The organism is Salinispora sp. CH2A1_6 (genome assembly GCF_056820975.1).
The window spans coordinates 114,061-171,194 of record NZ_JBXEDG010000012.1; the positions used below are offsets into that span (position 1 = coordinate 114,061).

Annotated in this window: 53 protein-coding genes (1 of these 53 running past the window's edge); 20 read left to right on the forward strand and 33 right to left on the reverse strand. The window is 72.0% G+C overall.

Annotated elements, in window-relative coordinates:
* Positions 1-6 precede the first annotated feature (6 nt).
* The 4 genes from AC1UKG_RS16145 to disA all read left to right on the forward strand — a co-directional run bounded on the left by AC1UKG_RS16145 (position 7) and on the right by disA (position 4,515).
* Positions 7-939, forward strand: a complete 933-nt coding sequence (locus AC1UKG_RS16145) for a UbiA family prenyltransferase (protein WP_482642457.1) — start codon at positions 7-9, stop codon at positions 937-939.
* A 137-nt stretch (positions 940-1,076) separates the two neighbouring features.
* A complete protein-coding gene (locus AC1UKG_RS16150; protein ID WP_482642456.1) occupies positions 1,077-1,730 on the forward strand; it encodes an LPS-assembly lipoprotein LptE in 654 nt (217 codons plus the stop codon).
* A gap of 28 nt (positions 1,731-1,758) precedes the next feature.
* On the forward strand, positions 1,759-3,204 hold the full coding sequence (gene radA / locus AC1UKG_RS16155; protein ID WP_018746068.1) for a DNA repair protein RadA: 1,446 nt from the start codon (positions 1,759-1,761) through the stop codon (positions 3,202-3,204).
* A gap of 135 nt (positions 3,205-3,339) precedes the next feature.
* Positions 3,340-4,515 carry a DNA integrity scanning diadenylate cyclase DisA gene (gene disA / locus AC1UKG_RS16160; protein ID WP_018746069.1) on the forward strand — a complete coding sequence of 392 codons (1,176 nt, stop codon included), beginning with the start codon at positions 3,340-3,342 and terminating at the stop codon, positions 4,513-4,515.
* Between the two features lie 106 nt (positions 4,516-4,621).
* Here disA and AC1UKG_RS16165 read toward each other — a convergent pair whose 3' ends face one another.
* The 3 genes from AC1UKG_RS16165 to AC1UKG_RS16175 form a co-directional block, all read right to left on the reverse strand.
* Complete coding sequence (locus AC1UKG_RS16165) at positions 4,622-5,338, reverse strand: hypothetical protein (protein WP_482642455.1); 717 nt, start codon at positions 5,336-5,338, stop codon at positions 4,622-4,624.
* 194 nt (positions 5,339-5,532) lie between these two features.
* Positions 5,533-6,096, reverse strand: coding sequence for a peptide deformylase (locus AC1UKG_RS16170; RefSeq protein ID WP_018746071.1), 564 nt, complete (start codon positions 6,094-6,096; stop codon positions 5,533-5,535).
* On the reverse strand, positions 6,093-6,605 hold the full coding sequence (locus tag AC1UKG_RS16175) for an ACT domain-containing protein (protein WP_026271800.1): 513 nt from the start codon (positions 6,603-6,605) through the stop codon (positions 6,093-6,095). Before AC1UKG_RS16175 ends, AC1UKG_RS16170 begins: the two co-directional genes overlap by 4 nt.
* A 128-nt stretch (positions 6,606-6,733) precedes the next feature.
* Between AC1UKG_RS16175 and AC1UKG_RS16180 the strand changes: the two genes are divergently transcribed.
* Positions 6,734-7,633 carry an A/G-specific adenine glycosylase gene (locus AC1UKG_RS16180; RefSeq protein ID WP_018746073.1) on the forward strand — a complete coding sequence of 300 codons (900 nt, stop codon included), beginning with the start codon at positions 6,734-6,736 and terminating at the stop codon, positions 7,631-7,633.
* 67 nt (positions 7,634-7,700) lie between these two features.
* Here AC1UKG_RS16180 and AC1UKG_RS16185 read toward each other — a convergent pair whose 3' ends face one another.
* The 10 genes from AC1UKG_RS16185 to AC1UKG_RS16230 all read right to left on the reverse strand — a co-directional run bounded on the left by AC1UKG_RS16185 (position 7,701) and on the right by AC1UKG_RS16230 (position 19,767).
* A complete protein-coding gene (locus AC1UKG_RS16185; protein WP_482642454.1) occupies positions 7,701-10,235 on the reverse strand; it encodes an ATP-dependent Clp protease ATP-binding subunit in 2,535 nt (844 codons plus the stop codon).
* Between the two features lie 421 nt (positions 10,236-10,656).
* Positions 10,657-11,007, reverse strand: a complete 351-nt coding sequence (locus AC1UKG_RS16190) for a histone-like nucleoid-structuring protein Lsr2 (RefSeq protein ID WP_033660423.1) — start codon at positions 11,005-11,007, stop codon at positions 10,657-10,659.
* 117 nt (positions 11,008-11,124) lie between these two features.
* Positions 11,125-12,633, reverse strand: a complete 1,509-nt coding sequence (gene lysS / locus AC1UKG_RS16195; RefSeq protein ID WP_018745219.1) for a lysine--tRNA ligase — start codon at positions 12,631-12,633, stop codon at positions 11,125-11,127.
* Between the two features lie 207 nt (positions 12,634-12,840).
* The gene (locus tag AC1UKG_RS16200; RefSeq protein WP_018745218.1) at positions 12,841-13,599 is read right to left on the reverse strand and encodes a type III pantothenate kinase; all 759 of its coding nucleotides are present in this window, start codon (positions 13,597-13,599) and stop codon (positions 12,841-12,843) included.
* A gap of 125 nt (positions 13,600-13,724) precedes the next feature.
* On the reverse strand, positions 13,725-14,621 hold the full coding sequence (gene nadC / locus AC1UKG_RS16205; protein WP_018745217.1) for a carboxylating nicotinate-nucleotide diphosphorylase: 897 nt from the start codon (positions 14,619-14,621) through the stop codon (positions 13,725-13,727).
* On the reverse strand, positions 14,618-16,336 hold the full coding sequence (locus AC1UKG_RS16210) for an L-aspartate oxidase (protein ID WP_018745216.1): 1,719 nt from the start codon (positions 16,334-16,336) through the stop codon (positions 14,618-14,620). The genes nadC and AC1UKG_RS16210 overlap by 4 nt, the downstream gene beginning before the upstream one ends.
* Before the next feature lie 129 nt (positions 16,337-16,465).
* A complete protein-coding gene (locus AC1UKG_RS16215) occupies positions 16,466-17,353 on the reverse strand; it encodes a septum formation family protein (RefSeq protein ID WP_475889818.1) in 888 nt (295 codons plus the stop codon).
* Positions 17,354-17,528: 175 nt separating this feature from the next.
* A complete protein-coding gene (gene panD, locus AC1UKG_RS16220) occupies positions 17,529-17,957 on the reverse strand; it encodes an aspartate 1-decarboxylase (RefSeq protein WP_018815114.1) in 429 nt (142 codons plus the stop codon).
* Positions 17,958-17,980: 23 nt separating this feature from the next.
* Positions 17,981-18,829: a pantoate--beta-alanine ligase gene (panC, locus tag AC1UKG_RS16225; protein ID WP_018815113.1), complete on the reverse strand. Its 849-nt coding sequence runs from the start codon at positions 18,827-18,829 to the stop codon at positions 17,981-17,983.
* Complete coding sequence (locus AC1UKG_RS16230; RefSeq protein ID WP_018815112.1) at positions 18,826-19,767, reverse strand: Rossmann-like and DUF2520 domain-containing protein; 942 nt, start codon at positions 19,765-19,767, stop codon at positions 18,826-18,828. Before AC1UKG_RS16230 ends, panC begins: the two co-directional genes overlap by 4 nt.
* A 180-nt stretch (positions 19,768-19,947) precedes the next feature.
* Here AC1UKG_RS16230 and AC1UKG_RS16235 point away from each other — a divergent pair, with 180 nt between their 5' ends.
* The gene (locus tag AC1UKG_RS16235) at positions 19,948-20,961 is read left to right on the forward strand and encodes an SAM-dependent methyltransferase (RefSeq protein WP_026271661.1); all 1,014 of its coding nucleotides are present in this window, start codon (positions 19,948-19,950) and stop codon (positions 20,959-20,961) included.
* A complete protein-coding gene (locus AC1UKG_RS16240; protein WP_188116845.1) occupies positions 20,958-22,124 on the forward strand; it encodes an NADH-quinone oxidoreductase subunit D in 1,167 nt (388 codons plus the stop codon). Before AC1UKG_RS16235 ends, AC1UKG_RS16240 begins: the two co-directional genes overlap by 4 nt.
* A 36-nt stretch (positions 22,125-22,160) precedes the next feature.
* Here the strand turns inward: AC1UKG_RS16240 and AC1UKG_RS16245 are convergent, their stop codons facing one another.
* From AC1UKG_RS16245 to AC1UKG_RS16260, 4 genes are all read right to left on the reverse strand, one after another.
* Positions 22,161-23,822 carry a hypothetical protein gene (locus tag AC1UKG_RS16245; RefSeq protein ID WP_482642453.1) on the reverse strand — a complete coding sequence of 554 codons (1,662 nt, stop codon included), beginning with the start codon at positions 23,820-23,822 and terminating at the stop codon, positions 22,161-22,163.
* 69 nt (positions 23,823-23,891) lie between these two features.
* Positions 23,892-24,896 (reverse strand): glycine betaine ABC transporter substrate-binding protein, encoded by a 1,005-nt coding sequence (locus tag AC1UKG_RS16250; RefSeq protein ID WP_018745209.1) that lies wholly within the window; start codon positions 24,894-24,896, stop codon positions 23,892-23,894.
* 189 nt (positions 24,897-25,085) lie between these two features.
* Positions 25,086-25,820: an ABC transporter permease subunit gene (locus AC1UKG_RS16255; protein ID WP_018815110.1), complete on the reverse strand. Its 735-nt coding sequence runs from the start codon at positions 25,818-25,820 to the stop codon at positions 25,086-25,088.
* Positions 25,817-26,506 (reverse strand): ABC transporter permease, encoded by a 690-nt coding sequence (locus tag AC1UKG_RS16260; protein ID WP_018745207.1) that lies wholly within the window; start codon positions 26,504-26,506, stop codon positions 25,817-25,819. Before AC1UKG_RS16260 ends, AC1UKG_RS16255 begins: the two co-directional genes overlap by 4 nt.
* A gap of 2 nt (positions 26,507-26,508) precedes the next feature.
* Between AC1UKG_RS16260 and AC1UKG_RS16265 the strand changes: the two genes are divergently transcribed.
* Complete coding sequence (locus AC1UKG_RS16265; protein WP_018745206.1) at positions 26,509-27,564, forward strand: ATP-binding cassette domain-containing protein; 1,056 nt, start codon at positions 26,509-26,511, stop codon at positions 27,562-27,564.
* Here the strand turns inward: AC1UKG_RS16265 and AC1UKG_RS16270 are convergent.
* The 6 genes from AC1UKG_RS16270 to folP form a co-directional block, all read right to left on the reverse strand.
* The gene (locus AC1UKG_RS16270) at positions 27,542-27,847 is read right to left on the reverse strand and encodes a hypothetical protein (protein ID WP_018745205.1); all 306 of its coding nucleotides are present in this window, start codon (positions 27,845-27,847) and stop codon (positions 27,542-27,544) included. The genes AC1UKG_RS16265 and AC1UKG_RS16270 overlap by 23 nt on opposite strands.
* Before the next feature lie 96 nt (positions 27,848-27,943).
* The gene (locus tag AC1UKG_RS16275; RefSeq protein ID WP_033662898.1) at positions 27,944-29,146 is read right to left on the reverse strand and encodes an ABC transporter permease; all 1,203 of its coding nucleotides are present in this window, start codon (positions 29,144-29,146) and stop codon (positions 27,944-27,946) included.
* Positions 29,147-29,266: 120 nt separating this feature from the next.
* On the reverse strand, positions 29,267-29,758 hold the full coding sequence (locus tag AC1UKG_RS16280; protein WP_018745203.1) for a DUF3180 domain-containing protein: 492 nt from the start codon (positions 29,756-29,758) through the stop codon (positions 29,267-29,269).
* Between the two features lie 67 nt (positions 29,759-29,825).
* On the reverse strand, positions 29,826-30,353 hold the full coding sequence (folK, locus tag AC1UKG_RS16285) for a 2-amino-4-hydroxy-6-hydroxymethyldihydropteridine diphosphokinase (protein ID WP_482642452.1): 528 nt from the start codon (positions 30,351-30,353) through the stop codon (positions 29,826-29,828).
* Positions 30,350-30,712, reverse strand: a complete 363-nt coding sequence (folB, locus tag AC1UKG_RS16290) for a dihydroneopterin aldolase (RefSeq protein ID WP_018745201.1) — start codon at positions 30,710-30,712, stop codon at positions 30,350-30,352. The genes folK and folB overlap by 4 nt, the downstream gene beginning before the upstream one ends.
* Complete coding sequence (gene folP / locus AC1UKG_RS16295; RefSeq protein WP_018815105.1) at positions 30,712-31,629, reverse strand: dihydropteroate synthase; 918 nt, start codon at positions 31,627-31,629, stop codon at positions 30,712-30,714. Before folP ends, folB begins: the two co-directional genes overlap by 1 nt.
* A gap of 338 nt (positions 31,630-31,967) precedes the next feature.
* On the opposite strand from folP, the gene AC1UKG_RS16300 reads away from it, so the two are divergent.
* Genes AC1UKG_RS16300 through AC1UKG_RS16330 form a run of 7 tightly spaced genes read left to right on the forward strand, consistent with a single transcriptional unit; the run spans position 31,968 to position 40,152 of the window.
* Positions 31,968-32,279 carry a hypothetical protein gene (locus tag AC1UKG_RS16300; protein ID WP_018731401.1) on the forward strand — a complete coding sequence of 104 codons (312 nt, stop codon included), beginning with the start codon at positions 31,968-31,970 and terminating at the stop codon, positions 32,277-32,279.
* 14 nt (positions 32,280-32,293) lie between these two features.
* Positions 32,294-32,656, forward strand: a complete 363-nt coding sequence (locus AC1UKG_RS16305; protein WP_018217477.1) for a hypothetical protein — start codon at positions 32,294-32,296, stop codon at positions 32,654-32,656.
* Positions 32,657-32,690: 34 nt separating this feature from the next.
* Positions 32,691-35,906 (forward strand): ATP-binding protein, encoded by a 3,216-nt coding sequence (locus tag AC1UKG_RS16310; protein WP_482642451.1) that lies wholly within the window; start codon positions 32,691-32,693, stop codon positions 35,904-35,906.
* 1 nt (position 35,907) lies between these two features.
* Complete coding sequence (locus AC1UKG_RS16315) at positions 35,908-37,833, forward strand: MFS transporter (RefSeq protein WP_482642450.1); 1,926 nt, start codon at positions 35,908-35,910, stop codon at positions 37,831-37,833.
* A gap of 6 nt (positions 37,834-37,839) precedes the next feature.
* Positions 37,840-38,385 carry a hypothetical protein gene (locus AC1UKG_RS16320; protein WP_482642449.1) on the forward strand — a complete coding sequence of 182 codons (546 nt, stop codon included), beginning with the start codon at positions 37,840-37,842 and terminating at the stop codon, positions 38,383-38,385.
* On the forward strand, positions 38,382-39,545 hold the full coding sequence (locus AC1UKG_RS16325) for a M23 family metallopeptidase (RefSeq protein ID WP_482642448.1): 1,164 nt from the start codon (positions 38,382-38,384) through the stop codon (positions 39,543-39,545). The genes AC1UKG_RS16320 and AC1UKG_RS16325 overlap by 4 nt, the downstream gene beginning before the upstream one ends.
* A gap of 13 nt (positions 39,546-39,558) precedes the next feature.
* On the forward strand, positions 39,559-40,152 hold the full coding sequence (locus tag AC1UKG_RS16330) for a hypothetical protein (protein WP_482642447.1): 594 nt from the start codon (positions 39,559-39,561) through the stop codon (positions 40,150-40,152).
* Position 40,153: 1 nt separating this feature from the next.
* Here AC1UKG_RS16330 and AC1UKG_RS16335 read toward each other — a convergent pair whose 3' ends face one another.
* A complete protein-coding gene (locus AC1UKG_RS16335) occupies positions 40,154-40,729 on the reverse strand; it encodes a hypothetical protein (RefSeq protein ID WP_482642478.1) in 576 nt (191 codons plus the stop codon).
* A 193-nt stretch (positions 40,730-40,922) separates the two neighbouring features.
* On the opposite strand from AC1UKG_RS16335, the gene AC1UKG_RS16340 reads away from it, so the two are divergent.
* Both AC1UKG_RS16340 and AC1UKG_RS16345 read left to right on the forward strand, forming a co-directional pair.
* Positions 40,923-43,463 carry an FtsK/SpoIIIE domain-containing protein gene (locus AC1UKG_RS16340; protein ID WP_018745193.1) on the forward strand — a complete coding sequence of 847 codons (2,541 nt, stop codon included), beginning with the start codon at positions 40,923-40,925 and terminating at the stop codon, positions 43,461-43,463.
* On the forward strand, positions 43,460-44,314 hold the full coding sequence (locus tag AC1UKG_RS16345) for a hypothetical protein (protein ID WP_018815098.1): 855 nt from the start codon (positions 43,460-43,462) through the stop codon (positions 44,312-44,314). Before AC1UKG_RS16340 ends, AC1UKG_RS16345 begins: the two co-directional genes overlap by 4 nt.
* Positions 44,315-44,371: 57 nt before the next feature.
* On the opposite strand, the gene folE is transcribed toward AC1UKG_RS16345, so the two are convergent.
* From folE to dacB, 6 genes are all read right to left on the reverse strand, one after another.
* Entirely contained in the window at positions 44,372-45,031 is a 660-nt protein-coding gene (gene folE, locus AC1UKG_RS16350) for a GTP cyclohydrolase I FolE (RefSeq protein ID WP_026271659.1), read from the reverse strand.
* A 35-nt stretch (positions 45,032-45,066) separates the two neighbouring features.
* Complete coding sequence (ftsH, locus tag AC1UKG_RS16355) at positions 45,067-47,076, reverse strand: ATP-dependent zinc metalloprotease FtsH (RefSeq protein ID WP_018815097.1); 2,010 nt, start codon at positions 47,074-47,076, stop codon at positions 45,067-45,069.
* A gap of 359 nt (positions 47,077-47,435) precedes the next feature.
* Positions 47,436-48,008, reverse strand: coding sequence for a hypoxanthine phosphoribosyltransferase (gene hpt, locus AC1UKG_RS16360; RefSeq protein WP_018731390.1), 573 nt, complete (start codon positions 48,006-48,008; stop codon positions 47,436-47,438).
* Positions 48,009-48,144: 136 nt separating this feature from the next.
* On the reverse strand, positions 48,145-49,146 hold the full coding sequence (gene tilS, locus AC1UKG_RS16365) for a tRNA lysidine(34) synthetase TilS (protein WP_482642446.1): 1,002 nt from the start codon (positions 49,144-49,146) through the stop codon (positions 48,145-48,147).
* 10 nt (positions 49,147-49,156) lie between these two features.
* Positions 49,157-50,227: a zinc-dependent metalloprotease gene (locus AC1UKG_RS16370; protein WP_018745188.1), complete on the reverse strand. Its 1,071-nt coding sequence runs from the start codon at positions 50,225-50,227 to the stop codon at positions 49,157-49,159.
* A gap of 90 nt (positions 50,228-50,317) precedes the next feature.
* Positions 50,318-51,718: a D-alanyl-D-alanine carboxypeptidase/D-alanyl-D-alanine endopeptidase gene (gene dacB, locus AC1UKG_RS16375; RefSeq protein ID WP_482642477.1), complete on the reverse strand. Its 1,401-nt coding sequence runs from the start codon at positions 51,716-51,718 to the stop codon at positions 50,318-50,320.
* A gap of 420 nt (positions 51,719-52,138) precedes the next feature.
* On the opposite strand from dacB, the gene AC1UKG_RS16380 reads away from it, so the two are divergent.
* From AC1UKG_RS16380 to AC1UKG_RS16390, 3 genes are all read left to right on the forward strand, one after another.
* Positions 52,139-52,645: an inorganic diphosphatase gene (locus AC1UKG_RS16380; RefSeq protein WP_018731386.1), complete on the forward strand. Its 507-nt coding sequence runs from the start codon at positions 52,139-52,141 to the stop codon at positions 52,643-52,645.
* A 177-nt stretch (positions 52,646-52,822) separates the two neighbouring features.
* Entirely contained in the window at positions 52,823-54,055 is a 1,233-nt protein-coding gene (gene mycP, locus AC1UKG_RS16385) for a type VII secretion-associated serine protease mycosin (RefSeq protein WP_018815093.1), read from the forward strand.
* A 49-nt stretch (positions 54,056-54,104) separates the two neighbouring features.
* Positions 54,105-54,827, forward strand: a complete 723-nt coding sequence (locus tag AC1UKG_RS16390; protein WP_018745185.1) for a phosphatase PAP2 family protein — start codon at positions 54,105-54,107, stop codon at positions 54,825-54,827.
* Positions 54,828-54,832: 5 nt separating this feature from the next.
* Here the strand turns inward: AC1UKG_RS16390 and AC1UKG_RS16395 are convergent, their stop codons facing one another.
* The 3 genes in view from AC1UKG_RS16395 to AC1UKG_RS16405 are tightly spaced (at most 43 nt apart) and all read right to left on the reverse strand, a layout consistent with a single transcriptional unit that may run on beyond the window.
* Positions 54,833-56,011 (reverse strand): MarP family serine protease, encoded by a 1,179-nt coding sequence (locus AC1UKG_RS16395; protein WP_482642445.1) that lies wholly within the window; start codon positions 56,009-56,011, stop codon positions 54,833-54,835.
* Between the two features lie 43 nt (positions 56,012-56,054).
* A complete protein-coding gene (locus AC1UKG_RS16400; RefSeq protein ID WP_018745183.1) occupies positions 56,055-56,765 on the reverse strand; it encodes an NUDIX hydrolase in 711 nt (236 codons plus the stop codon).
* Between the two features lie 43 nt (positions 56,766-56,808).
* A protein-coding gene (locus AC1UKG_RS16405) for a TlpA family protein disulfide reductase (protein WP_482642444.1) crosses the window boundary here: on the reverse strand, positions 56,809-57,134 show its 3' portion. 289 nt of this gene lie beyond the right edge of the window; only the last 326 of its 615 coding nucleotides appear in the window; its start codon lies off the right edge, out of view; the stop codon is at positions 56,809-56,811.

The following is a 57,134-nucleotide window of genomic DNA, read 5'->3' on the forward strand; positions in this document are numbered from 1 at the left end:
TCCCTCATGACCTCCTCAGTGCTACGGCGTGTCGCGCGGGTACTGACCCGGCCGGAGCGAGCCGGACTCACCGCCGGCGACGCCGGCTCGGGAGCGACCCGCACCCGGCCGGTAGTCGCCCTGCTCCGGGCGAGTCATCCCGAGCCAGCAGCCGCGGTCACCGCGGTGGCCGGCCTGCTCGCCTGGGGCGTCGGGGCCCCACCGGCAGGGGTGGTCGCCGTGGTGCTCACCGTGGCCGCGAGTCAACTCGCCGTCGGGTGGACCAATGACGCGCTCGACGCGAAGCGGGACACCGTGGTCGGGCGGCCCGACAAGCCGGTCGCCGCCGGTCTGGTAGGCCGTCGCGCGACCGCACTGGCCGCTGCCGTGGCCACGCTCGCCACCCCGGCGCTCGCGCTGACGACGAACCGGGCCGCCGCGGCCGTGGCCACGGTCGGGCTGGTCTCCGCGCTGCTCTACAACTGGCCGTTGAAGTCCTCGCCGCTGTCGGTCCTGCCCTACACGGTCTCCTTCGGGTCGTTGCCGGCGTTCGTCGTGCTGGCCCTGCCGGGCGCGGGAACGCCACCGATCTGGCTGGTCACCGCCGCGGCACTGCTCGGGGCGGGCGCGCACTTCGCGAACGTGCTGCCCGACCTTGACGACGACGCCCGCACCGGGGTCCGCGGGCTGCCCCACCGGCTCGGTGCGGGCGGCAGCCGGAGGGCCGCTGTCGGGCTCCTGCTGGCCGCGACCGCCACCCTGGTCCTCGGGCCGCCCGGACCACCGTCGCCAGTCGGGCTCGCCACGGTGACCGCCGCCGTCCTGGTACCACCGCTACTCTGGTGCCTGGAGCGCGTCACCAACCGCGCCAGGACCCGGTCGGTGGCCGCCTTCCGAGCGGTCTTGATAATCGCTCTCATCGATGTAGTCCTGCTCGTGACCAGCGGACCGTTGATCTGAGCACCCCCACAGCGGTGGCATCCCCGGGTCGGCGTGCGGAACTGGATCAGCCCCAACTACCCTGGAGCGCGGTCTGCACGGGCATGGCCGCCGTGTCCGGCGCACGACCGGGCCCGATCATGACGAGGAGGACCGACGTGACGCGCTCGATCAGGGGTTCCCGCCGGTCGGCCCTGCTACTGGCCGGGTTGGCGACGAGCGGGCTACTGCTCTCCGGATGCAGCGCCGGCCAGGTCGCCGAGACCGCCGGAACCGTACCGTCGGTTCAGGGCGTCAACGTCGCGAGCGAGAACGGCGACTTCGCCGTCCGGAGCCTGCTGATCGCCTACCCGGGGGTGGACGGCTACCAGGCCGGCGACGAGGCGAACCTGGACGTGGTCCTCTACAACGACTCGCCGGACCAGGTCACGGTGACCGTCACCACCGAGGGCGCTCAGGACGTCATCCTCAGCGACCCCCACGCCCCGCTCGGACAGGGCTCGTCCACGGCGCCGTCCGAGACCGGGTCTCCCGTCGGCGACCGGGCCCAGGTCACGGTGCCACCGCTGAGCTACGTGCAGCTCAACTCAGAGGCGTCAACGGTGCTGCGGCTGATCGGCCTGAACGGCCCGCTGCACGTCGGTGAGGCCATCTTCGTGACCTTCGACTTCGGTGGCACCACGATCCGGGCAGCAGCCCCGGTCTCGGTGCCGCTCAGCCCGGCCGCTCCCCCGGAGCCGATCATCGAGCGCCACACCGGCTTCGAGGAGTTGGAGGACGGGCACGGCGGTGCGGGTGGCGCCGGGCACTGATCACCGACGCGACGGTTAACGTCCTGGTGTGACCACCTCCCGATCCTCCCGCGCCGGCGCGACCGGCGGCCGCACCCGCGCCGCCCGCGAGCCCCGCCCCGCCTACGAGTGCGACGCCTGCGGCCACCAGCCACCGAAGTGGGTCGGCCGCTGCCCGGAGTGCGGCGAATGGGGTTCGGTCGTCGAGTGCACCGTGACCGGCCCGACCGTCTCCGGCCGGGTCGTCAGTTCCCGGATGCCGGCCGAGCCCGCGCGGCCGATCGCCACCATCAGCGCCGCACCCGCGCGCGCCCGCCCGACCGGCGTCAGTGAGCTCGACCGGGTGCTCGGCGGCGGCCTGGTTCCGGGCGCGGTGGTGTTGCTCGCCGGTGAGCCGGGGGTCGGCAAGTCGACCCTGCTACTCGACGTGGCGCAGCAGTGGGCCGCCGGCGGCGCCAACCCATCGCTCGTGGTCAGTGGCGAGGAATCGGTCAGCCAGGTCCGGTTACGCGCCGAACGGATGGGCACCCTGCACGAGCAGCTCTATCTGGCGGCGGAGAGTGACCTGGCCGCGGTGCTCGGGCACCTGGACGCGGTCAAGCCGGGGCTACTGGTGCTGGACTCGGTACAGACGATCTCGACCACCGGCACCGAAGGAGTGCCCGGTGGGGTGACCCAGGTCCGCGCGGTCACCGCGGCCCTGGTGGCGGTCGCCAAGGAGCGGGGCATCGCGACCCTGCTGGTGGGGCACGTCACCAAGGACGGCCAGGTGGCCGGCCCACGGGTGCTGGAGCACCTGGTTGACGTGGTGCTGCACTTCGAAGGGGACAAGCACTCGTCGCTGCGATTGGTGCGGGGGGTGAAGAACCGGTTCGGGGCGGCGGACGAGGTCGGCTGCTTCGAGATGCACGAGGGCGGCATCAGTAGCCTGGCGGATCCGTCCGGACTCTTTCTCACCCGCTACGCGGAGCCGGTTCCCGGCACCTGTGTCACGGTGGCGATGGAGGGGCGACGTGCTCTGGTCACCGAGGTACAGGCGCTGATCGGGGCGACGGTGGCCGGGTCGCCCCGACGGACGGTCTCCGGGCTGGACTCAGCCCGACTCGCGATGGTCCTAGCGGTGCTCCAACGGCGTACCGAGCGGTTGACCCTGCACGATCGGGAGGTCTTCGCAGCCACTGTCGGCGGCATCCGGGTCGTCGAGCCCGCCGCCGACCTGGCGGTCGCCCTGGCGGTCGCCTCCGGCGGGCTCAACCTCGCGATCACGCCGCACCTGGTGGCGATCGGGGAGGTCGGACTCACCGGTGAGGTACGGCGGGTGGGGGCGGTGCCGCGCCGGCTGGCCGAGGCGGCCCGGCTCGGCTTTCGGCTCGCACTCGTGCCACCGGGCTGCGGTCCGGAGAGCACCGGCGTCCGCGCCGACCAGCTACGAGTGATCGAAGTCAGTGATGTCCGAGCCGCGCTCCAGGCCGTCGCACGGGCATCCGCGGAGTAGCCTTCCGCTCCCATCAGTACGGGAAGTGTTCTGATAAACCGTCTATAAGACGGTGTAATCGGTTAATCCGGGCAGCACGACACATCACAGTAACCGCGGCAGCACCCAGGGCAGAGCAGTCCGTAGACTGTCCCCGTGCCGACCGACCGCGACACCACCAAGCCTGCCGGCGCGACACCGTACGCCCGCACCGGTGCCGCGGGTTCGCCCGCCCGTCCGATCAGCGTGCACGTGACCGGCGGCGCGGCCAGTGACCCGCTGCGCGCCAACCTGGCCCTGATGGCGCCCGGCACCGCCCTGCGGGACGGGCTGGAACGGATCCTCCGGGGACGCACCGGGGCCCTGATCGTCCTGGGCTACGACAAGGTCGTCGAGAGCCTCTGCACCGGCGGCTTCCCACTCGACGTGGAGTTCTCCGCCACCCGCGTCCGCGAGCTGTGCAAGATGGATGGTGCCGTGGTGCTCTCCAGCGACGGCAGCCGGATCGTCCGGGCGGCAGTGCATCTGATGCCCGATCCCGCGATCCCCACCGAGGAGTCCGGCACCCGGCACCGCACCGCCGAGCGAGTTGCCCGTCAGACCGGCTACCCGGTCATCTCGGTGAGCCAATCCATGCGGATCATCAGCCTCTACGTCAACGGCCAGCGGCATGTGCTGGACGATTCGGCCGCCATCCTCTCCCGGGCCAACCAGGCACTCGCCACGCTCGAGCGTTACAAGCTACGCCTGGACGAGGTCTCCGGCACCCTCTCCGCCCTGGAGATTGAGGACCTGGTCACCGTTCGGGACGCGGTCGCCGTCGTCCAACGGCTCGAGATGGTCCGTCGGATCGCCGACGAGATCGCCGGTTGCGTGGTGGAGTTGGGCACCGACGGCCGGCTCCTCGCGCTGCAACTCGACGAACTGATGGCCGGTGTGGACGCCGATCGCACCCTTGTCATCCGGGACTACCTGCCCACCGGCCGCAGGTCACGCACCCTCGACGAGGCCCTGGTCGAGCTGGACCTGCTGACCGCAACCGAACTGATCGACCTGGTCGCCGTCAGTAGAGCAATCGGCTACCCGGCCGCCGCCGACGCGCTCGACGCCGCGCTCAGTCCCCGTGGGTTCCGGCTACTGGCCAAGGTGCCGCGGCTGCCGGTAGCGATCGTTGACCGCCTGGTGGGGCACTTCGGCAGCCTTCAGCGACTACTCGGCGCGACCGTGGAGGACCTGCAGGCCGTCGAGGGCGTTGGAGACGCCCGGGCAAGGGGCGTCCGCGAAGGCCTTTCCCGGCTCGCCGAGGCGTCGATCCTGGAACGCTACGTCTGACCGCCGGTGGCACGTTCAGTGCTGAGTCGACGCACGGTCGGCTCGGTCGGCGTTACCGCCCGCCGGCCAGCTGAGGTGCGATGCGATCGACCGGGGTACGGCTCCGTCAGCCGGTGACCTTGAGCTCCACGGGCTCGCTCAACTTTGTGCCGACCCGGGCGAAAACCTGGTAGGTGCCGGGCGGCGCTTCGGGGCCGACGGCGACCCCACCCTTACAGCGGGTGTCGTCGTTGCCGTTCCAGATGACCCGATAGGACCGCTCGAGGTCCGGCGTGAACGACTGGACATCCGAGCCCTCGCCGATGCCACAGCTGTCGGAGGACCAGATCTTCGCCGCCCCATCCTTGAGGAACAGCTCCTGCAGATCCGCGCCGACATCCCGGCTACAGGTCCGGCCCGAGCTATTTTGGATCTTTAATTGCAGATCAACGGCACCGCCCTGGCCCACCGACGCCGGCTGGGGGACAGCGGTCACGCGGATCTCGTCATCACGGCAGGTGCCGTCGTCGGGCGCCGGGGGCGCCGGGGACGGGTCAACCACCTCAGCCCCCTCGGACGACTCGGAGTTGGGCGATTCCTCCCCGCCGGCATCGCCCGAATCCTCCGGCGGGGCCGGCTGCTCAGTGTCCTTCGGTGGGTCGGAGTCGGTTCCGGAGTCACCGGCGGGCTGCTCCTGGCCGCTGGCATTCTTGTTGGCGGGCTCTTCCGAGCTGCCTGACGAGGAGTAGAAGATGACAACCAGAAAAAGAAACACCGCTCCGAGCACAACGGCGCGACGCCGCCAGTAAACGGCGGGGGGCAGGGGGCCGACCGTCAGACGCATGATGTCCTACCCTAGCGGCGTCCCGTCCGGCAACCGACAGCGACGCGCCGGCCCAGCCCGAGCCGACGGAAGCATTTCTCCACTTACGACGACGCAGGTTGCCGAAGGTGCAGACAGAAAAACGGAAGGTGACCTCCGCCGGCACGGCCGGGCCACCTTCTCCAGCAGACCAGTGGCCGCAGCCGGGCCGGCGATCAGAGGTACACCTTGCGCTGGTACACCGCGTGGGCACCGGCAACCCGGTCCAAAAACAGCAGACCCGCACAGTGGTCGATCTCGTGTTGCAGGGCCCGCGCCTCAAACGCGTTGGTGACCAACCGAACCGTCGCACCGGTACCGGGCAGGGCCCCCTCGACCACCAGGTGACCGGCACGTTTGACGTCACCGGTCAGATCCGGCACGGACATGCACCCCTCCCGTCCAGCCTTCCATCGGCTGGCCTCCACCACGACCGCGTTGCACAGCACAAACGCACCATGCCCGATGCCGGCCTTCGGATGGCCGGTGACATCCACGGCGAAGACCCGGGCACCGACCCCAATCTGCGGGGCGGCCAGACCGACGCAGCCCGGAGCGACGCGCATCGTGGCGACCAGATCGGCGGCGAGGCGTACCGTCTGCTCCGCCGTCGGATCCACCTCACCGCCGGCCCGGCTGAGCACCGCGGCCGGGGCAGACACGACCGGTCGCACCTGGCCCGGGGGGCCCAGCACGTCCAGCGTCCAGTCGCCGAGGCCGGCGCGCTCCTCGCGGTTCACAACAGGTCCGGGTCGGCCGGCCGGAGGGTTACCTCCACCCCGAGGTCGGCGGCGGTTGCCGCCAACCGGGCCGTCACCTGCTCGACCACACCCGGTGGCAGCTCGACCTCAGCGAGGACGACGTAGAGCGCGCCAGCGAGTCGGGTACTCAGGTCCGTGACGTTGCCGCCCGCCTCCGCGAGCACCCGGGTCATGGCAGCGACGATGCCCATCCGATCGGCACCATGCACCGCCAACACGTACGGCGCGCCGTTCGACGTCTGCTCCCCGTCCGGCACCACCTCGCGTACCGTCGCCAGTAGCTGACCGTCGGCGGCGAGCGGCGCCAGCGCGGCCTCGGCCTCGGCGACGGCCGGGCCCACACAGATCAGCGTCATCGCGAAATGTCCCCGGAGCCGGGTCATGGTGCTGTCGGTGAGGTTCGCACCGAGACGGGCGAGTCCCTCGGCGACATCGGCCACGATGCCGGGCCGATCCCGGCCGATGACGGTAATGGCAAGCTCACTCATCCCCGGATTCTCCCCGACCAGCCCCAGAGCGCCACCGAGTACTGCCCGGGTGACCACTCGTCGGGACTGGTGGCGGGGCTGGCCGCCGCGGGAGCGTGCCTCCCGGGGCGTGACATGATCGACCGACGATGACTGAACCGACCTTCACCACCCAGGTCAGCCGGTGGTACACGCAGCATGCCCGGGACCTGCCGTGGCGGCACCCCGAGGTAGGCGCCTGGGCCATCCTCGTCAGTGAGGTGATGCTCCAGCAGACCCCGGTCGCCCGGGTGCTGCCCGCCTGGACGGACTGGATGGCCCGCTGGCCCACCCCGGCCGACCTGGCGGCAGAGCCGCCAGCGGAGGCGATCCGGATGTGGGGACGGCTCGGCTACCCGCGGCGGGCGGTCCGACTGCACGAGGCCGCGGTGGCGATGGTGGAGCGGCACGGTGGGCAGGTGCCGAACCGGCTGGAACAGCTGCTTGCCCTACCGGGAGTCGGCACATACACGGCGCGGGCCGTGGCCGCGTTCGCGTACGGGCAACGGCACCCCGTCGTGGACACCAACGTACGACGGGTGATCTGTCGGGCGGTCGCGGGTGAACCGGACGCCGGTCCCGCCACCCGCCCGGCCGACCTGGTCGCCGCCGAGCAGCTACTGCCGGCGGAACCGGCCGCCGCCGCGCTGGCCAGTGCCGCCTTCATGGAACTGGGGGCGGTGATCTGCACGGCCCGGTCGCCGCGTTGCGGGAGTTGCCCGGTCGCCTCGATCTGCGCCTGGCGGGCCTGCGGGGAGCCGGCGCCGGCCGGCCCCACCCGACGTCCGCAGCGGTACGCGGGGACCGACCGCCAGGTCCGTGGACTGCTGCTCGGCGTACTCCGCGAGGCAACCGCCCCGGTGCCCCGGCACCGCCTGGACCAGGTGTGGGACGACGAAGCACAGCGTTTTCGGGCGTTGGCCGGCCTGGTCAACGACGGCCTCGTGGAGCAGGTCAACGAGGCGTACTTCCGGCTGGCCGGGGACGGACCGCCGCTCCTGCGCACCTGAGCACGAGCAACGGCCCGATGGCGATCGCCATCGGGCCGTTGCTCACTCGGTTGGACCTGCCCGGCGCCTATCCCGCGTCGTCCGCCCCCGTCGCGGCGCCGCCGAGGTCGGCGGGGACCGCGTCCGGCAGCTCGGCCGGTTTGTCGGTGCCGCGGAAGGTGAGGCTGGCGGAATCGATGTTGGTCGGGTCGCCGTCGCAGTCAACGATGACGATCTGGCCGGGGTTGAGTTCGTTGAACAGGATCCGCTCGGAGAGGTTGTCCTCGATGTCACGCTGGATCGTGCGGCGTAGCGGCCGGGCACCGAGGACCGGGTCGAAGCCCTTCGTCGCCAGGTACTGCTTGGCGTTGTCGGTGAGTTCCAGCCCCATGTCCTTGTTACGCAGCTGGGTCTCGATCCGGCCGATCATGATATCGACGATCGAGAGGATCTCCTGGTGACGCAGCTGGTGGAAGACGATGGTGTCGTCGATCCGGTTGAGGAACTCCGGCCGGAAGTGCTGCTTGAGCTCGTCGTTGACCTTCTGCTTCATCCGGTCATAGTTCGAGTCGGAGTCATCAGAGGCCTGGAAACCCAACGAGACCGCCTTGGCCACATCACGGGTACCAAGGTTGGTCGTCAGGATGATGACCGTGTTCTTGAAGTCCACGATCCGGCCCTGACCATCGGTGAGCCGCCCGTCCTCAAGGATCTGCAGCAGCGTGTTGAACACGTCCGGGTGGGCCTTCTCGATCTCGTCGAAGAGGACCACGCTGAACGGCCGCCGACGAACCTTCTCAGTCAGCTGCCCACCCTCGTCGTAGCCGACGTAGCCAGGAGGCGCACCGACGAGCCGAGACACCGTGTACCGGTCATGAAACTCGGACATGTCCAACTGGATCAACGCGTCCTCACTACCGAAGAGGAACTCCGCGAGAGCCTTGGACAACTCGGTCTTACCAACCCCGGACGGGCCGGCGAAAATAAACGACCCAGACGGCCGCTTCGGGTCCTTCAGACCAGCCCGCGTACGACGGATCGCCTTCGACACCGCCTTGACCGCGTCCTCCTGGCCGATGACCCGCTTGTGCAGCTCATCTTCCATCCGCAGCAACCGAGAGGTCTCCTCCTCGGTCAACTTGTAGACCGGGATACCCGTCCAGTTACCGAGCACCTCAGCGATCTGCTCATCGTCAACCTCGGTGACCACATCCAGGTCACCGGCCTTCCACTCCTTCTCCCGCTGCGCCTTCTGACCCAACAACTGCTTCTCGGTATCCCGCAGCTGCGCGGCCCGCTCGAAGTCCTGCGCGTCGATCGCGGACTCCTTGTCCCGACGCACCTGCGCGATCCGCTCATCGAAGTCCCGCAGGTCTGGCGGCGCCGTCATCCGCCGGATCCGCATCCGCGCACCCGCCTCATCAATCAGATCGATCGCCTTGTCCGGCAGGAACCGATCCGAGATATACCGATCAGCCAGAGTCGCCGCCGCCACCAGAGCCGCATCCGTGATCGACACCCGGTGATGCGCCTCGTAACGGTCCCGCAGACCCTTCAAAATCTCAATCGTGTGCGGCAACGACGGCTCACCCACCTGGATCGGCTGGAACCGACGCTCCAACGCCGCGTCCTTCTCCAGATGCTTACGGTACTCATCCAACGTCGTCGCACCGATGGTCTGCAACTCACCCCGCGCCAGCATCGGCTTCAGAATGCTCGCCGCGTCGATCGCACCCTCCGCGGCACCCGCACCCACCAACGTGTGAATCTCATCAATGAACAAGATGATGTCACCCCGGGTACGGATCTCCTTGAGGACCTTCTTCAACCGCTCCTCGAAGTCACCCCGATACCGTGACCCAGCCACCAACGCACCCAGGTCAAGGGTGTACAGCTGCTTGTCCTTCAGCGTCTCAGGCACCTCACCCTTGACGATCCGCTGCGACAGGCCCTCCACCACAGCCGTCTTACCCACACCCGGCTCACCGATCAACACCGGATTGTTCTTCGTCCGCCGGGACAACACCTGCATGACCCGCTCGATCTCTTTCTCCCGACCGATAACCGGATCAAGCTTGCCCTCACGAGCCGCCTGCGTCAGATTGCGACCAAACTGATCCAACACCAAACTCGTCGACGGCGCAGCCTCACCCGGCGCCGTCCCCGCCGCCGCCGGCTCCTTACCCTGATAACCCGACAGCAACTGGATCACCTGCTGACGGACCCGGTTCAGGTCCGCCCCCAACTTCACCAGCACCTGCGCCGCCACACCCTCACCCTCACGGATCAAGCCCAGCAGAATGTGCTCAGTACCGATGTAGTTGTGCCCAAGCTGCAACGCCTCCCGCAGCGACAGCTCCAGCACCTTCTTAGCCCGCGGGGTAAACGGAATATGACCACTCGGCGCCTGCTGACCCTGCCCGATGATCTCCTCAACCTGCTGACGCACACCCTCCAGAGAGATCCCCAGACTCTCCAGCGCCTTCGCCGCCACACCCTCACCCTCGTGGATCAGGCCCAGCAGAATGTGCTCAGTACCAATGTAATTGTGGTTGAGCATCCGGGCCTCTTCCTGGGCCAGGACAACAACCCGACGCGCTCGGTCGGTGAACCGCTCGAACATGCCCTCGTGCTCCTCACATACCGTGCGCCTCGATGATCTAGATCGTGGCGGTGGCCGCTGCGTGAACGCCCGGGATGGGCGTCCGTGCCTTTTAACTCTATCGCCGCGGGCCGACTCCGCTGGGGTCCTGTCTCCCCCGGCGGTGCCGGATACGCGCTGTTTTGCCCAACCGTCCGCGCTCAGCAGGTGTTCCGGTAGCAGCGCTGCTACGCGCAGAGCGAAATTCGACCGCCGCCGGATCGACCCCGCGACACCCCCGGAAACCGCCACCGGCCCAGAAACAGCCCACCCGCCCCCAGCCAAGGACGGCACCGCAGGCCCCACCGGCGGTAGCGGCACCCACCCCGGCCACCGCCGGGCCGAGACACCGCAACGCCGGCCCGGAGTCTGCACTCCGGGCCGGCGTCCGCCAGATGCCGACTCAGTGGCCGGCGCGAGCGTGGTACTCGTCCACGATCTCCTGCGGGATGCGACCCCGGTCGGAAATCTCCTTGCCGGCCTTCTTGGCCCAGGCCCGGATCGCCTTGTTCTGCTCACGATCGGCGGTGGCACCGCCCCGGCCCCGGGCAGCCCGGCCACCCACGACCACGCCACCCCGGCCCACCTTCGTGCCGTTGGCCACGTACGCGGCGAATACCTCCCGCAATTTCTCGGCGTTGACGCTCGACAGGTCGATCTCGTACTGAACGCCGTCGAGGGCGAACTTGACGGTCTCGTCAGCGTCCCCGCCATCCAGGTCATCGACCAGCTTATGAATGATCTGCTTGGCCACGTCCCACATTCCTTTCCAGCAGGGTGCAGCGGTTCTGCGAATCCCGCAAGAGCACAATAACCCGGATGCCGCTCCGCGCGTCAATAGGATCCGGTTACGAGTCGGGTAGCCCGACCGTCACTCCGGTCGGACCAGCGGGAAGAGGATGGTTTCCCGAATTCCCAGGCCGGTCAGCGCCATGAGGAGCCGGTCGATTCCCATTCCCATACCACCAGACGGTGGCATTCCGTACTCCAGGGCCCGGAGAAAGTCCTCGTCGAGCTGCATCGCCTCGTCGTCGCCCCGCGCCGCGAGCCGCGCCTGGGCCACCAGACGTTCCCGCTGAACCACCGGATCCACCAACTCGGAGTAGCCCGTGCCCAGCTCGAAGCCGAGTACGTAGAGGTCCCACTTCTCGGTCAGGCCGGGCTCACTGCGGTGCGCCCGGACCAACGGGCTGGTCTCCTCGGGATAGTCCCGCACGAAGGTGGGCGCCAGCAGACCCGGGACGACCAACTCCTCGAACAGTTCCTCGGCCAGCTTGCCCGGACCCCACTTCGGGTCGACCGCCAAGTCCACCTTGTCCGCGTACTCGACCAGGCGGGTCCGCTCCGTACGAACCGTGACCTCCTCTCCGAGTGCTTCGGAAAGAGATCCGAACAGCGTCACCGAACGCCACTCACCGCCGAGGTCAAACTCACGACCGTCCGCGTGGGTCACCACCGTCGAGCCGCCGACCGCGAGCGCCGCCCGCTGGATGAGATGACGGGTCAACTCACCGATCGTGTCGTAGTCGCCATACGCCTGGTAAGCCTCGAGCATCGCGAACTCCGGCGAGTGCGACGAGTCAACGCCCTCATTGCGGAAGTTACGGTTGATCTCGAAGACATGATCTACGCCACCAACGAGCGCACGCTTGAGAAATAGTTCCGGAGCGATTCGTAGATACAGATCGGTGCTGAGGGCATTGCTGTGGGTCACGAATGGGCGAGCGGCCGCCCCGCCGTGCAGCAGCTGGAGCATCGGGGTCTCCACCTCGAGGAAGCCCCGATCGTGCAGGGACTCCCGCAGGCTCCGGACCGCGGTCGCCCGGGTACGCACCATCTGCCGGGCCTGCGGACGAACGATGAGATCAACGTAGCGCTGCCGGACCCGGGCCTCCTCACTGAGCGGCTTGTGCGCCACCGGCAGCGGGCGCAGGGCCTTCGCGGTAACCGCCCACTCCTGCGCCAGCACCGACAGCTCACCGCGCCGGCTGGTGATCACCTCACCGGTCACCCCGACGAGGTCACCGAGGTCCACCAGCTGCTTCCAGTCCGCGAGCCGCTGCGCGCCGACCCGGTCCAGGGAGAGCATGGCCTGCAGCTCGGTGCCGTCGCCGTCCCGGAGCGTGGCGAAGCAGAGCTTGCCGGTGTTCCGCACAAAGATCACCCGGCCGGTGACCGACACCTGGTCCCCGGTGGCCGTGTCGGTGGGCAGGTCGGCGTAGCCCTGGCGGATCTCGGCGAGCGTGCTGGTCCGCGGATAACCGAGCGGATACGGTTCGATCCCCTCAGCGAGCATCCGGTCCCGCTTCTCCCGGCGGACCTTCATCTGCTCCGGAAGGTCGTCGGCGGGGTCAACTGGTACGGCGTTCTGCTCGATCACGGCGCGCTTCCTCAGGCAGGGAATTCGGGCGGGGTCAGCCCCTGAGCGTACTCAAGGGCTCTCGCGGGGGACATCGGATAGCCGGCCGCCATGACCGAACCCACGCCCGCACCAGCGTCCGGGGGGCGAAGACGACCAATAACGACCGCAATAGCCGGAGTCACCCAACGCTGACTACCGGTCGTACCGTACTCGGGAGGTCCTGGCTCACACGTTACGGTCGTAGACCATCCGGAGCCCGATCAGAGTGATCATCGGCTCATGATGGGTGATCGTCCGGCACTCCTGCATCACCAACGGGGCCAGCCCCCCGGTGGCGATCACCGCCTTGACCGCACCCAGCTCCTCCACCATCCGCTCCACGATCCGATCCACCTGCCCGGCGAAACCGAAGTAGAGGCCGGCCTGCAGACATTCGACCGTGTTCTTACCGATCACCGAACGCGGCCGGGCGGCCTCGACCTTACGCAGTTGGGCGGCGCGGGCCGCGAGCGCGTCGAAGGAAATCTCGATGCCGGGGGCGAACGCCCCGCCGAGGAACTCGCCCCGCCCACTGATCACGTCGAAGTTGGTGGTGGTGCCGAAGTCGACGACGATCGACGGACCGCCGTAGAGGTTGTACGTCGCGAGCGTGTTGACCACCCGGTCGGCGCCAACCTCCTTGGGATTGTCGATGGCGAGTTGCACCCCGGTCCGCACCCCGGGCTCAACGATCATGTGCGGCACGTGGGCGTAGTAGCGGTCCAGCATCGTGCGCACCGACCGGAGCGCGGCGGGCACCGTCGAGCAGGCCGCCACTCCACTGATCTCCACGTCGGCGCCGGAGAGCAGGCCCCGGAACATCAACCCCAACTCGTCCGCGGTCGACCGCGGATCGGTGTTGATCCGCCACGAGTGCACCAGCTTGTCGCCATCGAAGGTCGCCAGCACGGTGTTGGTGTTTCCGATGTCGATGCAAAGCAGCACACCGACAGCCTAGACAACCGCCAGCGCGGCCCGGACCCCACGCCGCGGCGGGCCCGGCTCACCCGCCGCGCGATCGTCGGTTCCCACCCCGCGGACCACCGGAACGACCGGCGGCCCGCTCTCCCTCACTCCGTCCGTAGGTCCAGCGCGATATCCAGAATCGACGACGAGTGGGTGAGCGCGCCAACCGACAGGAAGTCCACCCCGGTAGCCGCCACGTCCGCCGCCACGTCCAGCGTCAGCCCCCCGGTCGCCTCCAACTCGGCCCGCTCCCCGACCGCGCTCACCACCTCACGCAGCGACTCCACCCCCATGTTGTCGACCAGCAGGAAGTCGGCGCCCGCCTCCACCGCCTCCACCGCCTCGGCGAGGGTGTCCACCTCCACCTGCACGCCCACGCCCGGGAACGCCGCCCGGACCCGCCGGAACGCCGCGGCCACCCCACCGGCCGCCAGCTTGTGGTTGTCCTTGACCATGGCCACGTCGTGCAGGCCCATCCGCTTGTTGGTGCCGCCGCCGGCGCGGACCGCGTACTTCTCCAGCGCCCGCAGGCCCGGGGTCGTCTTCCGGGTGTCCAACACCAGCGCCTTCGTGCCGGCCAACGCGTCGGCCCAGGCCCGGGTGTGGGTGGCGACACCCGACATTCGGGAAAGCAGGTTCAGCGCGGTGCGCTCGGCGGTGAGCAGCAGCCGGGTCGGGCCGGTCACCGTGGCCAGCACGTCGCCGCGGGCCACCCGCTGCCCGTCGTGGGCGACGAGCGACACCGCCAGCGTACGGTCGGCTCCGGTCACCTCGCCCACCAGCTCGAACACCGCTGCGGCCACCGGCAACCCGGCGACCACCCCGTCGGCGCGGGCGGCCACGTCCGCCGTGTCAACCTGGCTGTCAGGGATCGTGGCGACACTGGTCACGTCGAGAAACTCCGGCCCCAGATCCTCCAGGAGCGCGTCGATGATCACCCGTCGTACGCGCTCCGGGTCCAGCCCCGCCGCCCGCAACAAGCCCTCGGTCTCTCCGGTCATGTTCCCTCCCCACGCTCAGTAACCCCGAACCCCCGCCACCCCTGCCTCAGCCGGCCCTGCGGATCGATGGCACCGACCAGGTGGCCACGCCACCGCTCGTCGGCCACCGGAAAGTCCTCCCGCCAGTGGCAACCCCGGGTCTCCCGCCGCGCGGTGGCGGCAGCCACCAGCACGGTCGCCACGGTCAGCAGGTTCGTCGCCTCCCAGTCCGCGGTGCGGGGAACTCCCTCGGCGTCACCGAGCGCTACCAGGGCAGCCGCCGTGTCGGCCAGGGTCGCCGCCGACCGCAACACGCCCGCGCCCCGCGTCATCGCCCGTTGCAGGGCGGGAACGCCGGCGACGGGGAGCACCCGACCCGTACCCCCCACCCAGGCACCGGTCGGCGCCGGGCGCAGCTGCTCCGGCAGACCGGTCGCCAGATCGACCGCGATCCGGCGAGAGAAGACCAGCCCCTCCAGCAACGAATTGCTGGCCAGCCGGTTCGCGCCGTGCACACCGGTGCAGGCGACCTCACCGCAGGCGTACAGGCCGGGGATGGAGGTACGGCCGTGCAGGTCGGTACGGACACCGCCGGAGGCGTAGTGCGCCGCCGGGGCCACCGGAATCAGGTCGGTCGCCGGATCCACGCCGATCGCCAGGCAGGACGCCACAATGGTGGGAAAGCGGCGGGCAAGGAACGCACCGCCGAGGTGCCGGGCGTCGAGAAAGACATGGTCCGCGCCGGTGGCCAGCAGCACCCGGTGGATGCCCTTCGCGACCACGTCCCGGGGGGCCAGCTCCGCCAGCTCGTGCTGCCCGACCATGAACCGCTTGCCGTCGGAGTCGACCAGCTGGGCTCCCTCGCCCCGCAGCGCCTCGGAGACCAGCGGCTGCTGGGCGTGCCGGGCCCCGTCCACCCGGGCGGACGGCGGGACGATCAGCGCGGTCGGATGGAACTGGACGAACTCCACATCGGTGACGGCGGCCCCGGCCCGCAGCGCGAGGGCCACCCCGTCGCCGGTGGAGACCGCGGGATTGGTCGTTACCCCGAAGACCTGCCCCATCCCCCCGGTCGCGAGCACTACCGCGCGCCCCAGGATCGCCCCGACGCCGTCCTCGCTGCCCTCACCCAACACATGCAGGGTCACCCCACAGGCGGGGCCGAGCCCGTCCGGACCGTCACCGGGGGCCCGGAGCAGGTCCAGCACCAGGGCGTGCTCGACGAGCCGGATCCACGGATCCCGACGTACGGCGGCGTGTAGTGCCCGCTGCACCTCGGCACCGGTGGCGTCGCCACCCGCGTGCACGATCCGGTCCGCTCGGTGCCCGCCCTCCCGGGTGAGCATGAGCGAGCCATCCGGGTTGCGGTCGAACTCCGCGCCGATCCGCATCAACTCCCGCAGCCGGGTGGGCCCCTCCTCGACGAGGACCCGGACCGCCGCCGGATCGCTGAGGCCCACCCCGGCGACCTCGGTGTCCGAGGCGTGGGCCGCGGGGGTGTCGTGCGGATCGAGCACCGCGGCGATGCCGCCCTGCGCCCAGCGCGTCGAGCCCTCCTCAATGTCAACCTTGGAGACCACCGTGACGTGCAGGCCCGCCTCCCGCAGGTGGAGCGCGGCGGTCAGCCCGGCGACACCGGAGCCGACGACGATCACGTCAGTCGTCTCCACCCACCCGGGCGCGGGGGCCGCCAGTAGCCGGGGCAGGGCCGGCCAGTCACCGGTCGGTAGGTCCATCCCCACAGTCAACCCGAACAACGCACGCAGGAGGCGGCGGGGGCGAGACGAGTGGTTTGGGCAACGCCGTACCCGACCGCGCCGGTCTGCGCTCCGACGAGGCCGAAGCAGAGCGCAGCGAGCTCCCCGTCACCGGTTCCGGACCGGCAACCGGGCCGGACCGGCCCCCTGCAGCGACCCGGTCACCTGGCGGTCGCTGAGCCACAGGTAACAGCGGACCCCCCGATCGCCGACCTCCCACCGGCCGACACTGGGTGGACGGACCACCACATCGACCCGCAGCCGTAGCGTCGGGTCGTCGGGCACCTCAGCGAAGCGCGCGATCTCGCTGCGGCAGCCGGCGTAGAGCGGCGCCCAGTCCGCGTCCGCGGTGGGGTACGGGCGCTCCGGTGCCCGCCACACCCCGACGAACTCCGCGTCGTGCCGGCTGCGGCAGTCCACGGGGCGCAGGGCACCCACCCCACCGCCCCGATCCGGGCCACTCTGCTGGCAACCGAGCCGCAACGGCGACCCGTCGGCGAGCGCGCCACGCAGATTGCCGGTGCGCAGGACCGCCTCGGCGCCCGCCTCAGCGGTGGTCACCTCGGTGAGGTCACAGCGGTACCAACGGGAACCAGCGGCCCAGCCCGCAGGGGACGGGACAGCCAACCAGAGCCGCAGCCGCCCGGCCCGCCAATCGGCCCCCACGTACGTGCTGCTGCGGATGTCACAGTCGGTGAACGCGCCCCGCAGGTCGGCCGAGTCGGCAGCCGGTGGGCCCGACTGCCCGGTCGAGAAGGTGCCCACGTGCACGGTCTCGACCCGGTGCGGGAGCGTGCACTCCACCGGCTGGTACGCCGCCAGGGCCACCTGGGCGGTGGCGTCGGCCACCTGGCAGACCCCCGACTCGGGGGTGAACGGACGGGCGGCGGGCAGCGCCCCCCAGTCGTCGGTCAGGTCACCGTCGGTCGGCCCGGCGCAGCCAGCCAGCAGCACCACAGCGACCGCGCTCGCGCCCTTCCCCACCCGATGTCCCACGTCGCCTCCCAGGGTCGACGCCCCGTCTACCGACGAGTCCACCCAGGGTAGCCAAGAATGCCCGGCCAGTAACAGAGCCTGGTGGCGTGGCTCCGGTGGGCGGACGCATCGCGGCTGGGTACGAGGCCGGTGCCGCGCCCGCCCGCCAGCGGCGACACGCGGGCACGCGGCCCGGTCAGGCCAGCGAGTCCGCCAACGGGTTGGGGACCGGCGCCCCCGCCGTCCCGGGCGCCGCCGTGGCCGCATCCGCGGTCAGATCAACAATCCGGTTACCCGAATCGACGTGCACGATCCGCGGCTGGTAGGTACGCGCCTGCGCGTCCTCCAGCTGTCCATAGGCGATCAGGATGACCAGATCACCCGGGTGGACCAGGTGGGCGGCGGCGCCGTTGATGCCGATCACGCCGCTGCCTCGCTGGCCCGGGATCACATAGGTCTCCAACCGGGCGCCGTTGGTGACATCCACGATCGCCACCTGCTCGCCCGGGAGCAGGTCGGCGGCGTCCAGCAGATCCTGGTCCACCGTGACCGAGCCGACGTAGTGCAGGTCGGCCTGGGTGACCGTGGCCCGGTGAATCTTCGACTTGAGCATGGTGCGCAGCATCAGACGCCTTTCGTGAGGGTGGGTCAGAAACGCGGGGCGAGCTCGACCGACACGTTGTCGATCAGACGGGTGGTGCCGACCCAGGCGGCCACGAGCAGCCGCGCCGGTCCGGTGCCGGGCCCCGGCTCCAGCTCCGGATCGGTGAGCACCAGGTAGTCCAGTTCGACGCCGGGTGGGCCGGAGTCGAGAGCAGCGTGCGCGGCGGCCAGCACCGCGCCCGCGTCCGCGCCCCCGGCGGCGGCGGCTACCCCCGCCTGCAGGGCCCCCGACAAGCTCAGCGCAGCCGCCCGCCCGTCGGGCGACAGGTAACGGTTTCGGCTGGACAGGGCCAACCCGTCCGGCTCCCGGACCGTCGGCACGCCAACGATCTCCACCGGCACCTCCAGGTCACGCACCATCCGGCGGACCAGGGTCAGCTGTTGATAGTCCTTCTCGCCGAAGAACGCCTGGTCCGGCCGGGTGAGCTGGAGCAACTTCAGCACCACGGTCAGCACCCCGTGGAAGAAGCCCGGGCGGCTCTGCCCCTCCAACTCCTCACCGAGCTGGCCCGGGTTGACCCAGACCCGGGGCTGGCCCTGCGGGTAGAGCTCCGGCGCGGCTGGCGCGAAGACCACCGCCGCACCGGCCCGGCGGCAGATCTCCAGGTCCTCCTCGAGAGGGCGGGGGTACCGGTCGAAGTCCTCGTCCGGCCCGAACTGGAGGGGGTTCACGAAGATCGTGACCACGACGTTGTCCGCCTGCTCCCGGGCCGCCCGCAGCAGGGTCTCGTGCCCGGAGTGCAGGGCACCCATGGTCATGACGACGCCCACGGTGCCGGTCAGCGCCTCCCGCGCCGCCGCCAGGTCGGCACGGGTGTGCACCAGCTTGGTCACGCCGCCACCTCCCGATCCCGCCCACCCAACACCTCCAGCACCGGCTGCGCCGCCGCGGGCTGCAGCCGGCCGGCCGCAATCACGCGGTCCGCCGTCCGTCGAGCCAACGCCAGATAGGGGCCCACCGATTCCGGCGCGGTCGCCCCGAGCTGGGTCAGGTGCCGCTCGATGGTGCCGGCGTCGCCCCGGGCGACCGGTCCGGTCAGCGCATCGTCTCCGAGCCGCAGCGCGTTGTCCAAGGCGGCCCGCAACAGCGGGGCGAGCACCCGATCCGGCTCGGTCACCCCGGCGTCCCGCAGCCGGTCGGCCGCCTCGTTGACGAGGGTGACCAGGTGATTGGAGCCGTGCACGAGGGCGGCGTGGTAGAGCGCACGGTCCGACTCGGCGACCCACTCCGGTACGCCGTTGAGGTCGGCGACGAGCCGGGTGGCAAACGGGCGCAGCTGCGCCGGGGCGGTCAACCCGTACGAAATGCCGGGCAGCCGGGTGAGATCGTCCGGCGTACCGGTGAAGGTCATCGCGGGGTGCAGGGCCAGCGGGCTGGCCCCGGCCCCCACGACCGGCGCCAGTACCGCCAGGCCGTGCGCGCCGGAGGTGTGCGCGACCACCTGTCCCGGACGCAGTGCCCCGGCTTCGGCGAGGCCGGTGAGGACCCCCGCGAGGGCGTCATCCGGCACCGCCACCAGCAGGAGATCGGTGGCAGCGCGGGCTACCGAGGTCGCCGGCCGCCGTGGCACGTCGGCCAGGAGCAGCGCCATCCGCGCACGTGAGGCGGCGGAGCCCCCCGCCGCGGCGACGACCCGGTGCCCGGCAGCGGCGAGAGCAGCGGCCAAGACGGCACCGACCCGGCCAACGCCGATCACGCCGATGGTCAGAGAACGGAGGGTGGGAGCGTCAACCGCCTGATCGACAGGACGCGGAGACAGCACAGCACTCATAACGATGATCCAGTCCTCGGAGGGGTACCGGTCGTTGGCAAGTATGCGTCGCGGTGCCGGAACCGGGACAGGGAGGTGTGAAAACGTTCACCACCGGTGGTCCGGGGAGACCTGTTCGCCACCGAAGGCGACGAGCGGGGCCACTGCACAAGCGGGGCGGCCGGACCGAAGGAGGAGCTGATGTCGATCTGCTGGCGGGACGCGATGGAGCGGGCGCTGTACGGGCCAACCGGCTTCTTCGTCTCCGGTGGTGGCCCGGCCGACCACTTCCGGACCAGCGTGCACGCCTCCCCGGCGTTCGCGGCGGCCCTGCACCGGCTGATCGCCACCGTTGACGCCGCCCTGGACCACCCAACCCCACTCGCAGTTGTCGATGTCGGGGCGGGGCGGGGCGAACTGCTGCGCACCCTGCACGCCAGCACCGCCGCGGCCACCGACCCATCCCTCGCCCGCCGGCTACGCCTCACCGCCGTCGAACGTGCGCCGCGCCCCGCGGAGCTCCCCGCGGAGATCAGCTGGACGCAGGAGATCCCCACGGGCATCACCGGCCTCCTGCTGGCCACCGAGTGGCTCGACAACGTCCCGCTGGACCTGGCCGTGGCCACCCCGATGGGCTGGCGGTATCTCCTGGTGGACCCCGGCACCGGCGAGGAGACGGTCGGCAGCCCGGTCAGCCCGGAGGACGCCGACTGGTTGGCCCGGTGGTGGGCGCCGCCGGCCGACAACCCCGGCACCCGCGCCGAGATCGGCCGGACCCGCGACGACGCCTGGGCAGACGCCGTCGGGCGACTCGACCGGGGGCTGGCGGTCACCGTGGACTACGGGCACCTCCGGCAGGCGCGACCGCTCGTCGGGACGCTGACCGGCTACCGGAACGGACGGCAGGTCCCACCCGTACCCGACGGATCGTGCGACGTCACCGCGCACCTCGCCGTCGACTCGGTCGCCGCCGCCGGTATGCAGGTCGCGCAGCTCCCGTACACCCTGGTGGCACAGCGGACGGCGCTGCGGGCGCTCGGCGCCGACGGCCGCCGCCCACCGCTGGCACGAGCCGGCACCGACCCCGCGGGATACCTCCGGGCCCTCTCCGCGGCGTCGGCGGTGGCCGAGCTGATCGACCCGGCGGGCCTCGGCGGGCACTGGTGGCTCCTCCAGCCGGCCGGCGTCACCCTCGACCCACTCGTGGCACCATGACAGGCATGACCACGGACGCCGATCTCCGCGAACTGACCGTCGGCACCGGCGCCGGTGGGGAACAACTCGGCACGGACATGGTGCTCAACATCGGTCCGCAGCACCCCTCGACGCACGGCGTACTCCGGCTGCGGCTGGTGCTCGACGGCGAGCGGGTGGTCAGCGCCGAACCGATCGTCGGCTACATGCACCGGGGCGCGGAGAAGCTGTTCGAGGTCCGCGACTACCGGCAGATCATCGTGCTGGCGAACCGGCACGACTGGCTCTCCGCGTTCGCCAACGAACTCGGCGTGGTGCTCGCCGTGGAGCGGTTGCTGGGGATGGAGGTGCCGGAGCGGGCCACCTGGCTCCGGATGGCGCTCGCCGAGCTGAACCGGGTCCTCAACCACCTGATGTTCCTCGGCTCGTACCCGCTGGAGATCGGGGCGATCACCCCGATGTTCTACGCCTTTCGGGAACGGGAGACGCTCCAGGCGGTGCTCGAGGAGGTCTCCGGCGGGCGGATCCACTACATGTTCAACCGGGTCGGTGGGCTCAAGGAGGAGGTGCCGGCCGGCTGGACCGGGCGGGCCCGGGCGGCCATCGGTGAGGTCCGGCAAAGCCTGCCCGACCTGGACAACCTGATCCGCCGCAACGAGATCTTCCTGGCCCGTACCGTCGGCGTGGGGGTGCTCTCGGCGGCCCAGGCCGCCGCGTTCGGCGCCTCCGGACCGGTCGCCCGCGCGTCCGGCCTCGACCTCGACCTACGCCGGGACGAGCCCTACCTGGCGTATGACCAGCTCGACGTGCCGGTGGTGACCCGCACCGCCGGTGACTGCCACTCCCGCTTCGAGGTGCTGCTCGACCAGGTGTACGTCTCGCTCGACCTCGCCGAGCAGTGCCTGGACCGAGTGGACCGGCTCACCGGCCCGATCAACACCCGGCTACCGAAGGTGCTCAAGGCGCCCGAGGGGCACACCTACGCCTGGACCGAGAACCCGCTCGGCATCAACGGGTACTACCTGGTGTCCCGGGGGGAGAAAACGCCGTGGCGGCTCAAGCTGCGCACCGCGTCGTACGCCAACGTGCAGGCGCTGGCCACCCTCCTGCCCGGTTGCCTGGTGCCGGACCTGGTCGCCATCCTCGGCTCGATGTTCTTCGTGGTCGGCGACATCGACAAGTGAGCGGGCCGGCCGCGCCGTTCGGCGTTGCCGCAACCGTCAACGCCACCGGTTGTCTCCGCGGCCGTACCGGCCCGGCTCCCGCTGGCGCGGAGGCTCTGACCGCCACCGGGGCTCAGGCTGAGACTCTGACTGGAGCCCCGACTGCCACCGGGGCTCAGGCTGGGGCTCTGACTGGGGCCCTGACTGCCACTGAGGCTCGGGCTGCCACTGAGGCTCGGGCTGACGTTGCCGGGGCGGCCCCCACTCGGCGGACGCCGGGGGCAGCGCCGATCTGTCCGCCGGTTCGGACCACCCGCCCCCGCCATCGGCGTGGCCGCGTCCCGGATCGTCCCGACGGACCGTGGCCCACCGCTGGTCCACCCGGTATTCGGCACCACCGCGATCCGCGTGCGCCTGCGCCCGCTGCTCACCCAGCCGCAGTTCGTGCCCCCGCTCGTCCTCCCGGACGGCGGCCCAGCGGTTTCCGGCCCGCAGCTGCGACCAGTACTCGCCCTCCGCGTCGCCGCCCGCCGCAAGCTCCCCGCCCTGCTGGTTGCCGCCGCCGCGGTCAGACCGCTCACCGCCCCAGCCCGGGCCATCTGGCTGGTTGGCCCAGCCCTGGTCGTCCCACTGCGCTTCGGCCCGGGCGACCTCCGGCGGCTCGCCCAACCCATGATCGTCGCGCACCCACCCGCCCCGGTCCGACCACGACCGGTCAACGGAGTCGTCGGCGCCCGGCCAGGAGCGGCGCTCCCGGTCCCCGGTCCCGGCCTCGGCCCCGGAGCGGCGCTCCCCCTCCTCGGACCACGACGGTCTGTCTGGGCCGGACGGCCATCGTCGGTCATAGTCGCCGACGGGGGCGCTGGAATGGCTCCGGCCGCCGTCAACCACGGTGTGCCGGGTGACATGCACCGTCTCGGTATGCCGCACCACGCCGCGCAGGGGGGCCGCGTGCCGGCCATCCGGCTCCGGCGACCAGGCACCACCGTCAGCGCCGCCATAGGTGCCGGCGGTGCCGCCATGGGTGCCGGCGGCGCCGGCGGTGCCGCCATGGGTGCCGGCGGCGCCGGCGGTGCTGCCATAGGTGCCGGCGGCCCGCTCGGCGCCGGGCTGACCGGCGAAGCGGTCGCTGGCCCCATGCTCTCCGGCCGATGGGCGGAACGCGGCGTACGCCCCCGCCGCCCCGGCCGCGGAGTGGCCGCCCGGGGCGGGCGCCCGGGGCGGGGATTCATCCGCGCTGCTCCGGTCGCGCTCGTGGTCACCCCGGTGATCGGCATCCGGAACGGCCGCCCGCCCGGCCGGCACGTCCACCGGAGCCCGCGCCCGCTGCGCACCTCCGGTCTCGGCCGGTGCGGCGACACCGGCGTCGAGGCGTCGGCCGAGCGCGACAACCGCCTCCTGGGTGCGCTGCGTCTGGTCGAGCGCCTGATTGCCCCGTTGGGCGGCAGCCACGATCTCGCCGTGCAGCTCATGGCGAAGCCGTTCGATCTCGCCCCGCAGCTCTCCGGCTGGGGCAGCACCGTCGGGACGCAACGCGATCGACAGGCCGATCAGCACGACCGCCAGGATGGCCAGTACGGCGGCGACCCGTAACAGCCCGTTGCTGTCGGCGATGAGCACGACCAGCGCCGCCACCGGGGCGCACGCCACCCCGACCCGGAACAGTGCCGTGGGCAACCGCGAGTTACGTGTGTCATCGGTCACGGCCGGGACGGGCATGGCTGTGCAGCCTACCGAGAGTTGCGCCGCGTGGGAACGCCAGCGCAACGCGCCCTGCTCCTACGGGGCTCAGCCGGCGGTGAGGGCTCCATCGGAGGAGAAGACCAGACCCACGCTGACCTCGCCGGTCCGCAGAGCGTTCTTCGTCTGCGGACCGCCGGCATCCAGCGAGCTGAACGACCCGGCCCGGAAGTCATAGACCTCGATCAGCCCGGCCTGGCACTTCGGCCGCTGCGGGCACTCCGGCGGACCGGCCAGAACCGTCTCCTGGCCAGAGCACTTCTCGGCCAGCTCGGAGAGAGTCCGCACACCGTGTTGGTCGGCGAACGCCCGCGTGACGGCGAAGGCGTTCTGGTTCTGGGCCGCGGCCGGCGCGCCGAGGGCCAGGTTGGCCTCCGCGCCGAGCGCCGTCAACGCGGCGACCGTCTCGTCCAGGTTCGGCGAGGAGACCGGCTCGGCGCCCTCGCCGTTCGCCTTGGTGTTGAGGAACTCGGCCAGGGTGGCCGCGTACTCGGGGAAGACCTGAATCTCGCCCTTCTCCAGGGCGGGCTCGTAGAGTTCCCGGCTGCCGATCTGCTGCACCTCGACCTGGTAGCCGGCGGCGACCAGCACGATCTTGTAGAGCTCGGCGAGGGTCTCGCTCTCGCTGAAGTTGGCGGCCCCGACCTTGATCGTGCCGCCGGGCCCCTTCGCGATGCCGGCGGTGAGGTCGTGGGCGGTGGCGAACTCCGCCGCCGCGACCGCGGGCGTCTTGCGGTCCTCGTTCACGGCCTTGTTGAGCTGGATCAGCTTCGGCGTGTCCAGCGCGGCGGAGACCTGATCCAGGGCGGCGACGAGCGGCGGAGCCGCGGCATCGGCGTTGACCACGGGGATGATGTTGTCGCTGTTCTGCAGCGACTTGTCGTCGGTCAGCACGACCAGCTCGTCACCGGCCACCGGGGCACAGCCCACCCCCGTCGCCGCTGTCTCGGGCGCGTCCGTGCCCGACGAACCGGCCTCGCCGCAGCCGGTCAAGAGCCCGGCCGTGGTCAGGGCGCCAACCGCGCCGATCGCCAACCGTGTGCGTGCGTGCATGCCTGCCCGCCTTCCGTGTCCCGGCACGGCTCCTGCGCCGGCCGCGTGTCCGACGGGCGATCGGTGCCCGCGCTTCCCACCCAACATTCTCCAGCCGGGTACGACAAACTCCGGTCGGACTTCGTCACCGGATCGTCACCCGCTGCGGGGGCGAGGGCCCGAGCCAGCCGATGCGCTCTGCGAGCCCGGTCAGGCGCCACTGACCGCGTCGGCCGCGCGCCGCCCCGCCCGCCGGCCGCGGCTGCGCAGCGGGCGCGGGGTGACCAGCCGCTCGACCCGTGCCAACACCAGCTCCACCAGCAGGGCGAGCCCCGCCACCAGCAGCCCACCGGCGAGGATCTGCCCGCCGCCGGCGGCGATGTCCAGGCCGAACCCGGCCCGGATGATCTGCCCCAGGCCGCCCCCGTTGACGAAGGACGCCAGCGCGGCGGTCGCCACGACCTGCACCGCCGCGGTGCGAAACCCCGCCGCCAGGTACGGCACGGCGAGCGGCAGCTCGACCCGACGCAGCAGCTGCCCGCCGGAGAAGCCCATCCCGCGGGCCGCGTCCCGGGCCTCCGGATCCACCGCACGCACCCCGGTGTACGCATTGGCCAGCAACGGTGGGATCGCGAAGACCGCGAGCGCCACCACCACCGGGGGCCGGCCAAAGCCCAGAAAGGTCAACGGCAGGATGGTGAGCAGGGCCAGCGTCGGCACGGCCAGCGTCAGGTTGGCCACCAGCACGACCAGCCCGCCGCCGCGCCCGGTGTGCCCGAGCCAGAGCCCGATCGGCCACGCGACCAGGCAGCCCAGCAGCACCGCCGCCGCGGAGATGGCGAGATGCTCGCCGGTTCGATCCAGGATGCCGCCCGGATTTGTCCAGTTCAGCGGGTCGTTGAGCCAGACCACCGCCGCCTCGATCGGCCCCGCCGCCGCGGTCATGCCGCGCTCCGGCGACGCAGCCACGGGGTGAGCAGCCGCCCGGCACCGGCCAGGGCGAGGTCGAACACCAGGGCGAGCAGGACGCAGAGCAACGTACCGGTCATGATCTGCGCCTTGTAGAAGTTGTTCTGGAAGCCGGCGAAGATCAACTGACCGAGCCCGCCCCGCCCCACGACCACCCCCACGGTGACCAGCGCCACCGTCGAGACCGTCGCCAGGCGCAGCCCGGTGAGGATGCCCGGTAGAGCCAGCGGCAAGTCGATCCGGAACAACCGCCCCCAGCGGCCATACCCCATACCCTCCGCCGCCTCCCGCACCTCGGGCGGCACCTGGGTGAGCCCGGCGAGCGCGTTACGGACAATCACCAACAGCGCGTAGAGCACCACCACGGTGAGCACGGTCACCGCCCCGATCCCCAGGTACGGCGCGAGGAAGGCGAACAACGCCAGCGACGGAATGGTGTAGAGCACACCGGTGACGGCCAGGATGGGCCCGGCCAGAGCGCGGAACCAGTACGCGGCCACGGCCAGCGGCACCGCGATCAGCACCGCGATGAGCACCGCCCGCACGGTAAGCGAGGTGTGCTCGCGCAGTGCGGTGAGGATCGTGTCAGAGTTGTCCCGCACGTACTGCCAGGAGAACCACGGGTTACCCGGGTCGGCCCGGTAGCTCAAGCGGAAGGACATGTGTGGACGCTACCCCGCGGGGATCCGCCGCCGACGAGGCGCGTGCGGCCTCGATCTCCCTTGACAAGATCGGCAAGCGCTACCCGGACGGCACCGAGGCGGTCCACGAGCTGACCCTGGAGGTCGCCGCCGGTGAGCTGGTGGTGCTGATCGGCCCTTCCGGCTGCGGCAAGTCCACCGTGCTCCGGATGGTGAACCGCCTGATCGAGCCGACCGGCGGCCGGATCCTGCTCGACGGGGAAGACGTCACGCGAGTGGACCCGGTCCGGTTGCGCCGCCGCATCGGCTACGTGATCCAGAACGTCGGCCTCTTCCCGCACCAGACCATCAGCGCGAACGTCGCCACCGTGCCGCAGCTGCTCGGCTGGCCCCGCGACCGCCGCCGGCAGCGAGTCACCGAGCTGTTGGAGCTGGTCGGTCTGGACCCGGCTCAGTTCGGGACCCGCTATCCGCACGAACTCTCCGGCGGTCAGCGGCAGCGGGTGGGGGTGGCCCGGGCGCTCGCCGCGGACCCGGTGGTCCTGCTGATGGACGAGCCCTTCTCCGCGGTCGACCCGATCGTCCGGACCCGGCTCCAGGAGGAGTTCCTGCGGTTGCAGGCCGAGGTTCGCAAGACGATCGTGCTGGTGACGCACGACCTCGACGAGGCGGTTCGGCTCGGCGACCGGATCGCGGTGCTCTCCGAGGGCGGCCGTCTGGAGCAGTTCGACACCCCGGCCGCCGTGCTTGGCACGCCGGCCACCCCGTTCGTCCGGGAATTCGTCGGTGCCGACCGGGGCATCCGACGCCTGGCCGTCACCCCGGTCACCCGGGAGACGGTCGAGCCGCTCTCCGCCACCCCGATCTCCGCCGGACTCCCCACGGTGCCGCTCGGAGCGTCGGCATACGACGCGCTGGGGGTTCTGTTGACCTCCGCGGCGGACCGGGTGGTGGTGACCGACCAGGAGCAGCCCGTGGGTGTGCTCACCCGATCCCGCCTGCTCGACCTGGGTCACCCCGACCACCAGAGCCGGCCGCCCGTTCCCAACGGGGCGGTCACCCCCGCAGATAGTCGATGAAGGCCGCCCGCAGCAGCGGCGCCGACTCCTCGTAGCCGTGGCCGGTCAGCTCCCGCCACAGCGCCACCGCCTCGTCGACGGTCGGCCCGACCGAGTTCGGCGCGCCATCCAGGGCGGCGGCCTCGTCGGCGTTCGGCAGGTGTCGCAGAACCGACCAGAAGAACCGCACGTCACGGCGCTCCCGCGCCACCGCGAACGCCTGGTTGCGCAGCTCCTCGGTGGAGAGTGCGTCCAACTCCTCGAACGACCGGTCGGCGGGGAAGGTCGAAGGTGTGTCGGTCATGCGGCCGAGCCTAACCGTCGGGCTCCCCGCCGATCTGCCAGACGCAGGTCAGCGGCGACCTGCTGGGCGGGTCAGCGGCGACCTGCCGGACGGGGGTCAGCGGCGGCTGGGGTCCCAGTGCCGTCCGGTCCCCCAGTCCGGGAGCTCCCACTGATCTGTCGGGCTCTCGGCCGGCTGGGGCGGCAGGGTCGCGGCCCAGTCCGGGAGCGGCTCGGGCCGCCGCACGTTCCAGTCGGCAGGCAGCTGCTCGTCGGCATCGGGGCGGTCGGCGACCGCCCCCCGATCGTCCCGCGACCCCCCATACGCCTCGACCAACCGGGTGACCACCAGCCCCACCCCGAGCACCACCGCCCCGACCGCCCAGCGACTCGCGGAGAGGCCGCTCGCCTGCAGGTCCGCGAGGACGAGCGTGACCAACGAGACGGCCAGCAGGGTACCGAGGAGGCCACCCCGGCGGCCAAAGGCACTGGTGCCGGCGAGCAGCGCCGTTCCCACCGCCAGGACGGTCCAGTCCAGCCCCGACCCCACCGCGACCGGGCCGACGGCGGGAGTCCCCAGTAGGGAGCCGGCCAGCACGGCCAAGACGCTGGAGCCGACCAGCGCCCCGCCGGCCACCACCGGGGCCAGCACGCCCTGCCGGCGGGCCGGATCGGTAACCGGACGGGACCGGCCGACCAACCGACGGATCGGCCGTAACGCGCCGAACAGCCCGCCGAGCACGGCGAGCGCGGCGAACCCGGCGAACAGATAGAGCGCGTCGCTCGTCGGGTCGTAGCTGCCCTGCGGCAGAACCGGGTCACTATGCCGCTCGATGTACCCGACCAGCGCCGCGCCGGCGGCGAGGCTGGCCGCCCAGGCGGGGACGTGCAGTACCGTCACCACGAACGCCAGCAGCAGCCCACCGAGCACCCCGACGGCGAGCGCCGGGCCGAGGGCGGCCACCGCGCCCCGGTCCCCCTGCTCCGCCAGGTGCAGCGCCGCCGCGACGGCCGCCGGCCCGATCGCCAGATTCACCGCCGCGGCACGCAGGCTCAGCCCGGCGGCGAGGGCCAGCATCCCAAGGACGGCACCGTCAACGAGCAGCGACCGCAGGCCGTCACCCCGCAGTGTGTCCGGGTTGTCCCGCCAGAGCAGGTACGCGACTCCGGCCGCGCCCACCAGGAGCAGGAACTCCCAGACGACGTGCACGCCGAGCCGGTCCCGACCAGACTCGACCTGGACGGGATCCGGGCCAGGGACGACGGGGTGGGCACCGGGGGAGGGCTCCGCACTGCCTCGCACCGACTCGTCGTACCCCATGCAGCCGCCCTCCACTGGCCGTCCGTCCCGGGCCCGATGCGCGAAACGGTCCGGGGGGCAGCCGTTACTCTCCGGTGGCAGGCACCGTACCCGCGCGGCAAGCGCGGCGGAAGCCCAGGCTCAGCGCTGGCCGAAGCGGCCTTCCCGGTCGCCGGGCTCGCGGTCCTGGTCATCCTCCTGCTCCGGAACCCGGCAGGAGCGCTCCAACCAGAGCGCGGCGGCCACCAGCGCCAGGGCGGCGAGCAGGCTGCTCCCCGCCACGTTCCGGTCGCTCGCCGCGACCTGGGTGTCCTCCACGAACAGCCACCCGGTCAGGCCCGCGTAGAAGCCGACGAAGATCGCCCCCGCCAGCGCCGACGCCTTTGCCAGCACCACGAGGCGGGCAACCAAGAGCGGGTTCACCGGCTCCTTCCCCGGCCGGCGCGCGATCCGGGCCCGGGTGTTCACCGCGGCGTACGCCTCCAGCACGGCGAGCCCGGCCAGGGTGACCACCGGCAGCCAGGGCAGGTCGCCGGGGAGGTAGTCGTAGTAGAAGAAGCTGATCAGCAGCCACGCCACCCCGGCGGCGGCGAGGCCGGCGACCACCAGTGTGGAGATCCGGGTGGGGCCCATCCGGCCGGGGCCCGTGCCGTCCGGAGGTGATGACCTCGACTGCGTCATGCCCGCCGGCTCCGCTGCCTCATGCCGTTGACTCTAACCCCACTTCGGGGCAGGGACGCAGCTGCAACGCGTCCGCACCGACCGGCGCCGAGTTCAGCAGGTCGGTTACCCAGCCGTGGCCCGGCAGCCGCCCGTACGGTTGCAGGTCGAGCCAGGGCCGCAGGACGAAGGCGCGCAGGTGGGCGCGGGGGTGCGGCAGCGTCAGCTCGGGATCGTCCCGGAGCACTGGCGTGCCGTCCTGGGTCCAGACCGCGATGACGTCGACGTCGAGGGTGCGGGGCCCGAAACGCCGGGCCGGATCGCGCTCCCGGCCGGCCGCACGCTCGGCCGTCTGGGCCCGCGCCAGCCAGTCCTCCGGCGCCGCTGCGGGATCTACGGCCAACACCACGGCGTTCAGGTACGCGGGCTGGTCGCGGTCGCCCCAGGGCGGAGTCTCGTAGACGCCGGAGACCAGAAGCACGGACTCACCCAGCGCGGTGACCGCCGACCGCAGGTGGTCGGCCCGGTCGCCGAGGTTGCTGCCGAGCGAGAGCAGGGCGCGGGTCACGAGACAGACCTGGTCATGGTGACGGCCACGTCGGTGAAGCTACCCGAGATCGGAGCCTGCGGCTTGTGCACCGTCACCGTGGCGCTACGGACCCGGGGGTCGGCCAGACAGACCGTGAGGAGCCGGTCGGCGAGGGTCTCGATCAGATTGACCGGCTCCCCGGCCACCACCGCCGTCAGCCGCTCGGCCAACTCGCCGTAGTGGACGGTGTCGGCCACCTCGTCCGAACGGGCGGCCGGGGCGAGGTCCAGCTCCAGCAGCGCGTCCACGACGAAATCCTGCCCGTGCGCCCGCTCGAAGTCGTACACCCCGTGCCGGCCGTGCACCCGCAAGCCCGTCAGCTCGATCCGGTCGGCCATCACTGCTCTCTCCCGGCTCGGGCACCGCCGGCGGCGGCCGGCCAAGACGATCTGGTGGCGGCTGGCCCGGACGACCTGGTGGCGGCCAGCCGGGGCGATCCGGTGGCCCGCCAGACGGCCAGCGCGTCCGCGGTGGCGCGGACGTCGTGCACCCGCACTCCCCAGGCGCCGGCCGCGACCGCGAGCACACTGGTGGCGACGGTGGCGACCTCCCGACCCTCGATCGGCCGCGGCGTGCCGTCAACGGCGAGCAGCGCGCCCAGGTGGGACTTGCGGCTGGCGGCGAAGAGCAGCGGGTAGCCGAGCGCCAGCAGCTCCGGCAGCCGGGCGCTCAGCTCCCAGTTGTGGGCGGCGGTCTTCGCGAAGCCGAGCCCCGGGTCGATGACGATGCGGTCGGCCGCCACCCCGGCGGCGAGGGCCGCCTCGACCCGCTGCGCCAGCTCGGCCTTGACGTCGGCGACGACGTCGCCGTAGCGGGCCAGCTCCCGCATCTCGCGGGAGTGCCCGCGCCAGTGCATGAGCACCCAGGGACAGCCGGCGTCCCGGACCACCCGGGCCATGTCCGGGTCGGCGAGCCCACCGGAGACATCGTTGACCACCTGCGCCCCGGCGGTGAGCGCCAGCTCGGCCACCCGCGCCCGGGTGGTGTCGATGCTGACCGGCACGCCGGCGGCGGCCAGCTCGCGGATCACCGGTCGCACCCGGGCCGCCTCGATGTCGGCGGCCACCCGCTCCGCCCCGGGTCGGGTGGACTCGCCACCCACGTCCACCAGGTGGGCACCGTCGCCGTGCAGCCGCACGCCGTGTGCGATGGCGGCATCGAGATCGGCGTAGCGTCCGCCGTCGGAGAAGGAGTCCGGCGTGACGTTCAGGATGCCCATCACCACCGGGGACGCGGCCTGCACCAGATCGGTCACAAGGAGACCGTACCGGTCCTCGTTGGCGCTCCCACGCCGCCCGGCCCCGGGGCGCTGACATGCGCGTCGGTGCAGGTGTGGGGTCGGACGACCGAGTCGGATCGGGGTCATTCTTCGTGGCTTGTCGCAGACAGTGGGTGGCCGTACGCTTTGGAATTGCCGAGCATCGAGATGGCGAAGCCTGGAGGGAGGGCCGAAGCGGGAAAATCCGCCCAGCACCCACCCGCTCGTGGTGGGTGACGACCGCGGCGGCCTAGCCGCAACGTGAGCACCGTTCCCGCCAGGCATGCCTACTGCACCGCCGCGGCGCCGCCGGCCGCGAAATGGGGAGGTTTCCAGTGATCGCCATCGAGCTGACGGAGGCGGCATCGTCCGCCGCCCACGCTCTCACCGCCCTGAGCTCGACACCGCTCGCCGAGCCGGCGCCCACCGGCATCAACACCGAAGGCGTCGTCGCCTTCTTCGCCAGCAAGATCGCCCCGATCCTGTTGGCCGTCCTGGGCGTCATCTTCATCGGTCGGGCGAGCCGGGGCGAGATCTCCAAGGTACTGACGAGCTCGGCCATCGCGATCGTCGGCCTGGCCTTCATCGCCGGGGCCGCCACCCTCTTCTTCGTCGGTGACTACCTGATCGACCTGATCTTCGAATAGGCGCGGGCACGAGCATGCGGCTGCGCACCGACGACGACATCTACCGGGCTCGCCTGGTCTACCTCGGGCCCCCCGGCTACACCCTCCCGGTCCACCTCCCGTACGCCCAGTACGGGCTCTTCATGCTGCTCGTTCCCCTCTACATGTTCGTCCACTGGTTGTTCACGCTGCAGGTCGAGCTCTTCCCGGCGTGGGAGATCGCCCTCGCGATCGTGACCACCTCGTTCGTCTTCCGGTACGTCGACCCGGACCGGCCCGCGCGGATGGTGATCCACACCGCGCTGACCGACTGGCGGCGCACCCGGGAGCCGGCCGCCGAGCAACGCGACCCCCGCCTGGTCGGCAGCCGGATCAGGATCCGAGAGGAACTGGCATGACCGGGCAGTGCAACGACACGGGTGAGGCGGTCGCATGAGTTCCCACTACGCGCCGGGATCCCCGGCCGGGCAGTCGGCCGCGACCCAAGGTGACGCAGCGCAGTCTGTTGACTACGCCACGGAGCTCGAGGAGGCCCACCACGACCCGGCCCGGGCCACCTCCCCGGGTCACGGCGGAGTCGGTGTCTTCCAGGCCCCTCGCCCACTGCAGCAGCGGACGCCCACGGAGCCGACGCCGACCGGCGGCACCGACATCGACTCCCCCTTCCTCGACCTGTTCGGCGCGACCCGCCCGGCCCGGTCCGCCCCGGGCCGGGTAGCGACGCGCGAACAGCAGCCGACCATCCCCCAACAGCTCGGCGCCGGAGATCCGCCCGCCGCATCAACCGCTCCCGCCACACCCACCGCTCCCGCCGCACCGGCCGAGGTGGAGCGGTCGCCCGCCGGGTCGGCCCGGCGCTCCACCCGGGTACCGCACCAGGTCGGCGAACGGCTCGCCCCGGCAGCGACCGGGGCAGCGCCCCCGCCGGCAGCGACCGGGGCGGCCGCCCCGCCGCCAACCGGCACCGCGCCGCGGCGCCACCCCGGCGAACGGTCCGAGCCGGACAGCCGAGACGCGCCCCCGTCCGACCGGCGCTCCACCGGCCGTGGGGACCGCACCACCAAACCGGCACGAGTCCGGCCACCGAAGATCAAATTCAGGGACCGGGACCCGTCGGTGGAGCTGGCCATCACCGAGATCGCCGGCCACCTGACCTTCACCCCCAACACGGTCACCGCCTGGTACTGGCTACCCGAGGTACGCTGGGCCTTCCGCCCCGACGCCGAGCGGGAGGCACTGCTCGCGGCGATCTCCGAGCAGTACGCCGGGCTGGCCGGATTCCGCCTGCACCTGCGGCGCACCACCCGCCCCTTCCCGGCCGACGAGTGGGCCCGCACCATCGACACCCACACCCGGGCACCGCTCCCCGACGTCCCGGGGACACCGAGCTGGGCAGATCACCTGGTTGCCGCGCAGCGGCACCTGCACTCGGTCAACCACGCCGAGGGACAGACGTACCTGGGGGTGACCTTCGCCCGGCGCTCGTTGGGCAACTCGCTGGTGGAGCGGGTACGACGCAGCTTCGGTCGCGGCGTCGCCGAAGGCGAACGACGCAAGCTCGGCCGCACCGTCGAGCAGTTCGACGAGGTGCTGGGTGCCTTCGGTATGCGCGGACGCCGGGTCACCACACCGGAGCTGGAGTGGCTCCTCTACCGCTCGGTGGCGCTCTGCATGGCCCCGCCCGGGCGGCTCTCCCCGGTCACCGACGGGCACTGGGAACGCGGCGACCTACTCGCCCTGACCGAACAGGTGGAGCGCTACCGCACCCCGTACGGGTCCACGGTCAAGCTGGTCAACCGGATGACCGGGGAGGAAGGGCACGTCGCCGTCCTCGCCGTGGGCCGGATGGAACCGCTGGAAATCCCCGAACGACACGAGCCCTGGCTGCACTTCCACGAGCGCCTGCCCTGGCCGATGGAGCTGTCCAGCCGGGTCGACATCCTCGGCTCCGGCGACTCCTTCCGGAACCTGGAGCACCGGCTGCGGATGATCCGCTCCCAGCAGCTCGACTACGCCGAGCACGGCATCGACGCCCCACCCGAGTTGGAGCGCCTCGCGGAGCGCGCCCTGGTCATCGGCGACGAGATGACCACCGGGCTGCCGGTCGAATCCGCCCGCGCGCACGGCTGGCACCGGCTCGCCGTCGGCGGGCGGACCCGAGAGGAGTGCCTGGAACGCGCCCGGCGGCTGATCCAGCTCTACTCCCGAGAGCTACGGGTCTCGCTCCAGCACCCGAAGAACCAGGACTGGCTGGCCCGCGAGTTCATCCCCGGAGAGCCGATCGCCAACACCGGCTACGTCCGCCGGATGCCGGTCAACCTCTTCGCCGCCGCGCTCCCGCAGGCCGCCTCCACCGTCGGCGATCGCCGGGGCGACCTGATCGGGCGGACCGCCGGCACCTGCCGCCGGCCGGTCTTCCTCGACCTACACTTCCCGATGGAGGTCCGGGAACGCTCGGGGCTCGGGGTCTTCGTGGCCGAGCCCGGCGGCGGCAAGTCCACCCTGCTCGGCGCCCTCGGCTACCTCGCCGCCCGCCGCGGCGTCCAGGTGACGCTGCTCGACCCCTCCGGCCCGCTCGCCCGGCTCTGCGCCATGCCGGAGCTGGCCCCGTACGCACGGGCGCTGAACCTGACCGGCTCCGAGCCCGGCACCCTCGCCCCGTACTCGCTGATTCCCACGCCGCTGCGGAGTGAGTTCAGCGCCGGTGACGCGGGCGATCGGGAGTTCGAGATCGCGGTCTCCAACGCCCGGGCCGAGCGCCGGATGTTGGTCCAGGACATCTGCATGATGCTGGTGCCGCCACAGGTCGCGCGGGAGGCCTCCACCGCCACGCTCTTCCGGCACGCCGTGCGCCAGGTGCCGGCGGAGGAGACAGCCACTCTGGACGATGTGGTCGCCACCCTGGGCAAGCTCGACGACGACGCCGGCCGGGAGCTGGCCAACCTCCTGCTGGACACCGCCGAGATGCCGCTGGCCATGCTCTTCTTCGGTCGCCCCCCGGAGGGGCTGCTCGGGCCGGACGCCACCCTCACGGTGATCACGATGGCCGGCCTCCGCCTCCCGGACCTCAAGATCGAGCGAGAGTACTGGTCGGCGGAGGAGGCGCTCGCCCTGCCCATGCTGCACACCGCGCACCGGCTCGCCGTCCGCCGCTGCTACGGCGGCTCGATGTCCTCGCGCAAGCTGGTCGGGCTGGATGAGGCGCACTTCATGGAGGGTTGGCGTTCGGGGCGGTCGTTCCTGGTCCGGCTGGCCCGGGACTCCCGCAAGTGGAACCTGGCCGCGTTGGTCGCCTCGCAGAACCCGAAGGACATCCTCGGCCTCGACGTACAGAACCTGGTCTCCACGGTCTTCGTCGGGCGGATCGCCGAGGACGAGGAGATCGCCTCCGAGGCGCTGCGCCTGCTGCGGGTCCCGGTCAACGACGGGTATGAGGCCACCCTCGCCTCCCTCTCCGCCGCCGACAGCTCCTCGGCCGCCCGCCTCGGCTACCGCGAGTTCGTCATGCGCGACGTGGACGGGCGGGTGCAGAAGGTCCGGGTCGACGTCTCGTACGTCGATGGGTTGCTCGAGCACCTCGACACCACACCGGCGGCGATCGCCGCCGCGGCTGGAGTGCTACCCGTCGTAGCGGATCTGGAGGCGTGAGATGGCCGGGGCCCGGGCTCGGACGGTGGCGCTTCTGCTCGCTCTCGGCGTCCTCGCCGGGGCCACGGTCAGCTGGCCGGGGATCGGCGCGGCGGCGGCACCGGCCCCGGAGCTGTCCACCCAGGCCCCAGCCGGACCCTGCACCACCGCGGAGTGGCAGGCCGACTTCCGCGCCTGTGTCGCCCGGCTCGCGGAGGTGGCCGAGGACGACGTCACCTGCCGCAACGCCCCGACGCCGACGGCGCCGGACTCCGGCCTCGCCGGCTGGTTCGCGGCCCGCCCGGAGTCGGCTACAGAAGACGGCCGCCAGGGGTTCTACAGCGACTACGGCTACGCGGGATACAGCTACTCCACCTACGACATCGACAGCGGCTGCGCCACCGCGGTGCTGCACCCGGACTACAAGTTCACCAACACGGTCGCCAACGGCGAATTCATGATCGCCACGGCGATCGTCGGCGCCTCGAACGCCCTGCGGGAGCGGGCCTGGGATCCGCGGTCGATGTGGGGCTGGGCCGATCCGCTGGTGGAGCAGGCGACCACGGCGGTCTACCAGAAGGTGTTCAGCGTCTTCGGGATCGTCACCCTCTGCGTGGTCGGGCTCTATCTGCTCTGGCGCTCCCGCCAGTCGGACATGAGCAACGCCATGACGACCGCGGGCTGGGCCCTGCTCGTGATGGTGGCGGTGACCGCGCTGGCGGCCTGGCCGGTGAAGTCCGCCAACGTCGCCGACGGCACCCTGGTCACCACACTGGGGGTGGTCCACGACGCGGTCGGACCAGCCACGAAGGAGATCCCACCAGATCAGTGCCCGGTCCCGAATCCGGCGGCCTGTGCCGACAACCGGCCGCCGGCGGTGCGGGCGAGCGACACGGCCACCGAGACGATGCTCTACCGCAACTGGCTGCGCGGGGTGCTGGGCTCGGCCGACAGCGAGACCGCGAAGAAGTACGGGCCGGCGCTCTACGACGCGAAGTCCTTCTCCTGGCAGGAGGTGGAGAAGCTCCGGGAGTTCCCTGCCACCCGGGAGGCCACCGTCCGGGCCAAGCAACAGCAGTGGGCGCGGGTCGCGCAGCAGATCAAGCAGGAGGATCCGGAGGCGTACGAGTACCTCCAGGGGCTCCGGGACATGGACCGGGTCGGCGCCGGCTTCATCGCGGTGCTCGCCGCGCTGCTCTTCGCGATGTTCGATCTCACCGCGTCGGTGCTGGTACTGCTGGGCTTCCTGCTCTTCCGCTGGGCGGTGATCGCCGCGCCGATCCTCGGCACCGTCGGCCTGCTCCGCCCGGCGAGCGCCGGGCTGCGCCGACTGGGTAACGCGGTGGTCGCGGCGGTCTTCAACATCGCCATCTTCGGCACCGGCGCCGCGATCTACCTCTTCGCCGTGGACCTCATCATGAGCACCCCGACCCTGCCCGGCTGGCTCCAGGTGGTGCTGGTCTGGCTCTGCGGCGTGGTCGGCTGGCTGCTGCTGCGCCCCTACCGACGGGTCACCCAGCTCGGTGGCAAGGGCGGGAGTGCGCCAGACGGCCCAGCCAGCTCCTGGCACCGCCGGTTCTTCCGGGACATGCGCGCCGCGTCCCGCCTCGACGCGGAGCCCCGCGGTGCCGGCGAGCCGAGCTCGGGTCGCCGCGGGGCGGTGGTGGCGGAGCAGCGCAGGCTGCGGCCGGAGGCCCGGCACGAGGAGCTGGCGCCCGCGACCGCGGCTCGGTCGGAGCACCGCGAGCGGCCGGACGGGGCGTCGGCGTCCGGGGAGCGCAGCTCCCCGGACCGCACCACCCCCGCCCCGCGGCGGCAGCGGGCGCCGGCGAGCTGGACCGAGCCGGAGGGCCCGCAGGAGAGCCCCTCCTTCGTCATCTACCGACCCGGTGCGACGAAGCCCGCGCCGGAACGGAGCACCCCCCGGATCCGCTCCGAGGCCCGGTGATCGCGGGTGCGGCGGGCAATCGAAGAGCTCCTCACCCGGGTGTTCCGGTCTCGGGCGGGGATCGCCCTGGCGCTCGCCGTGGTGGTGGTGGGCATCGTCGGCACCACCCGGCTGGTCGTCGGGGCGGGGGCGCCGGGGAGCGGCCTCAGCAACCGCCCGGAGCAGCCGATCACCACGGTGCACCCGACGGTCGGCGACGACGGCCTGATCGACACGCGCTCCCCCACTCCGGTGACCGCGCCCGGGGCGGCGACGCCCGAGCAGGTCGCCGACGAGTTCGTCACCGCCTGGCGAGGGCGCCCGGGGATGACCGCCGAGGCCTGGCACGCCGGGCTACGTCCCCTGGCCACCCCGGCGTTGGCCGAGCAGCTCGCCGACGTGGACCCGGTCGAGGTCCCGACCGGTGAGGTGGCGGGCACCGTGACGGTCAGGGCCCGGTCGGAGCGGGTGGTCGAGGCGCAGGTGCCCTTCGACACCGGCCGGCTCCGGCTGGAGCTGGTGGCGCCGGACGGCCGGTGGCGGGTGGACGCGGTGGACTGGGAGCAGACATGAGCGACGCAGTCGAGCCGAAGCGCGGTCGCCTACGCCTCGGCGTGCTGGCCTTCGCACTCACCGCGGCGCTGACCCTGCTCTGCTGCGCCGGCGGCGCGGCCGCCTTCTTCCTCACCGAACTCGGCGGCGACGACGAGCTCCGGCTCACCACCCAGGAGTGCACCGACGACTTCCGGGTCGAGGTCACCGGGGCGATGCCGCAGATGTCGCAGTACGGTGCGCTCCAGCTCCGCAACGCCGCCCGGATCATTCAGGTCGGGCAGGAGTTGGAGGTGCCGCCCCGCGGTTGGGTGATCGCCGTGGCGACCGCCATGCAGGAGTCCCGGCTGCGCAATCTCGCCAACCCCGCGGTCCGCGGGTCGGAGCAGCTCCCCAACGAGGGCGTCGGCTCGGACCACGACTCGGTGGGCCTGTTCCAGCAGCGGGCGGGCTGGGGCTCGGTCCAGGAGCGGATGACGCCGGAGTATGCGGCCCGCAAGTTCTACGAGAAGCTGGTGGAGGTCCCCGGTTGGCAGCAGCTGCCGCTGACCCGGGCCGCGCAGGCCGTGCAGGTCAGCGCCTTCCCGGACGCCTACGCGAAGCATGAGGCGCTGGCGTCGAAGATCGTCAACTCACTGGCCGGCGGCGCGGCCCGGACCGTGCCGGTCGATGGCGGGCACGCCTGCGACGCCGCGGAGAATGGCCGGATCGCCGCCTCCGGCTGGACCGCCCCGATCCCCGGTGACGTCGGCTCCGGCTTCCGTACCCAGGAGCGGCCGGCGCACCAGGGGGTGGACATCGCCGCCGGCAAGGGCACCCCGATCCAGGCCGCCGCCAGCGGGCGGGTCCTGGTCGCCCGCTGCGACCCGGACCGGGCCGGGAAGCTGAGCTGCGACGTGGACGGCTGGCCGGGCAAGGGCGGCTGCGGCTGGTTCGTCGACATCGCCCACGCCGGAAAGATCATTACCCGCTACTGTCACCTGGCGGAGAAACCCAAGGTCAGCGCGGGCGATTCGGTGCGCGCCGGGGAGGAGATCGGGGTGATCGGCAGCAGCGGCAACTCCTCCGGCCCGCACCTGCACTTCGAGGTGCACACCGATGGTGACCGGAGCAGCGACGGCGCGATCGACCCGGTGCGCTTCATGCGGGAGCAGGGCGCGCCGCTGCGGAGCGTGGAGTGAGGCACCGACGGCGATGACAGACCCCCTCCCCGACCCCTTCCTGGACCAGCCGGACTGGACGCCGCTGCCGCCCCGACCGATCGTGGTGCTGCCGGCCTCCGGCCGGGTCGAGCTGCGCGGGCGTCGGGTGCGGGTCGGCCAACCCGGGCTGGGCTGGCGCGGCGACCTCCGCGCGGACGACCGCGTGGTCCAGGGCGCCCGCACCTACGTGCCGGTCATCGCCGAGCACGAGTGGTACCGCGCCGAGGCCGATCAGGTCGAGGTCTTCGCCCCCCTCGTTCCGGTCGACCGGGTCTGGGTGGAGACGGTCGGGCAGCGGCCGGAGCTGCCGCCCGCGGAGGCCGATCGGCTGGTCTCCCTGGACGCGCCGACGCACCGGGCGCCGACGCCGGTCTTCGAGGCCGACGCCGTCGCAGGCCGGCGGGTCGTGCACGTGGAGGGCGCGGTCGAGCACCGGGACCTACGCGCGGTCACCGAGACCTACTCGAGCGCCGAGGGGGACATCTGCGTCCGGGTGACCCCCGAGGTGGAGTGGTATCGGTGGGCCTGGCGCGGGCAGACCCCGACCACGCTCGAGGTCCCCGTCCACCTGCTCTGGATCGAATAGGTCAGTCCATCCGCGCGCCGGCGCAGACCCGCCAGTCCTCGCCCAGCCGGGTGGTGAAGCGCCACGGCTGCCGCTCGCTGTAGCTGCCACCGTCAACATAGGCGGAGATCACCAGCTCCAGCTCGACGACCGCCTCGTCACCCTCGCGCCCAATCACGATATTTCCCCAGCTGACGGAGATCGGCACCGCGAACCGCACCTCCCGCGCGACCAGGTCCTCGCGCAACGCCCCCAGCTCGGCGACGGACGCTCCCTCGGCGCAGACGAACAGATCGGCGAGCGTGTCATTCCGATCCACGAGGAACGCGCGAAGGTAGTTGTCCACGACTACCTCCGGTGCGCTGCGGTCGGGGGTGGTGGCCCGGTCGTAGAGGACGTAGCCGCCGACGATCCCGCCCAGCACGAGCGCCGTCAGCACGGCGGCGGTCACGGTGAGGACGGTGCGAAGTCGTTGCCGCCGCGGTGGGACCGGCGTCCCCGCTCCTGGTGCGGGCGCCGCGGGTGGGGCCGCCAGCTGCTCCGAGGGAGGCCGCTGCGCCGGTAGGCGGGACACCTGGGAACCGGCGGGGGGCTGCACTGATTCCACCCCCTGAGGCTAACGGCTACCGGCCGCTGGCCCAATGCCCAGATTAGGCAGATCGTGACGGCTTCCTCCCCGCCGGTGACATCGGCAACAACACCGAAGCAGCACCGCGGCGCCTCCGTCGGAACCAGCTCGTCCTGCGCTACGGTCTTCGCGCGGGGTAGGTCGCCGACCTCGCGAAAAGGGGGTGGACGCGGTGGGTCCGAGGAGGCGGGCGAGCCGGGCCGCCGCCCTACACCGGCAGGCTGCCGCCACCGCGCTCGCCGCCGCCGACGTTCTCGACGACATCCGCCCCGCTCCCGCCGACCACGCCCGCCAGTACGAGCTCGCCGACCGGCTGCGGAGCGCCGCCGGTCACCTCGCCCCCGGCTGGGCGGGAGCCGCGCTGGAGACCCTGCCGGCGGAGACCCTCGCCGGGGAGGGGCCACCGCGCTTCGTCCGGGTCGGCACCGCTGCCCCGCTCGACGAGGCACGCTTCCCCGCGCTGGTCCCGCTGATCGGCGCCGGGAACCTGACGATCGACGCCGACACCGGGGATCCGCGGGTGGCGGGCCTGGTCCGGGCCGTCCTGTTCCGACTGCTGGCGGCCACGCCGGCCGGGGCGCTGCTGGTACGCGCCGTTGACGGTACGGGTACCACGCTGACCCCGTTCGCGGCGCTCGCCGACGCCGGCCTCCTGCCGCCTCCGGTTACGGACGTCGCCGGCCTGCGGGCGGTGCTGGCGGAGGCGGAGCGGTGGGTGGCCCCGGCCGGAGACGACCGACGCCGGCACGACCGAGTCCTGCTCCTGGTCGTCGCCGCGCTGCCCGAGTCCACCGGTCACACCGACCTGGCCCGCCTGGAAGCGCTCGCCGAGCAGGGCAGCGCGAGTGGCCTGCACCTGCTGGTGGCGGGGTGGCCGGCGGGCCGCGCTCCGCTGCCACGCGCCGCCTCGCTGACGGTCCGCAGTGCCTACGCGCTGCTCACCGGCCCTCCCGGCACGCTCTTCGGAGCGCCGGAAGCAGACCCGCCAGGCGGGTTGAACTCGCCGGTCTTCCTCGAACCGGACCCCCCGGCAGGCCTCGTTGACCAGGTCTGCCGTCGCCTCGCCGAGCAGGTGGAGGAGGGCTCCCGGCTGACCCTGGCCGAGCTGCTTCCGGAGCCGAGCGAGCCGGTGTGGACGACGAGTTCCCGGGCTGGGATGGCGACGACGGTGGGGGACGCCGGGGGGCGACCGGTCTCCCTGGGCTTCTCCGAGCTGACGCCGCACTGGTTGGTGAGCGGCCGCTCCGACACCAGCCGATCGACGTTTCTCGCCACCACCCTGCTCGGTCTGACTGCCCGCTACGGTCCCGAGGAGCTCGTCCTCTACCTGGCCGACCTCGGTGCCGGGGAGTCCTTCACCGAGTTCCTCCAGACCGAACGCGACCGCTCCTGGATTCCACAGGTCCGGGCCGCCGCCATCACCGCCGACCGGGAGTACGTGCTGGATCTCTTCGACCTCCTGGCCACCGAGGTCCGCCGCCGCGAGGAGGCCGGTACGCGAGCCGGCGGGCAGCGGTACCAGGAGTTGCGGCAGCACCGGGAGCTGCCCCGGATCGTCGCCGTGGTGGACGGCCTACCGCGGCTACTCACCGGCCGGGACCGGATCGCCACCAAGGCCCGGGCCCTGCTCGAGGCCGTGGCGCGCACCGGCCGGTCGTACGGCGTGCATCTGCTCCTGGCCGGGGAGGGAGACCTGGGCCTTCGGGCGCGCGGTGACCGGGATCCACTGCTCGGGCAGTTCCCGGTGCGGGTGGCGCTTCCCGGCGGGGGCGCGGTGTTGGCCTCGACCAACGACTCGGCGGCTGGGCTGGCGGTGGGGAGTGCGGCGGTCAACACCGCGGGCGGCCTCGGGGGGCCGCGCGGCGCCATCCGGGGACACGAACGGGTGGTCCGCTTCCCCGATCCGCTGGATCACTGTGAGGTGGTGGAGGGCCTGCGGCACCGGCTCTGGGAGGCCCGCCCGGAGCGAAGCGCCCCACCAGTCGTCTTCGCCGGTTATGCCCAGCCACAGCTCCGCAACGATCCCCGCTACCGGGCGGCGGTGGCCGGTGGGGCAACCGGGCCGGTGGCGTTGCTGGGCCGGGCGGTGGATGTGACCCGGTCCACGGTGACGGTGTCGCTCGACGCCGCCCCGGGGCGCAATCTGGCGGTACTCGGTGACAGCGTGGCGGCGGCTGGCCTGCTGGTCACCGCGGCCCGCAGCGTCGCCGCCCACCACCAGCCGGGTTCCGCGCGGTTCGTGGTGGTGCCTTCCGCGGACGAAGCGGAGCCGCTCGCCGCGGCCCTCGCCGCCGAGTTGGCCACCCAGCACTCGGTCGAGGTGGTGGATCAGGCTGACCTCCCGGCCGCCCTCGACTCGGCCGAGCCGGCCTACCTGGTCGTCTTCGACCTGGGCGGGCCGGGCTCCGGGCCGGTTCCGCCGGAGCGACTCGCCACCCTGCTCCGGGAGGGGCCACCGGCCGGTCGTCACCTGCTTGGCCGGTGGGGCACCGTACCCTCATTCGCGTCCCTACTCGAGCCAGGAGACGAGTTGACCAAGCTCGCCACAGTCGCCGTCGTGGACGTGCCGGGGGCCCAGCTCGGGGCGCTCTTCGGCCGCCCGGTGGAGTGGCGTCCTCGACCGGACCGCGCGCTGCTCTGGGACGGCCACAGCGAGCAGGGCGTCGTCCTGGTTCCGTTCGCCACGAAGCCGGTCCTGACGTGAGCCGGATACCCATCCAGGATCGGGGCCCGGATCGGCAGCAACCGCCGACCGCCCCGCCGCCGCCGATCCACGTACCGCAGCCGGTCCATCCGCCGGCGGCGACCCACCAGCCGCTTCCCGACCACGAGCCGGAGCCAAGCCACACCGAGGAGCCGACCCACCGGCCGGAGCCCACCCACGACGAAAGGGCCCAGGACGAGGCGGCGGCACCCGAGCCGGTCGAGGTGGCGTGGGCCGAATACCTCGCGGCGACCCGGCAGCTCGACGAGGTACGCCGAAGTGCGGCCACCGCCGCGGGCGAGCAGGCCCGCGCGGTCGCGGCCGCCCGGGAGGAGTTGGCGACAGTCCGGGCCCAGCTGGCCGGGCAGGAGGCGCGGCTGCGCGAGTCCGGCGTACCGCCGATCTCGCTGGCACCGACGCCACCGGAGCTCTCAGCGGCGAGTCGCTCGATGGCGAGTGGGCCGGCGACGGTGCTGGCCGCGCTGCGGGAGGCGGCCGGCCGGGTGGAGTCGGCGAACGCCGCACTGGCCGCCCGCGGGCTGGTCAACCTGGCCGGCTGGCCCGTCATCGCCCGTAACCTGCTCTGCTACGCCCCGCTGGCTCTGCTGATGCCGTTGGTCCAGCTGATCCTGCTCGCCGTCACCGGCCCCAGCACGGTGAGCGCCGCCGCGCTGGTCGTCGGGCTGGCGACGCCGGCGGCGGCGTTCGCGGTGGGCTGGTGGTGCGTGGGGCGCCTCGCCGGACCGGACGCGGCCGGGCAACCGGACCGTACTCCCCGGCTCGGGGCGTTGGTCTGCCTGGTCCCGGCGGTTCTGGCCAGCGCGGTGCTCCTGCTCGCTCTGCTGGGCTGAGCCCGGCGGAACCGTAGCGGTGTCCCGGGGTGGCGGTTGACCGCCGGGCGGGCGGGGTCAGCGCGAGTTGATCAGGGCCATCGCCTCGGCGCGGGTCCTCGCATCCGCTTGCAGGCTGCCGCGTACGGCGGAGGTGATCGTGCGGGCCCCCGACTTCTGGATGCCGCGCATCGCCATGCACATGTGTTCGCACTCCAGGACGACGATCACGCCACGCGGCTGGAGCTGCGCCATCAGCAGGTCGGCGACCTGCGCGGTGAGTCGCTCCTGCACCTGGGGACGACGTGCGAAGACCTCTACCAGCCGGGCCAGCTTGGAGAGACCGGTGATCCGGCCGTCCGTGCCGGGAACGTACCCGATGTGGGCGCTGCCCCGAAACGGCAGCAGGTGATGCTCGCAGAGGCTCATCACATCGATGTCCCGGACCAGCACCAGCTCGTCGTGGCTGGCCTCGAAGGTGGTGCTGAGCACCTGCGCCGGGTCGACCCGGAGCCCGGCGAACAACTCGGCGTAGGCCCGGGCGACCCGGGCCGGGGTCTGCTGCAGCCCGTCGCGGTCCGGGTCTTCGCCGACCGCGATCAGGATCTCGCGGACCGCCTTCTCCAGCCGGACCAGGTCGACACTCTCCTCGACCGGACGGCCGGCGAGCCGGCCACTGACCAGCCGAGCGGCGACATGGTCCAGGTCGCCGTCGGGCTCGGTGGCGGAGGTGGCCAACCCCTGCGGGAGGTTGGCCACCTCGTCGTCGCTGTTCAGTGCGGACCGTCCGAGTTGTTCGAGGCGGCGCCGCTGATGGAGGCGGTGTCGGCCGCGCCCTGCGCCTTGAGCGCCTCGTTCTCGGCGGGCGTCAGAACCGGCGGCTCGGTGGAGGGCTGACGTTTGCCGAACCCGTTGTACGGAGCCATCGGCGGGCGCTTCGCCACCCGGTCGCAGATGCGAGCCATGTCGGCCGTGGAGAGCGTCTCCTTCTCCATCAGCTCCAGCACGATGTTGTCCAGGACGTCGCGGTACTCGACCAGGATCTCCCAGGCCTCGTCGTGTGCCAGTTCGATCAGGGCCCGCATCTCGGCGTCGATCTCGGCGGCGACGGCGTCGGAGTAGCCCCGCTCGTTGCCCATGTTGCGGCCCAGGAACGGCTCGTCACCGCTGCTGCCGTACTTGAGCGCACCGAGCTTGGAGCTCATCCCGTACTGGGTGATCATCGCGCGGGCCAGCTGGGTGGCCTTCTCGATGTCGTTGCCGGCGCCGGTGGTCGGCTCGTGGAACACCAGTTCCTCGGCCGCCCGGCCACCCAGCGCGTAGGCCAGGGTGTCGACCATCTCGGCCCGGGTCTGGGTGTACTTGTCCTCGGTCGGCAGGACCAGGGTGTGCCCCAGGGACCGGCCCCGGGACAGGATGGTGACCTTGTGCACCGGAGCGGCGTGCGGCAGCGCCCAGGCGACCAGCGCGTGCCCGCCCTCGTGGTATGCCGTGATCTTCTTTTCGTTGTCACTCATCACCCGGGTGCGACGCTGGGGGCCGGCGATCACGCGATCGATCGACTCTTCCAGCGACTCGTCGGTGATCGCCCGCTTGTCCCGGCGGGCGGTGAGCAGCGCAGCCTCGTTGATCACGTTGGCCAGGTCGGCGCCGCTGAAGCCGGGGGTGCGCCGCGCCACCGCATCAAGATCAACATCGGGGGTGAACGGCTTGCCCTTGGCGTGCACCCGCAGGATCGCCTTGCGGCCCTCCATGTCCGGCGCGTCCACCGGGATCTGCCGGTCGAAGCGGCCCGGCCGCAGCAGCGCCGGGTCGAGGATGTCCGGCCGGTTGGTGGCGGCGATCAGGATGACGCCGCCCTTGGTGTCGAAGCCGTCCATCTCGACGAGGAGCTGATTGAGGGTCTGCTCCCGCTCGTCGTGACCGCCGCCCATGCCGGCACCACGGTGCCGACCGACCGCGTCGATCTCGTCCACGAAGACGATCGCCGGGGCGTTCGTCTTGGCCTGCTCGAAGAGGTCCCGGACCCGGCTGGCGCCGACACCGACGAACATCTCGACGAAGTCCGAGCCGGAGATGGAGTAGAAGGGCACCCCGGCCTCCCCGGCGACCGCGCGGGCCAGCAGGGTCTTACCGGTGCCGGGCGGGCCGAAGAGCAGCACACCCTTCGGGATCTTGGCGCCGAGTGCCTGGTACTTCGCCGGGTTCTGCAGGAAATCCTTGATCTCGTGCAGCTCCTCGACGGCCTCCTCGGAGCCCGCCACATCGGCGAAGGTCGTCTTCGGCGTGTCCTTGGTGATCATCTTGGCCTTGGACTTGCCGAAGTTAAGCACCCGGGAGCCGCCGCCCTGCATCTGCGACATGAAGAACACCAGCAGGGCCACCAGCAGCAGGATGGGAAGCAGGCTGATCAGCAGGGTCATCCAGATGCTGTCGCGGGAGACATCCGTGTCAGCGGTGCCGGTGATGCGGTTGTTCGCCTCGGCGTCTCGGACGTCGTTCCAGATCTGGTCGCCGACCTCGTACGGGAACTGCGCCTCGATCCGGTCGGTGGTGGTATCACCGAACTTGGCCGGCTCGGCCAGCTTCAGCTGGAGCGTCTGCTCCTTGTCGGCGAAGACGGCCTCCTCAATGCCACCCTTGTCGAGCTGCTCCAGCGCAACGGAGGTTTCCACCCGGTGGTATTCGGGCTCATTGAAGGCCACGGCATAGAGCAAATAGGCGCCGAGGATGACCAGCAAGATCCAGACCACCGGTCGGCGGAAGAAACGCGTACGTTCCATACTGTTGTCGAGCGCCGAGACGCTCGCATCCTCCTGATCGACGTCCGGACCGTCTGAATAGTGTCGCCGCCAGCGCGGCGGCTGAGCCGCCGCGCGGGCCGATCTGACCCCCGGGGCACCACATCGCGCCACGGTCACTCGACGGTACACCGTTCGTGCCGGAAGCGAGCATGCCAGCCCCAGCACTTACGCGTAGGGCGAACCGGGGTTCCCGCCAGCGGGACGCAAGCTCCGTACCCGGCTCCTCCACCGCCCGGTCCCGCGGTGGGGGAGGTCGGGCGGGGAGATTTCCTCCACGCCACCGATCTCCAGCCTAGTCCGTGCGGCTGAGAGTCCGCTGAACGTCAAAGCGAGCTCCCCTACCGGGCGTAGACCTCGGGTCGGAGTACGCCGACGAAGGGCAACTCCCGGTAGCGCTCGCCGAAGTCGAGCCCGTAGCCGACGACGAACTCGGTCGGGATGTCGAAGCCGACGTACTTGACCGCGACCGGCACCTTCACCGCCTCCGGCTTGCGGAACAGCGCGACCACCTCGACGCTCGCCGCCGAGCGGGACTCCAGATAGCGCAGGAGCCAGGAGAGGGTCAGCCCGGAGTCGACGATGTCCTCCACCACGACCACATGCCGGCCGGCGATGTCCCGGTCCAGGTCCTTGAGGATCCGCACCACGCCGGAGGAGGTGGTGCCCTGCCCGTACGAGGAGATCGCCATGAACTCCAGCTCGGCCGGGGGGCCCTGCCGGCCCAACTCCCGGGCGAAGTCGGCCATGAACATCACCGCGCCCTTGAGGACGCAGACGAGCAGCAGCCCGTCCTCAACGTCGGCGTAGTCCGCCGATATCTGCTTGGCCAACTCCGCCGTCTTTTCGCGGATCTGCGCCTCCGAAATGATCACGTGGTCGATATCGGCGTCGTACCAGGAGCCGTCAGCCATGGCTCCTAGCCTGCCGTACGCACGACGGTCTCCGTCGGCGGGGCCGCTCCTTTTATACGACCCAGGCCGGGTTTCTCCGCAAAGACCGGCAAACAGGACCGACCCCGCTCCGCTGACCAGGGAAACTCCCTCCGGGTCACACCTGCGCGTCCGGGTTGACCGCGGCGAGCCGACCCGCCTGGCGGAGCACCCGTAGCCCGCCCGGCAGGTGCGCCGCCCCCTGCCCACGCCAGCCGGTGATCAAAGCCTCCAACGCGCCCACATGCCGGTGCGACAGGGCGGCGGGGCGCGCCCCCAGCTCCCGGGCCCAGGCGTGCAACACCCGCCCCCGGACCGCCGGCGCCAGCTCCGCGAGCCCGCCCACGCAGAGCCCGCCGTCGGGGTGCCGTACCCCGTCCAGCGCGGCGCTGGCCTGCTCGTCCAGCGCCGCCGTGTCAACGGCGACCAGCCGGGCGGTACGGGCCAGGTTGTCCAGCACCGCCGGGCCGAGTGCCCGCACCAGCACCGGCAGCACCTCGGCCCGGACCCGAGCGCGGGCGTACGCCGGATCGGCGTTGTGCGGGTCCTCCCAGGGGTCGAGCCCCAGCGCCGCACAGGCCGCCCGGGTCTGCTCCCGCCCCACCTCCAGCAACGGGCGCAGCAGCAGCACCGGGCCGAGCCGCCGCTGCGCCGGCATCCCGGACAGGCCGCGCGGGCCGGCGCCGCGCGCCATCGCCAGCAGCACCGTCTCCGCCTGATCGTCACGGGTGTGCCCGATGAGTAGCGCCGCCGCCCCAGTCGCGCCGGCCACCTCGGTCAACGCCCGGTAGCGGGCCGCCCGGGCGGCGGCCTCCGGGCCGCCGGGCCGCCCAGACACGTCCACCCGGACCACCTCGACCGGGGCAAGGCCGGTCGCCCGGGCCCAGTCGGCCACCGCCGCCGCCCGCTGCGCGGAACCCTCCTGCAGGCCATGGTCAACGGTGACCAGACCGGCGGATCGCCCGAGTCGGGGTGCCACGAAGGCGGTCGCGGCGGCGAGAGCGAGCGAGTCGGCTCCCCCGGAACAGGCCACCAGGACCGGACCCGGACCGGGGAGCTCGATCAGCGCATGCCGGACCGCGCGGCGGATCGCGGCGACCGGTGGGGCGAGTGCGGCCACGGGCGGTCGGTCAGTCGCCGGCCGGGAGCGGGCCGGCCGGCCCGTGCACCCGGGCCACCCAGGCGTCCGGGTCGCTGAGCTCGGCGAGGCGGGGCAGGGTCAGCGGTGAGGCGAAGACCCGGTTGAAGCCCGCCATGCCGACCCGCTCGACGACACCGTGGACGAACCTCCGCCCCTCGGCGTACTGACGCAGCTTGACCTCCACCCCGAGCAGCCGACGGAGCGCCTTCTCCACTGGGTTGCCCGACTCCCGACGGCGGTTGAACGACGCCCGGATCCGCTCCACGCTCGGGATCACCTGCGGCCCCACGCCATCCATCACGAACTCGGCGTGCCCCTCGAGCAACGTCATCAGCGCGGTCAGCCGATCCAGCACCGCCTTCTGGGCCGGAGTCTGGACGATGTCCAGGACGCTGCCGCGACCGGCCGGCTCCCGCACCGCGTCGGCGAGGAGAGCGACGCCGCGCCGCAGCCGCTCGACCAGCGGATCGGCGCCGGCGCTGGAGGCGTCGACGAAGGCCTGCACCTCACCGAGAAAGTGGGCCCGCAGCCACGGCACCGCGGTGAACTGGGTGCGGTGGGTGACCTCGTGCAGACAGACCCAGAGCCGAAAGTCGCGGGGCTCGGCGGCCAGCTTCCGCTCCACCTCGACGATGTTCGGCGCGATCAGCAGTAGCTGGCCCGGTTCGCCGGAGAAGACCTCGTACTGGCCGAGGACCCGGCCGGAGAGGTACGCCAGCACCGTGCCGGCCTGCACGCCGGTGATTCGGGAACCGATCGCCTCGGTCAGCACACCAGGCTGCTTGTCTCCCGCGAGGCGACCGACCAGGGGGCCGATGACCTCGCGCAGCCCGGCGATGTTGGTCGCCGCCCAGTCTCGACGGTCCACCACCTGCACCGGCGGATGCGACACCTGCGATCGGAGCCCGGTGAAGTCGCCGACGTGCGCGGCCGCCTCGTCGGTCAGCCGTCGCAGGTCGCCGACGACCTCCGTGGCCTCGGCGTAGGAGACGCGCGGGCCCGTCTTGCCGAGCGTCCCCGCGGTCGCCGCGGCCAGATCCCAGTCCACGAACTGCGCCATGGGCCCACCGTACCCGTGCGCTCGTACGCCGACCGGGGCCACGACGGTCGCGCTCCGGTCCCTTAACCACCGCGCCGGAGCGCACCGAGGTCAACGGCAGCCGCAGGAGGCGAGGGCCGCGGCGATCCGGTCCAGCTCCAACCGGGTCGCCTTCATCCCGTCGGGAGGTGCCCGGTCGGTGAGCACCGCGAAGGTGAGCAGGCGCCCGTCCGCGGTCGTTACCAAGCCGGCGATCGCGTGGACTCCGGTCAGCGTGCCGGTCTTGGCACGGACCATCCCAGCCCCGGCCTGCGCCGCGACATCGGTGTAGCGGTCGGCGAGGGTGCCTGACCAGGCCGCGACCGGCAGGCCGCCGAAGAGCGTCGCCAGCTCCGGACGGCTGCCGTCGGCGGCGAGCCGGATCAGTTCGGTGAGCAGCGACGGGCTGATCCGATTACTGCGGGACAGGCCACTGCCGTCGGTAAGGGTGAGCGCGTCGATCGGCAGCCCCAGCTCCCCCGCGACCGCCTCCATCGACTCCCCCGCACCGGAGAAGGACGCCGGCTGCTCCCGCGCCAGGGCCACCTGCCGGGCCAGGGCCTCGGCCACCACGTTGTCGCTTTCGGCGATCATGATGTCGACCAGTCGCACCATCGGCAGCGACTGCACCACGCCCAGCTCGCTACCGGGCGCACCCGCCGTCGCATCCGCGCCGGCCTCGGGCGCCGGGCCCAGCTCGACCGCCTCCACCGGTACGCCCAGCAACCGGGCGAACGCCTCGGCGGCGTGCAGGTCCGGCTCCGGCACCCGTTCGGCGGCGTGAACACCGTTGTCGTGGTCCCGTTTCGCCTGCTCCAGGTCACTGCGGGCACCGTCGGTCATCAACGCGGTAATCGCCGAGCCGTACCCACCCGTAGGAATGTCGTCGTCCCAGCCGGATGCGTGCACCGGCCCGGTGTACAGCGACGAGTCGACCACGACCCGCGTCGGGGCGACGCCGCCAAGCGCGGCCTTCACCTGCGCGGCCAGCTCGTCAAGGCGCGCCGCGCCCGGGTAGAAACCGGCGTCGTCCACGGCGAGCGTCGGGTCGCCGCCGCCAATGAGCACGACCTCGCCGGGGGCCGTCCCGGCGACCGCCCGGGTGGGGATCCGGTGCCCCGGGCCACGCGCGGCGAGCACGGTCGCGGCGGTGACCAGCTTGGTCACGGAGGCGGGTACGGTGCCGTCCCCAGCGCCCTGGTCATACAGAATCGTCCCGGTCGCGACGTCGGTGACCGAGACGTTGGCCCGGTCGCCCAACGCGGCGGAGCCGACCAGCGGGTCGAGCACGGCGCGCACCTCGGCGGCGGCAGGTTCGGGCGCGTTCTGGTCGGCCCCGGCCAGCACCGCCGGCGGCGGCCCCGCGGCGGGCTGCTCCCCGGCATCGCCGGCACGCCACTCGGCCGCCGGGCCCGGCCACACCACGGTCACCCCGACCGCGGCCAGCGCGAGGAGCACCACCGCGGCCAGCACGGCCGGCAGTAACCAGCGCCGCGGCCGACCGGACGAGGCCGAGCCGGACGGTACGGGGACGCGGCTGCCGCCGTCGACGGACGCCGCCGACGGCGGCAGCCCGGCCGGGCCAGGTCGATCCGACGGCGTTCCCGGTTCCGGACCGGCGGGGCGGTGGTCGGGGTGGGCCTGGGGCACCGGCACCCGCCCAATCGCGCTGTCGCCAGCAGATCTACCGGTCTCCCGTCCAGTTCCCCCCTCCGGACGGTAGTGTGAATCTTCCCTCCCCACGACCCCCTCCTCGCCCCACGGAACCTGCTTGGGTGACACTACTTCGGTCCGAAGACTATGCGGCTACCGGACCGGCGGGCGGGGATTCCACCCTGTCCGGCGACGAATGCCGCCGGTCAATGCCAGCGTGGGCAGACGAGGAGCGTGCAGATGGATTTCGACGTCACGGTTGAGATCCCGAAGGGTCACCGCAACAAGTACGAGGTTGACCACGTGACCGGTCGGATCCGGCTGGACCGCACCCTCTTCACCTCCACGCAGTACCCAGCCGACTACGGCTTCATCGAGGGCACCCTGGGCGAGGACGGCGACCCGCTGGACGCCCTGGTGCTGGTCCCGGAGCCGACCTTTCCGGGCTGCCTGATCCGGTGCCGCACCATCGGCATGTTCCGGATGACCGATGAGAAGGGTGGCGACGACAAGGTCCTCTGCGTCCCGTACGAGGACCCGCGTCAGGAGCACCTCCGCGACATCCACCACCTGGGCGAGTTCGACCGCCTGGAGATCCAGCACTTCTTCGAGGTGTACAAGGATCTCGAGCCCGGCAAGTCTGTCGAGGGCGCTACCTGGGTGGGCCGGCAGGAGGCGGAGGAGGAGATCGTCGCGTCCATCCGGCGCGGCCGGGAGGCCGAGGAGCACGGCGGCTCCGCGCACTGACCCTCCACCACCGGCGGGCCCGGGGGCGCTCAACCGAGCAGCCCCCGGGCCCGTTCGTATGGTCAGCCGACGACCGAGAGCACCCGCCGCCGACGTGGCCGATGTTGCCGGGATATACCTGTGGGGCCGCGGGAACCGGTAATCTCCGACTGTTATGGCTGGGTTGGTCGAACGCGAATGGTCGAGGACGTGACCGGGGTACGGCGTGGTAGCAGGTCCGCCACCCGCCGGGGCGCCCGGCGGACGTGGCTCTCGCTGACGTCGGTCGCCGTCGCCGTCGCCGTGCCGGTCGCCGTCGTCCCGCACACCGGACAGGTCAACACCGCCCTCCCCGGCCACATTGGGCAGATCGCCGCGGGCGGCCCCGGCCACTCGGCTGGCCGGATCCTGGCCGAGCAGACCGAACACTCCGCCGACCAGGTTCGCGACGACCAGTGGCAGCTGGACATGTTGCGCGCCAGCACGGCGTGGCGCACCTCGACCGGGGCCGGGGTGGTGGTGGCGGTCATCGACTCCGGTGTGGATGCCAGCCATCCGGACCTGGCTGGGCGGGTGCTACCCGGTCTCGACCTGGTCGAGTCGGCGAGCACCGCCGACCCGGATCCGGTGGGGCACGGGACGGCCGTGGCCGGGCTGATCGCGGGCCGCCATGACGACGACCGTGGGGTGGTGGGCCTCGCCCCCGATGCCCGAATCCTGCCGGTACGGGTCCTGGACGCGGAGAACCGCTACGACGACGCGTTGATCGTGGCGAACGGCGTACGGTGGGCCGTTGACAACGGCGCCCGGGTGATCAACCTGTCGCTCGGTGGCAGCAGCGCCAGCCCGGCCCTGGCCGCCGCGCTGGACTACGCGTTCGCCCGGGACGTGGTGGTCGTCGCCTGCACCGGCAACGAGACCGCATCGAACTCCAGCACGGTCTGGTACCCGGCCCGGGAGCCGGGGGTGGTCGCGGTCTCCGGGCTGGACCGGGAGAGTGACCAGCTCTGGTCCGGCGCGATCACCGGCCGGGAGACGGTGCTCTCCGCGCCCGCGAGCGGTCTGGTGGGCGCGCGGCCGCCGGACGGGTACTGGCGGGTTCAGGGCACCAGCTTCGGCACGCCACTGGTCTCGGCCACCGCCGCGCTGATCCGGGCCCGGTTTCCAGAGATGCCCGCCGGCGATGTGATCAATCGAATGCTGCGTACCGCTCGGGACATCGGTCCCACCGGGCGGGACGACAGCTTCGGGTACGGGCTGGTTGACCCGGTCGCGGCGCTGACCGACGAGGTGGAGCCGATCGGGCTCAACCCGCTGGACGACCAGTCCTCGCCGGGGGTGGTCGGCTTCGGTCCGGCGCCGAGCGCGGCCAGCACGGATACCGGCCCGGCTGGGCTCGAGTTCATCCCGGCTGCCTCGTGGGAGCCGTAGCCGGCCCCCCGCACCGGAATGACCGGTCGCGATCCGGGTAGACGCAGGTATGCGCGCGCCCGGCCTCGGTACCGCCGCCCGGCCGTCGTGGCGCGACCGCCGCCTGCACCCCGACGACGGGTTGGGCTTGCGGCTGACCCTCGCCGTTGTCTCCGCGTTCCTGGTGCTGGTGCCGTTTCTACTCGCGCTGCTGGTGCTGGCGTCCTGGTCGCCGCTGCGCCGGCTGGACCGGGCGGTGACCGAGACGCTCGTCGGCTACGGGCTGCGGCATCCGGGGTGGGCCGAGGCGCTGAACATGTGGACCGAGGTCTTCGCACCGATGCCGCTACGGTTGGGCGCGCTGGTGGTGGTGGGCTGGCTGGCCCGGCGTCAGGCTCGGCAACTGGCGCTCTGGGTGACCGTCACCATGACGGTCGGCGGGCTGCTGAGCCCGTTACTCAAGCTGCTCGTCGGGCGTCCCCGGCCGGAGTTCCCGAAGCCCCTGGCCCAGGCGGTCGGGCTCGCGTTTCCGTCCGGGCACGCGCTGAACGCGACGCTCGCCGCGGGCGTGCTGCTGGTGGTCTTCCGACCTAGGCCGGGCCGCTCCGTCAAGCGGTGCGCGGTCTGGGCCGCCGCGCTCCTCCTCGCCCTGGTGACCGGATTCAGCCGGGTGGCGTTGGGCGTGCACTGGAGCAGTGACGTGGTTGCCGGATGGTTGCTGGGTACCGCGGTGGTGGCCGCGACCGCCGCGGTGTTCACGGTCTGGCGGGCCACCCCACCGCACCGTCGTTGAGGCGCTCAGGTGCACTCACCGGTGCTGACGCCGCGCACACTCTCGACTCCGGCCAGGGCGACCGAGCGGGCCTCGGCCGCGGTCACCGCGAAGCCGGTGTTCGGGTCGTCGGCCGCCGCCGCGAAGATCACCCCGAGCACCAGGCCGTTCGTGGAGACCAACGGGCCGCCGGAGTTCCCGCTCTGCACCAGGGCCCGGATCGTGTAGACCTCCCGGGTCACGTTCCCGCTGGAGTAGATGTCCGGGCCGGTGATCTCGTCAACCTCCCGGACCCGGGCCGACTGCGCGTTGTACGGGCCGTCGAGCGGGAAGCCGAGCACGATCGCATCCGCGCCGCTGCCCTCGTTGCCGGCGGCGAACCGCATCGACGGGCCGGGCAGGCCCGGGACGTGCAGGACTGCCAGGTCCCGGTCCGGGTCATACACCACCACCTGAGCGTCGTACCGTTCGCCGTTGAGCTCGACGACGGTGGAGCGGGTTCCGGCCACCACGTGCGCGTTGGTCATCACTCGGTCGTCGGCATAGACGAAGCCGGAGCCCTCCAGGCGGCGGGAGCAACTCGGGGCGGAGCCGAGCACCTTGACCACGGAGCTCCTGCTGTTGGCCACCACCTGCGATCCGATGAGTGCGGGGTCGGGCGGGGCGACCTGCCGGGCGCGGGTGGGCGCCAGGGCACCGAAGACATCCGGGAAGCCGTTGGTGTCGACGGTCTCCCGCAACGCGGCGGAGAGCTCCTGCGCCTGGTCGGGCAGGACCCGGTCCACCACGGTGAGCAACGCGCTGTTGCGGACCGCGGAGGCCAGCCAGGGTAGCGATGACGAGCCCAGTGGGACCGCGACCAGCCAGGCGACCAGGAGCACGGCGAAGAGCGAGACGAAGGCGCCGCCGATATCGTCCGCCTGCCGCCCGACGTCACTGCTGATCGTGCGTCGCAGATGCGTACCGAGCCAGCCGGCGAGGGCCTGCCCCACCACCGCCAGCCCGAAGATCGCCACCAGTGAGACCAACACCCGGGTGCCGCTGTCCAGGAACTGCTGGGCGAGCCGGGGGCCGAGTTGTAGGCCGGCCAGCGCTCCGAGAAAGAACCCGGAGAGCGACAGCACGCCGGTGACGAAACCCTGACGGTATCCGCTGATCGCGAACACGAGCATGAGCATGAGCAGTACGAGATCCACGGCGGACACGGGTCAAGCCTACGGGCCCGAACCCACGGGACGGCTGCTGCCGCTACGCAAAGTCACGGGAGTCAGCGCAGTTGCCCTCGTCTGCCTCATCAGTCCCGGCGGAGGGCGCTGGATCGGCGCCCACCGGGGGAAGGTCCAGCACCGGCCCCGGGCGCCACGGGCGGGCCCAGCCCCCCATCTCGAGCAAGGCGGAGAGCACCCCCGCGGTGAACCCCCACACCAGCATGCCGCGGGCGGAGAAGGCTGGACCGATCCAACCACTCGGGTGGCGTACGCGTAGCCGATTCTCCGGGTCGACCAGTTCGGTGATCGGCAGCCGGGCCACGTGTGCCACCTCGGCTGGTTCCCGGGGGTGCACCGGGTGGGGGGCGTGCCACCAGCCGAGCACCGGGGTCACCACGAAGTCGCTGACCGGAATCCACAGCTTCGGCAGTTCGGCGAGGACGGTGACGGTTCCCGGGTCGAGGTCAACCTCCTCGTTCGCCTCGCGGAGCGCGGTCGCGGAGGCGTCCGCGTCCTCCGGGTCGGCGGCGCCACCGGGAAAGGCCGGCTGCCCCGCGTGGTTGCGCAGCGTAGCGGCTCGCTGCAGGATCAGCACGTCCGGGCCTGTGCCGGGCACCTGGCCGAGCAGCACCAGCACGGCGCTTTCCCGCCCACCGCTTTCCGGGGTGGCCAGCCGGGTGAAGTCCTCCGTCCGGGCGCTGCCCAGCCGGGTCAGCAACGGATCGAGCCAGGACGGCGGCTGCCGACTCATCCCGGCACCGCCGCACTCGGGTAGCGGGCGAGGTCCGGGCGGCTCATTCCGCCACCGCCACGCCCAGGTGCGCCTGGACCAGCTCGGCGAGGCGGGCGTCGTCGAGTGCCCCGGAGACATCGACGTGCCGGATCCGGCTGTTCGCGTCGACGAGGACGGTCATCGGGATGGCCTTACGTCCCAACGCCCGTTGCAGCGCCTCGCCCTGGTCGATCAGGCTGGGGAAGCGGACTCCGAAGTCCTCGCCGATCGACTGGGCGCCGCTGCGGGTGTCCCGCATGTTCACCCCGACGACCGTCAGCTGCCCTTCGGCCCGCTCGCTGAGCCGCTGGAACGCCGGCAGCTCGGCCCGGCAGGGGGCACACCACG

Coding starts and splice junctions, on each gene's coding strand:
- hpt (WP_018731390.1), bottom strand. CDS start 48,008: ATGGCTGACGGCTCCTGGTACGACGCCGATATCGACCACGTGATCATT.
- AC1UKG_RS16250 (WP_018745209.1), bottom strand. CDS start 24,896: ATGCACGCACGCACACGGTTGGCGATCGGCGCGGTTGGCGCCCTGACC.
- AC1UKG_RS16400 (WP_018745183.1), bottom strand. CDS start 56,765: ATGAGTCGGCAGCCGCCGTCCTGGCTCGATCCGTTGCTGACCCGGCTG.
- mycP (WP_018815093.1), top strand. CDS start 52,823: ATGGTCGAGGACGTGACCGGGGTACGGCGTGGTAGCAGGTCCGCCACC.
- AC1UKG_RS16305 (WP_018217477.1), top strand. CDS start 32,294: ATGCGGCTGCGCACCGACGACGACATCTACCGGGCTCGCCTGGTCTAC.
- AC1UKG_RS16180 (WP_018746073.1), top strand. CDS start 6,734: ATGACTGAACCGACCTTCACCACCCAGGTCAGCCGGTGGTACACGCAG.
- folB (WP_018745201.1), bottom strand. CDS start 30,712: ATGGCCGACCGGATCGAGCTGACGGGCTTGCGGGTGCACGGCCGGCAC.
- AC1UKG_RS16145 (WP_482642457.1), top strand. CDS start 7: ATGACCTCCTCAGTGCTACGGCGTGTCGCGCGGGTACTGACCCGGCCG.
- AC1UKG_RS16245 (WP_482642453.1), bottom strand. CDS start 23,822: ATGCCCGTCCCGGCCGTGACCGATGACACACGTAACTCGCGGTTGCCC.
- AC1UKG_RS16380 (WP_018731386.1), top strand. CDS start 52,139: ATGGATTTCGACGTCACGGTTGAGATCCCGAAGGGTCACCGCAACAAG.
- ftsH (WP_018815097.1), bottom strand. CDS start 47,076: ATGGAACGTACGCGTTTCTTCCGCCGACCGGTGGTCTGGATCTTGCTG.
- AC1UKG_RS16330 (WP_482642447.1), top strand. CDS start 39,559: ATGACAGACCCCCTCCCCGACCCCTTCCTGGACCAGCCGGACTGGACG.
- AC1UKG_RS16235 (WP_026271661.1), top strand. CDS start 19,948: ATGTCGATCTGCTGGCGGGACGCGATGGAGCGGGCGCTGTACGGGCCA.
- AC1UKG_RS16175 (WP_026271800.1), bottom strand. CDS start 6,605: ATGAGTGAGCTTGCCATTACCGTCATCGGCCGGGATCGGCCCGGCATC.
- AC1UKG_RS16255 (WP_018815110.1), bottom strand. CDS start 25,820: ATGACCGCGGCGGCGGGGCCGATCGAGGCGGCGGTGGTCTGGCTCAAC.
- AC1UKG_RS16260 (WP_018745207.1), bottom strand. CDS start 26,506: ATGTCCTTCCGCTTGAGCTACCGGGCCGACCCGGGTAACCCGTGGTTC.
- panD (WP_018815114.1), bottom strand. CDS start 17,957: ATGCTGCGCACCATGCTCAAGTCGAAGATTCACCGGGCCACGGTCACC.
- AC1UKG_RS16310 (WP_482642451.1), top strand. CDS start 32,691: ATGAGTTCCCACTACGCGCCGGGATCCCCGGCCGGGCAGTCGGCCGCG.
- AC1UKG_RS16210 (WP_018745216.1), bottom strand. CDS start 16,336: ATGGACCTACCGACCGGTGACTGGCCGGCCCTGCCCCGGCTACTGGCG.
- AC1UKG_RS16325 (WP_482642448.1), top strand. CDS start 38,382: ATGAGCGACGCAGTCGAGCCGAAGCGCGGTCGCCTACGCCTCGGCGTG.
- AC1UKG_RS16370 (WP_018745188.1), bottom strand. CDS start 50,227: ATGGCGCAGTTCGTGGACTGGGATCTGGCCGCGGCGACCGCGGGGACG.
- AC1UKG_RS16185 (WP_482642454.1), bottom strand. CDS start 10,235: ATGTTCGAGCGGTTCACCGACCGAGCGCGTCGGGTTGTTGTCCTGGCC.
- AC1UKG_RS16165 (WP_482642455.1), bottom strand. CDS start 5,338: ATGCGTCTGACGGTCGGCCCCCTGCCCCCCGCCGTTTACTGGCGGCGT.
- AC1UKG_RS16275 (WP_033662898.1), bottom strand. CDS start 29,146: ATGGGGTACGACGAGTCGGTGCGAGGCAGTGCGGAGCCCTCCCCCGGT.
- AC1UKG_RS16270 (WP_018745205.1), bottom strand. CDS start 27,847: ATGACCGACACACCTTCGACCTTCCCCGCCGACCGGTCGTTCGAGGAG.
- nadC (WP_018745217.1), bottom strand. CDS start 14,621: ATGACCGGAGAGACCGAGGGCTTGTTGCGGGCGGCGGGGCTGGACCCG.
- AC1UKG_RS16280 (WP_018745203.1), bottom strand. CDS start 29,758: ATGGGCCCCACCCGGATCTCCACACTGGTGGTCGCCGGCCTCGCCGCC.
- AC1UKG_RS16230 (WP_018815112.1), bottom strand. CDS start 19,767: ATGAGTGCTGTGCTGTCTCCGCGTCCTGTCGATCAGGCGGTTGACGCT.
- AC1UKG_RS16315 (WP_482642450.1), top strand. CDS start 35,908: ATGGCCGGGGCCCGGGCTCGGACGGTGGCGCTTCTGCTCGCTCTCGGC.
- AC1UKG_RS16240 (WP_188116845.1), top strand. CDS start 20,958: ATGACAGGCATGACCACGGACGCCGATCTCCGCGAACTGACCGTCGGC.
- AC1UKG_RS16390 (WP_018745185.1), top strand. CDS start 54,105: ATGCGCGCGCCCGGCCTCGGTACCGCCGCCCGGCCGTCGTGGCGCGAC.